General features: G+C 34.6%; 56 protein-coding genes, 5 pseudogenes, 1 riboswitch and 1 other annotated feature (1 of these 63 running past the window's edge). Of the genes and pseudogenes, 19 read left to right on the top strand and 42 right to left on the bottom strand.

All coding sequences use genetic code 11. The features are described 5' to 3' along the window. Nucleotides 1–100: 100 nt before the first annotated feature. From G9F74_RS22080 to G9F74_RS22100, 5 genes are all read right to left on the bottom strand, one after another. A complete protein-coding gene (locus G9F74_RS22080; RefSeq protein ID WP_000782530.1) occupies nt 101–802 on the bottom strand; it encodes a hypothetical protein in 702 nt (233 codons plus the stop codon). A 337-nt stretch (nt 803–1139) separates the two neighbouring features. After that, nucleotides 1140–1898, bottom strand: coding sequence for an SDR family oxidoreductase (locus G9F74_RS22085; protein ID WP_000716978.1), 759 nt, complete (start codon nt 1896–1898; stop codon nt 1140–1142). Nucleotides 1899–1954: 56 nt separating this feature from the next. Continuing rightward, on the bottom strand, nt 1955–3613 hold the full coding sequence (locus G9F74_RS22090; protein WP_000036866.1) for a putative ABC transporter permease subunit: 1659 nt from the start codon (nt 3611–3613) through the stop codon (nt 1955–1957). Next, complete coding sequence (locus tag G9F74_RS22095) at nt 3606–4331, bottom strand: ABC transporter ATP-binding protein (RefSeq protein WP_000570205.1); 726 nt, start codon at nt 4329–4331, stop codon at nt 3606–3608. The genes G9F74_RS22090 and G9F74_RS22095 overlap by 8 nt, the downstream gene beginning before the upstream one ends. A gap of 88 nt (nt 4332–4419) precedes the next feature. Then, nucleotides 4420–4614 carry a hypothetical protein gene (locus G9F74_RS22100; protein WP_000958861.1) on the bottom strand — a complete coding sequence of 65 codons (195 nt, stop codon included), beginning with the start codon at nt 4612–4614 and terminating at the stop codon, nt 4420–4422. Nucleotides 4615–4794: 180 nt separating this feature from the next. Here G9F74_RS22100 and G9F74_RS22105 point away from each other — a divergent pair, with 180 nt between their 5' ends. Both G9F74_RS22105 and G9F74_RS22110 read left to right on the top strand, forming a co-directional pair. Next, entirely contained in the window at nt 4795–5154 is a 360-nt protein-coding gene (locus G9F74_RS22105; protein ID WP_000859203.1) for a DUF3796 domain-containing protein, read from the top strand. Beyond that, on the top strand, nt 5142–5342 hold the full coding sequence (locus G9F74_RS22110; protein WP_000896289.1) for a helix-turn-helix transcriptional regulator: 201 nt from the start codon (nt 5142–5144) through the stop codon (nt 5340–5342). Before G9F74_RS22105 ends, G9F74_RS22110 begins: the two co-directional genes overlap by 13 nt. A 79-nt stretch (nt 5343–5421) precedes the next feature. Here the strand turns inward: G9F74_RS22110 and G9F74_RS22115 are convergent, their stop codons facing one another. From G9F74_RS22115 to G9F74_RS22135, 5 genes are all read right to left on the bottom strand, one after another. Further along, nucleotides 5422–6384 carry a tubby C-terminal domain-like protein gene (locus G9F74_RS22115; protein WP_000955128.1) on the bottom strand — a complete coding sequence of 321 codons (963 nt, stop codon included), beginning with the start codon at nt 6382–6384 and terminating at the stop codon, nt 5422–5424. 328 nt (nt 6385–6712) lie between these two features. Continuing rightward, nucleotides 6713–7423 (bottom strand): YjjG family noncanonical pyrimidine nucleotidase, encoded by a 711-nt coding sequence (locus G9F74_RS22120; protein WP_000876835.1) that lies wholly within the window; start codon nt 7421–7423, stop codon nt 6713–6715. Between the two features lie 48 nt (nt 7424–7471). Further along, entirely contained in the window at nt 7472–8416 is a 945-nt protein-coding gene (locus tag G9F74_RS22125) for a phosphotransferase family protein (RefSeq protein WP_000831898.1), read from the bottom strand. Nucleotides 8417–8506: 90 nt separating this feature from the next. Beyond that, nucleotides 8507–9529, bottom strand: coding sequence for a tyrosine-protein phosphatase (locus G9F74_RS22130; RefSeq protein WP_016108815.1), 1023 nt, complete (start codon nt 9527–9529; stop codon nt 8507–8509). Between the two features lie 179 nt (nt 9530–9708). Next, entirely contained in the window at nt 9709–10431 is a 723-nt protein-coding gene (locus G9F74_RS22135; protein WP_000207397.1) for a hypothetical protein, read from the bottom strand. A gap of 123 nt (nt 10432–10554) precedes the next feature. Between G9F74_RS22135 and G9F74_RS22140 the strand changes: the two genes are divergently transcribed. Next, nucleotides 10555–11394 (top strand): DUF2785 domain-containing protein, encoded by an 840-nt coding sequence (locus G9F74_RS22140; RefSeq protein ID WP_000355436.1) that lies wholly within the window; start codon nt 10555–10557, stop codon nt 11392–11394. 17 nt (nt 11395–11411) lie between these two features. Next, nucleotides 11412–11861 carry an NUDIX hydrolase gene (locus G9F74_RS22145; RefSeq protein ID WP_000540494.1) on the top strand — a complete coding sequence of 150 codons (450 nt, stop codon included), beginning with the start codon at nt 11412–11414 and terminating at the stop codon, nt 11859–11861. Between the two features lie 132 nt (nt 11862–11993). Here G9F74_RS22145 and G9F74_RS22150 read toward each other — a convergent pair whose 3' ends face one another. The 6 genes and pseudogenes from G9F74_RS22150 to G9F74_RS22175 all read right to left on the bottom strand — a co-directional run bounded on the left by G9F74_RS22150 (nt 11994) and on the right by G9F74_RS22175 (nt 16983). Continuing rightward, complete coding sequence (locus G9F74_RS22150; protein WP_000004285.1) at nt 11994–12248, bottom strand: YbeF family protein; 255 nt, start codon at nt 12246–12248, stop codon at nt 11994–11996. Between the two features lie 99 nt (nt 12249–12347). Further along, nucleotides 12348–12728, bottom strand: a complete 381-nt coding sequence (locus tag G9F74_RS22155) for a VOC family protein (protein ID WP_001217527.1) — start codon at nt 12726–12728, stop codon at nt 12348–12350. 46 nt (nt 12729–12774) lie between these two features. Beyond that, nucleotides 12775–13815, bottom strand: coding sequence for an ROK family transcriptional regulator (locus G9F74_RS22160; protein ID WP_016108816.1), 1041 nt, complete (start codon nt 13813–13815; stop codon nt 12775–12777). Between the two features lie 122 nt (nt 13816–13937). Then, nucleotides 13938–15130: pseudogene (locus G9F74_RS22165) on the bottom strand (MFS transporter). Between the two features lie 69 nt (nt 15131–15199). Beyond that, nucleotides 15200–15763 (bottom strand): maltose O-acetyltransferase, encoded by a 564-nt coding sequence (locus G9F74_RS22170; RefSeq protein ID WP_016108818.1) that lies wholly within the window; start codon nt 15761–15763, stop codon nt 15200–15202. 221 nt (nt 15764–15984) lie between these two features. Then, complete coding sequence (locus tag G9F74_RS22175; protein ID WP_016108819.1) at nt 15985–16983, bottom strand: tryptophan--tRNA ligase; 999 nt, start codon at nt 16981–16983, stop codon at nt 15985–15987. 50 nt (nt 16984–17033) lie between these two features. Then, nucleotides 17034–17241 (bottom strand) — a binding site (T-box leader). Between the two features lie 135 nt (nt 17242–17376). Between G9F74_RS22175 and G9F74_RS22180 the strand changes: the two genes are divergently transcribed. Next, a complete protein-coding gene (locus tag G9F74_RS22180; RefSeq protein ID WP_016108820.1) occupies nt 17377–18534 on the top strand; it encodes a 1-deoxy-D-xylulose-5-phosphate reductoisomerase in 1158 nt (385 codons plus the stop codon). Nucleotides 18535–18562: 28 nt separating this feature from the next. Here the strand turns inward: G9F74_RS22180 and G9F74_RS22185 are convergent, their stop codons facing one another. Continuing rightward, nucleotides 18563–19684, bottom strand: coding sequence for an AI-2E family transporter (locus G9F74_RS22185; protein ID WP_016108821.1), 1122 nt, complete (start codon nt 19682–19684; stop codon nt 18563–18565). A 63-nt stretch (nt 19685–19747) separates the two neighbouring features. Next, complete coding sequence (locus G9F74_RS22190; protein WP_000539733.1) at nt 19748–19996, bottom strand: GlsB/YeaQ/YmgE family stress response membrane protein; 249 nt, start codon at nt 19994–19996, stop codon at nt 19748–19750. 231 nt (nt 19997–20227) lie between these two features. Here G9F74_RS22190 and G9F74_RS22195 point away from each other — a divergent pair, with 231 nt between their 5' ends. Together G9F74_RS22195 and G9F74_RS22200 are read left to right on the top strand one after the other, a co-directional pair. Beyond that, nucleotides 20228–20683, top strand: coding sequence for a GNAT family N-acetyltransferase (locus G9F74_RS22195; protein WP_000602699.1), 456 nt, complete (start codon nt 20228–20230; stop codon nt 20681–20683). Between the two features lie 43 nt (nt 20684–20726). Beyond that, nucleotides 20727–20869, top strand: a riboswitch (cyclic di-AMP (ydaO/yuaA leader). Between the two features lie 99 nt (nt 20870–20968). Next, on the top strand, nt 20969–21112 hold the full coding sequence (locus G9F74_RS22200) for a hypothetical protein (RefSeq protein WP_000945246.1): 144 nt from the start codon (nt 20969–20971) through the stop codon (nt 21110–21112). A gap of 54 nt (nt 21113–21166) precedes the next feature. Here G9F74_RS22200 and G9F74_RS22205 read toward each other — a convergent pair. Together G9F74_RS22205 and G9F74_RS22210 are read right to left on the bottom strand one after the other, a co-directional pair. After that, nucleotides 21167–21918 (bottom strand): annotated as a pseudogene (locus G9F74_RS22205) (class I SAM-dependent methyltransferase). Between the two features lie 41 nt (nt 21919–21959). After that, on the bottom strand, nt 21960–22502 hold the full coding sequence (locus G9F74_RS22210; protein ID WP_002093554.1) for a CGNR zinc finger domain-containing protein: 543 nt from the start codon (nt 22500–22502) through the stop codon (nt 21960–21962). A 112-nt stretch (nt 22503–22614) separates the two neighbouring features. On the opposite strand from G9F74_RS22210, the gene G9F74_RS22215 reads away from it, so the two are divergent. Further along, nucleotides 22615–23811 carry an MDR family MFS transporter gene (locus G9F74_RS22215; RefSeq protein WP_000834837.1) on the top strand — a complete coding sequence of 399 codons (1197 nt, stop codon included), beginning with the start codon at nt 22615–22617 and terminating at the stop codon, nt 23809–23811. Nucleotides 23812–23893: 82 nt separating this feature from the next. Here G9F74_RS22215 and G9F74_RS30185 read toward each other — a convergent pair. Beyond that, nucleotides 23894–24807 (bottom strand): annotated as a pseudogene (locus G9F74_RS30185) (tetratricopeptide repeat protein). 372 nt (nt 24808–25179) lie between these two features. On the opposite strand from G9F74_RS30185, the gene G9F74_RS22230 reads away from it, so the two are divergent. Then, nucleotides 25180–25560, top strand: a complete 381-nt coding sequence (locus tag G9F74_RS22230) for a hypothetical protein (protein WP_000727885.1) — start codon at nt 25180–25182, stop codon at nt 25558–25560. A gap of 76 nt (nt 25561–25636) precedes the next feature. Next, nucleotides 25637–25876 carry a DUF3923 family protein gene (locus G9F74_RS22235; RefSeq protein ID WP_000747675.1) on the top strand — a complete coding sequence of 80 codons (240 nt, stop codon included), beginning with the start codon at nt 25637–25639 and terminating at the stop codon, nt 25874–25876. A gap of 112 nt (nt 25877–25988) precedes the next feature. On the opposite strand, the gene G9F74_RS22240 is transcribed toward G9F74_RS22235, so the two are convergent. The 4 genes from G9F74_RS22240 to G9F74_RS22255 all read right to left on the bottom strand — a co-directional run bounded on the left by G9F74_RS22240 (nt 25989) and on the right by G9F74_RS22255 (nt 29040). Then, nucleotides 25989–26540 carry a DUF2179 domain-containing protein gene (locus G9F74_RS22240; RefSeq protein ID WP_000938448.1) on the bottom strand — a complete coding sequence of 184 codons (552 nt, stop codon included), beginning with the start codon at nt 26538–26540 and terminating at the stop codon, nt 25989–25991. 208 nt (nt 26541–26748) lie between these two features. Then, nucleotides 26749–27159, bottom strand: coding sequence for an ATP synthase subunit I (locus tag G9F74_RS22245; RefSeq protein WP_016108822.1), 411 nt, complete (start codon nt 27157–27159; stop codon nt 26749–26751). A gap of 52 nt (nt 27160–27211) precedes the next feature. Then, nucleotides 27212–28540: a hemolysin family protein gene (locus G9F74_RS22250; protein WP_000402262.1), complete on the bottom strand. Its 1329-nt coding sequence runs from the start codon at nt 28538–28540 to the stop codon at nt 27212–27214. A 119-nt stretch (nt 28541–28659) separates the two neighbouring features. After that, a complete protein-coding gene (locus G9F74_RS22255) occupies nt 28660–29040 on the bottom strand; it encodes a MerR family transcriptional regulator (RefSeq protein ID WP_002039109.1) in 381 nt (126 codons plus the stop codon). Nucleotides 29041–29383: 343 nt separating this feature from the next. Here G9F74_RS22255 and G9F74_RS22260 point away from each other — a divergent pair, with 343 nt between their 5' ends. From G9F74_RS22260 to G9F74_RS22280, 5 genes are all read left to right on the top strand, one after another. Continuing rightward, on the top strand, nt 29384–30097 hold the full coding sequence (locus tag G9F74_RS22260) for a hypothetical protein (protein ID WP_016108823.1): 714 nt from the start codon (nt 29384–29386) through the stop codon (nt 30095–30097). A gap of 115 nt (nt 30098–30212) precedes the next feature. Further along, nucleotides 30213–30980: a glucose-1-phosphate cytidylyltransferase gene (rfbF, locus tag G9F74_RS22265; RefSeq protein ID WP_000648794.1), complete on the top strand. Its 768-nt coding sequence runs from the start codon at nt 30213–30215 to the stop codon at nt 30978–30980. Between the two features lies 1 nt (nt 30981). Further along, nucleotides 30982–32037: a CDP-glucose 4,6-dehydratase gene (rfbG, locus tag G9F74_RS22270; RefSeq protein ID WP_016108824.1), complete on the top strand. Its 1056-nt coding sequence runs from the start codon at nt 30982–30984 to the stop codon at nt 32035–32037. 12 nt (nt 32038–32049) lie between these two features. Further along, nucleotides 32050–33273 carry a class I SAM-dependent methyltransferase gene (locus G9F74_RS22275; RefSeq protein ID WP_016108825.1) on the top strand — a complete coding sequence of 408 codons (1224 nt, stop codon included), beginning with the start codon at nt 32050–32052 and terminating at the stop codon, nt 33271–33273. Then, on the top strand, nt 33270–34193 hold the full coding sequence (locus tag G9F74_RS22280; RefSeq protein WP_000723096.1) for an NAD-dependent epimerase/dehydratase family protein: 924 nt from the start codon (nt 33270–33272) through the stop codon (nt 34191–34193). The genes G9F74_RS22275 and G9F74_RS22280 overlap by 4 nt, the downstream gene beginning before the upstream one ends. Here G9F74_RS22280 and G9F74_RS22285 read toward each other — a convergent pair. Beyond that, nucleotides 34162–34950 carry a glycosyltransferase family 2 protein gene (locus G9F74_RS22285; RefSeq protein ID WP_000570311.1) on the bottom strand — a complete coding sequence of 263 codons (789 nt, stop codon included), beginning with the start codon at nt 34948–34950 and terminating at the stop codon, nt 34162–34164. The two genes, G9F74_RS22280 and G9F74_RS22285, sit on opposite strands and share 32 nt — an antisense overlap. 348 nt (nt 34951–35298) lie before the next feature. Between G9F74_RS22285 and G9F74_RS22290 the strand changes: the two genes are divergently transcribed. Further along, nucleotides 35299–36183 (top strand): DMT family transporter, encoded by an 885-nt coding sequence (locus G9F74_RS22290; RefSeq protein WP_000814754.1) that lies wholly within the window; start codon nt 35299–35301, stop codon nt 36181–36183. A 50-nt stretch (nt 36184–36233) separates the two neighbouring features. On the opposite strand, the gene G9F74_RS22295 is transcribed toward G9F74_RS22290, so the two are convergent. Beyond that, nucleotides 36234–37055 carry a pentapeptide repeat-containing protein gene (locus G9F74_RS22295; protein WP_016108826.1) on the bottom strand — a complete coding sequence of 274 codons (822 nt, stop codon included), beginning with the start codon at nt 37053–37055 and terminating at the stop codon, nt 36234–36236. A gap of 194 nt (nt 37056–37249) precedes the next feature. Here G9F74_RS22295 and G9F74_RS22300 point away from each other — a divergent pair, with 194 nt between their 5' ends. Next, nucleotides 37250–37426 carry a DUF1272 domain-containing protein gene (locus G9F74_RS22300; RefSeq protein ID WP_001162784.1) on the top strand — a complete coding sequence of 59 codons (177 nt, stop codon included), beginning with the start codon at nt 37250–37252 and terminating at the stop codon, nt 37424–37426. 85 nt (nt 37427–37511) lie between these two features. On the opposite strand, the gene G9F74_RS22305 is transcribed toward G9F74_RS22300, so the two are convergent. The 9 genes and pseudogenes from G9F74_RS22305 to G9F74_RS22345 all read right to left on the bottom strand — a co-directional run bounded on the left by G9F74_RS22305 (nt 37512) and on the right by G9F74_RS22345 (nt 48460). Further along, nucleotides 37512–38579, bottom strand: coding sequence for a lactonase family protein (locus G9F74_RS22305; protein WP_000782233.1), 1068 nt, complete (start codon nt 38577–38579; stop codon nt 37512–37514). 120 nt (nt 38580–38699) lie between these two features. Next, entirely contained in the window at nt 38700–40241 is a 1542-nt protein-coding gene (gene gntK, locus G9F74_RS22310; RefSeq protein ID WP_016108827.1) for a gluconokinase, read from the bottom strand. Between the two features lie 109 nt (nt 40242–40350). Continuing rightward, nucleotides 40351–41676, bottom strand: a complete 1326-nt coding sequence (gene gntP / locus G9F74_RS22315; protein WP_001057626.1) for a gluconate permease GntP — start codon at nt 41674–41676, stop codon at nt 40351–40353. A 361-nt stretch (nt 41677–42037) separates the two neighbouring features. Next, complete coding sequence (gene fsa, locus G9F74_RS22320) at nt 42038–42706, bottom strand: fructose-6-phosphate aldolase (protein WP_000667693.1); 669 nt, start codon at nt 42704–42706, stop codon at nt 42038–42040. A 198-nt stretch (nt 42707–42904) separates the two neighbouring features. Further along, nucleotides 42905–43798: a phosphogluconate dehydrogenase (NAD(+)-dependent, decarboxylating) gene (gnd, locus tag G9F74_RS22325; protein ID WP_001263676.1), complete on the bottom strand. Its 894-nt coding sequence runs from the start codon at nt 43796–43798 to the stop codon at nt 42905–42907. Nucleotides 43799–43910: 112 nt separating this feature from the next. Further along, on the bottom strand, nt 43911–45905 hold the full coding sequence (gene tkt, locus G9F74_RS22330; RefSeq protein WP_016108828.1) for a transketolase: 1995 nt from the start codon (nt 45903–45905) through the stop codon (nt 43911–43913). 39 nt (nt 45906–45944) lie between these two features. Further along, on the bottom strand, nt 45945–47429 hold the full coding sequence (gene zwf, locus G9F74_RS22335) for a glucose-6-phosphate dehydrogenase (protein WP_000445326.1): 1485 nt from the start codon (nt 47427–47429) through the stop codon (nt 45945–45947). Nucleotides 47430–47778: 349 nt separating this feature from the next. Then, a pseudogene (locus tag G9F74_RS22340) lies at nt 47779–48315 on the bottom strand (glucose-6-phosphate dehydrogenase); the annotation flags it as partial. A gap of 4 nt (nt 48316–48319) precedes the next feature. Continuing rightward, nucleotides 48320–48460, bottom strand: a complete 141-nt coding sequence (locus G9F74_RS22345; RefSeq protein WP_000898186.1) for a hypothetical protein — start codon at nt 48458–48460, stop codon at nt 48320–48322. Nucleotides 48461–48628: 168 nt separating this feature from the next. On the opposite strand from G9F74_RS22345, the gene G9F74_RS22350 reads away from it, so the two are divergent. Next, nucleotides 48629–49624, top strand: coding sequence for a zinc-dependent alcohol dehydrogenase family protein (locus G9F74_RS22350; RefSeq protein ID WP_016108830.1), 996 nt, complete (start codon nt 48629–48631; stop codon nt 49622–49624). Nucleotides 49625–49807: 183 nt separating this feature from the next. Here the strand turns inward: G9F74_RS22350 and G9F74_RS22355 are convergent, their stop codons facing one another. The 5 genes from G9F74_RS22355 to G9F74_RS22375 all read right to left on the bottom strand — a co-directional run bounded on the left by G9F74_RS22355 (nt 49808) and on the right by G9F74_RS22375 (nt 56759). After that, nucleotides 49808–51505: a M4 family metallopeptidase gene (locus G9F74_RS22355; RefSeq protein ID WP_016108831.1), complete on the bottom strand. Its 1698-nt coding sequence runs from the start codon at nt 51503–51505 to the stop codon at nt 49808–49810. A 149-nt stretch (nt 51506–51654) separates the two neighbouring features. Next, nucleotides 51655–53883, bottom strand: coding sequence for a putative mucin/carbohydrate-binding domain-containing protein (locus G9F74_RS22360; RefSeq protein WP_016108832.1), 2229 nt, complete (start codon nt 53881–53883; stop codon nt 51655–51657). A 340-nt stretch (nt 53884–54223) separates the two neighbouring features. Beyond that, the gene (locus tag G9F74_RS22365; protein WP_000158953.1) at nt 54224–54823 is read right to left on the bottom strand and encodes a nitroreductase family protein; all 600 of its coding nucleotides are present in this window, start codon (nt 54821–54823) and stop codon (nt 54224–54226) included. A gap of 549 nt (nt 54824–55372) precedes the next feature. Further along, nucleotides 55373–55888 (bottom strand): heme-degrading domain-containing protein, encoded by a 516-nt coding sequence (locus G9F74_RS22370; protein WP_002039094.1) that lies wholly within the window; start codon nt 55886–55888, stop codon nt 55373–55375. A gap of 499 nt (nt 55889–56387) precedes the next feature. After that, nucleotides 56388–56759, bottom strand: coding sequence for a DUF1304 domain-containing protein (locus G9F74_RS22375; protein ID WP_000402901.1), 372 nt, complete (start codon nt 56757–56759; stop codon nt 56388–56390). Between the two features lie 487 nt (nt 56760–57246). Between G9F74_RS22375 and G9F74_RS22380 the strand changes: the two are divergent. After that, nucleotides 57247–57375, top strand: a pseudogene (locus tag G9F74_RS22380) (VOC family protein); the annotation flags it as partial. 164 nt (nt 57376–57539) lie between these two features. On the opposite strand, the gene G9F74_RS22385 reads toward G9F74_RS22380, so the two are convergent. Then, nucleotides 57540–57671: the end of an aromatic amino acid transport family protein gene (locus G9F74_RS22385; RefSeq protein ID WP_001014167.1), read on the bottom strand. It continues 1188 nt past the right edge of the window; only the last 132 of its 1320 coding nucleotides appear in the window; the start codon falls outside the window, past its right edge; its stop codon occupies nt 57540–57542.

Below are 57671 nucleotides of genomic sequence, written 5' to 3' on the forward strand. Positions count from 1 at the left end.
TCGAGCTCCGATAGAATATCGAATCTCGATGGCTGCTTAGTCTTTTTAATACTGTCTACTTGACAGGGATAAGACCATCACACAAGTAGGCTTTTTCATACTACGATAACTTCGTCAATAACTGATTTAAATCTTTTTTCGTTTTCGACGTTAACGACTTCATTTTCGTAATATCGATCTTTTCTTTTTCCGCGCCTACAATTAACGGATACATACTTTGACCGATTGTTTTAGAATCCGTCGGATGTGATGCTTCTAACTCTTTTTCAATGACATCCCACTTCTCATTAATTTGTTTTCCAAGTTTATTCACTGTTTCTAATTTAGGGTTAGCAGCTAATTGCTTGTCTAAGCTTTCAATTAATGTAACGACTTCTTTTACGTTCGTTTTCACAGCAACACTTTTCTTCGGATCTTTAGTAGTCTTTCCACTTGTCGTTTGGTCTGTCGTTTTCCCGCTAGTAGTTTGATCGGTTGCTTTGCCACTTGTAGTTTGCTCATTCGTTTTTCCTGTCGTTTCTTTTTCTTTTGTCGTTTTGCCGTTATTTTCTGTTCCAGATGATTCTTTTGTATTTTTTGCATCCTTATCTGTTTTTTCATTTGAAGAAGTATTTGTTTCTTTTTCAGTATCTTTCGTTGTTTTTGACGCTTCATCTGTACTTGTCGTTTTTGTTTCTCCTTCATTTTGTGCTGTTACTTGCTCTTTCTTTTCTGCCTCTTTATCTGCTGATGGACTACAAGCTGCCATAGTAAGCATTGTACCAATTGTTATCGATGCGATAGCGACCTTTTTCATTTTCATATAAATCCCCCTATGTTTACTTAATTTATCCTCCCCTTTACGATTCTATTTCCCCTTAAAAAATCCCTTTTCATACGAATCACCATCTTTCCGACAGTAATCTTCATAATAATACGTACAAAAACTGATAAACCGATTTGAATATTCGAGTTTCTTCTACTTCATTTTTCCTCTCTGCTGTAAAAGAAAAAGAGTATATTGTCACATCAAGAATTACTATCCTCATATGACAATATACTCTCCTATCAAATTTTTCTCTTTCTTGACATTTTATTTATACAAAAAAATATAAATATCTTAATTTTTTTGTTTCTCAACAATTGTTAACATAATGTTTTTATGAGAAACCACCATTCGAATGAATGACTTGCCCAGTAATCCACTTCGCTTCTTCACTTACTAAAAAAGATATTAGGCGCGCAGCATCCAATGATTCTCCAACTCTACCTTGCGGGAATTTCCATACTAAATAATGTTCTAATTCCTCTGTAATCCACCCCGTATTCGTCGGTCCTGGATCAACGGCATTAACGGTAATCCCCTTCTCCATCGCAACTGGTGCTACTGATTTTGTAAATGCTTCAATTGCTCCTTTCGTTGCCACATATGCTAGTTCATCTGGCATTGGATCTAATGACTGCCCTGAAGTAAGATTAATAATACTTCCACTCTTCTTGTATGCATAATGTTTTATAAATAATGAACTTAATAACATAGTTGCCCGAACATTCACTGTATAATGTTTATCTAACTGTTCTACATTTAATTCCTCAATTCTCGTATGAGTAGCATACGCTGCATTATTAATTAAAATAGATGGATCACCTAATCGTTCTGATACCATATAAAACAAACGATTTGGTGAATAAGACTGTGATAAATTGATTTCTGCCATTTCACATCGAACACCGTAACTTTCAATCTCCTTCTTCAACAAAAAGGGCTCTTGATCATTCATTCCCCATGGCATCGCTTTATCATACTGAGACCAGTATGTGAAAAAAATGTCTATCCCTTTTTGAGCAAGCACCTTGCATACAGCTGCACCAATTCCATTCAGACGAGTTGCCCCTGTTACAATTGCTATTTTCTTCACCTTTTCTCCTCCATCTATGGATAAATCCCCTGCACGAATACAGAGGATCTACCTTCTTAATTAATATTTGACAATATACGTTCTGCACCTAATTTTAAAATTTTAATAAAGATATAATTTACAATCGTAAACATTGCAAATAAAACGATAAACATAACCCAAAGTCCGACTTGAAGGAAGAAGTATAATACACTTACTCCGGCTACAATAATTAAAGCTATTAAAATATTAGCTAAAAAATTCCACAAAGTTGTATATCGACTTTTAAATAATTTCTGCTCTGTATCCCAATGAATATCTGCAGTTTGTGCGTCCCAGCGTGTTCCAATTAAATTAATTAATAACAACCCGTTCGCACTTAGTAAAAACCACAGTATCATGAAGACTGGAGAAATTCCAGCTACAACTGCCATCGTAATACCAAATACTGCTAAAATAATCACATTAATTAACCAAGCAGTGATCGCTTTCGCAAAAAAGATATCCGAAGCTTTTACTGGTAAATATCGATTCACAAACCATGAGCTTCCATCACGTGAAAATGACGTCGTTGCAATGACGTTACTACCCATCAAAAATAACGATGCACAAAGACCAACACCGATTGCAAACCCCGTTGTCTCTGGATTGTTAATATACTCTGTAATAAACTTTAAATTCCCATCTTGTACAAATAAAATAAAGAACAACATAATCGGCATAACGAAAGTTTGTACGATACAATTTAAGAAAAATTGTGGTGTACGGAATAACGTTTTAAATTCTTTTTTCACATACGCTTTCAAATGTGAACTTTGTACGGTTGATTTCTGTAAACCTTCTGCTGAAATGACCTCTTTTTTTGCTGTACTCGTTGAAAGTCCAATAACCCCTTTTAAATATGTACGCTCTGCAATGTAATAAAACAACACAAAGAAGACAAATGAAATAAGGGCAAAGATCATTACATATAAAGGTCCCTTCCAATTTGCACTTTCTACTAATGCCACTGCTCCAAAATATGTAGTTGGAAAATAATTTGTCATTTGTACTATAAGAGAAGATTGATTATTTACAAGATATTCCGCAGCCCCGTCTCCAGAAAACGCACTTTTATTTCTCCACTGCATAAATACGTTAATTCCTACAATAAATAGTATACTTACGATTCCAATAAATATATTTCCTCGATCTTTATTTTTTGCTATATTTGTATACCTCATGATTACTGTCATCAGTAACGAAGCTAATACTAACGGCACGATCGGGAAAAGTAAGTAAATAAAAATCATATATATGTAATATGTAATAAATGCGCCACTTTTTAAACCGTACGTAATGAAGATGGGTAATAAAATGAATGAACTCATTACGTATTGTGTAATTAATACCGTTAAAAATTTTGCCGAAATAATTTGCGCTGGTTTTAATGGTAACGGCAATAACATTTCAATATCATTGCTGTAGTAAAATACAGTTAAAATGTTCGTAATACTCATTAAAAATACCCATATACTCGCAATCGCAAGTCCCATTGCGATAATCATTCCTGGGTCTTGCCCTAATTGTTTCATACCTTCATACATTCCATGCGTCATCGAACCAAATATTAAAAAACCAACAAATAAAATAGCTGCAAATGAAAATACATATGCCCATCGCTTCTTCTTATCTGTTATGAAATCTGCATAATTTAATTTCAATAATACTTTCGTTAACGTCCAAATTTTACTCATTGCCCGTCATCTCCAAGAACATTTTTTCAAGTGATTCATTGGATTTAAAATGATCTCTCATTTCATTTAAATTTCCTTTAAACTGCAAATTCCCCTTATTAATAATAGCAACCCGGTCACATATTTTTTCCGCTACTTCTAATACGTGTGTAGAGAAAAATACAATCTTTCCTTTATCCGCATGCTCTCTCATCATTTCTTTTAAAATATAGGCAGATTTCGGATCAAGCCCTGTTAACGGTTCATCTAAAATCCATACATCTGGCTCATGCACGAGCACACCAATAATAACAATCTTTTGTCTCATACCGTGTGAATAACTTTGAATTTGATCAGATAAAGCATTATAAAGGTCAAATTTCTTCGCTAAAGACTCTATTCGTTCTTGCCGTACTTCTTTCGGCACTTCATACATATCTGCCATAAAGTTTAAATATTCAATTCCCTTTAATCGTAAAAACATATCTGGGCTATCAGGAACATAACCAAACGTCTTCTTCGCTTCCATCGGCTCTTCCATAATATTTTTGCCGTTAATCGTAATAGTCCCTTTGTCCACCCCATGAATACCAGTAATCATCTTAATTGTCGTTGATTTACCAGCACCATTCGGTCCTAAAAAACCAAAGATTTCTCCGCTAGGCACAGATAAACTTAAATCTTTTACTGCATAGGTAGACCCATTATAACTTTTTGACACATTCGTAATTTCAATCATTCCATCCAATCCTTTCCTTAATTACCAAATAACTATATTGATATTATAGCATACTTCTATTTTGAGATTTTTACATTTTTCAGTTTATTTAACCTTTAAAATAAATGTACACCCCTAATCCAACAATTAAAACGACGGCTAATATAATATAAATCATCGTAAGACGTTTAATATTTCCTTTTGTCGCTTTACTATAATTCGCATCACCATTTCTCCCAATTAACACCGTCGCAATTACAGTAATCACTACAAGTAATACAACAATCATGATCCAAGTTAGCATTCCTTCCTCCCCTTCCTTACAATCATTTTACAATATTATCCTCTTTATTTCGCAGTATATTTCCTCTTTTTACTATTATTATGAAAAGAATTGGAAAACTATTATTACCATACATTTCTATACGTGATATATTTATAACATAATGTGATTTATTTCTAACATGATAAGGAGGATATATTTATGAAAACAACTTGGATTAAATATTTAGGATTTCTCGGTTTCTTCGGTTTTCTCGGATTTTTTTATGAAAAAGGATTTTTTACTATGTTCTGTTTCTTCTCCTTCTTCACATCGTATAGAACGGTTCAACACGATGAACTGTTTGAACAAATTGTCAATAAATCGTGCCGCAATGCATTTATCGTTACATTACTAACTACCGCTATCATTCTGTTTATTGAAATGTTATTTCCAAACCCTACTTTACAAGAGATTGATATTGCTGTTATTTTCGCTACACTTATTCTTACGTTCGGTTTCTCTATGTTCTTTTACGATAAACCAGTTGATGAAATGGAAGATGTACCATGGCGTTCGTAACGAAAATAAAAGAATACCGCGCCAAGCTACATATGACACAAGAAGATTTAGCAAAGAGCGTTGGTGTACGCCGTGAAACAATTAGCCATCTTGAAAAAGGAAAGTACAATCCTTCCTTACAACTTGCTCACGATATAGCGAGAGCACTTCATAGTAAGATTGATGAGATTTTTATTTTTGAGGATTGATTAAAGGCATCCTGTCACCATAATCACATAAAAAAATACCATCATTCTTTCCAAAAAGAATGACGGTATTTCTCATTGATTATCCATATAAAACTGCATGAAATACGCCTAACAGTAAGTATTGATCCTCTATATAATCATCATCATACACATTCATCTCGATGTAATACATATCTTCCTCAAGACGAATATTCCAATCTGCGATTACATAGCCCTTTCGTAATAACTTTCCAAGCCCAATTGAAGTTTTGTGAACAACATATTCTTCTCTCTTATATGTAAAGGTAAATAAGAAATTTGCGTCTAATAACTTTCCGTCACATACAAGTATTTCATGCTCTGCATCATTATTATCTTTGTACGTTACTAAAATCTTTCTTTGGCGCTGCCTACTTACATCCTTTGCAATGACGCGAATATTATCCTTACTATCCTTTATTTCATAAATGATATTACTACCGATTTTTGGAATGAAGTCTAGTACTCTCATCAACGTATTTTTATAGTAGCCCCGTACTACGCCTACTTGTTTGCTTTCATTATAAACTTCTATTGATATTGTATCCGCTTTACTATCACACGGTCGTTTGTAAGAAAGCTGCATCATTCGCTCTCCTCTTAAGTACTGATCAAACGTCACAGGATATTCTATCGCACGCAGTTCCTTATTTAGCTCATATAAACAACGCCCAACGCTCTCTATTAATGCTGTAGTAGATATACGTTCCTGAAGTTCAAATTGTTGCCAACTGGAATAAATTCTCCACTGATTTTCCTCTTCATAGGAAAAACCAAGAATTATCTCATCACGGTCAGCCGTTTCATAATTCATATGTACGTTCTGCCCGTATTGAACTTGTTCCATCCACTGTCCTAAATAAATGCCGAGCTCTGCAACCTTCATGCATGACTTTTGAAAAAGTACTCTTTCACTCGCGCAAATCGTTACATCTCCTTCGATAAAGCCCTTTGAATAAGCATCATACCGTGACTCATCCTTCTGCGGGAGACTTTTGTCTAACTCAAATAAAAACGTTAACATCCTTTATTCACCTCTAGTTGTTACACTAATCATACATGACATCGCATTACTCTGAGAAACTATTTATATACGTATATTTAATTCACGCATTATAACACGTGAATGACCTTGTATAGTAGCGCTATTTTTTATTCTATATCTTAGTATATGAACTTATATGAGCGATTTTTCTAATATATCTATCGTAACTTACAATATATCAACGATTTTTTCAATATATCTATCGCAACTTACAATATATCAACGATTTTTCTAATATATCTATCACAACTTACAATATATCAACGATTTTTTCAATATATCGATTTTTCGACAAATATCAGCACAATTAAAATGAAGCTACCTTTTCTTCCGCCACTTCCCCAATTTCTAAAATTTGTAGCAGACTCTCCACTTCATAAGTCGGCTTAACACCCGTCATATTTTCTTTCAAACTCGGATTATACCAACACGTATCAATGCCGTAATCTTCTCCGCCTTTCATATCAGAAGTTAGCGAATCTCCAACCATTAGTACACTTGATTTATCCGTAATCCCAAACTTTTCAAACGCATAATCAAAAATCTCACGTGCTGGTTTTTGATGCCCCACTTCTTCAGAAATAATAATATGTTCAAAGAAGTTACGTAAAGGCGAATTTCCAATTCTCGATTGTTGCACCTTCGTATATCCATTCGTAATAATACCTAGCTTGCAATCTTGTAGATTTTCACATAATTGCACTGCACCTTCAATAAGATGTATTTCTTTCCCTAAGTTTTCAAGGTATACATCACTAAATTGCTGCGCATCTACTTCTATATGATGAAGTGCAAATAATTGTCTAAATCGATCTACCGCTAATTCACTTAGCGTAATCATTTTATTCTCTAAATCTCTCCATAACCCATTACTAATCTCTTTATAACTTGCAAGATAATCATTATACCCTGTAGGCATGCCGAACTGTACAAACGCGTTATGTAATGCGTTTCTTTCCGTTTCAGGGAAATCTAATAATGTATCGTCTACGTCGAATAATATAACGTTGTATTTCATGATGTTCTCCTCAATTCCTATTTTCAAAACTTCATTTTCATAGCTTCATTATAAACTTTTATATATTTCATTATAAAGTGCTTTGACTCGCTCTTTATAGAATACACCTTTATCCTTTATTTTCAAATGTGCTATAAATAAGTTTGCTAGCATGACCGCTGTATCTAGTCTATAAAATAAATTAACAATATGAGGGGTAGCATTAAAGATACTATCATTCTTATATCCATCTTTAAATTCATCCCAACTAACCTCATTTGTTTCAGCTATTCTCATAAGCTCCAATAACGGATGACCAATTAAAGCGTTATCCCAATCAACTATTGCTTTAACTTCTCCATTATACCCAATTAAATTGGCTGGTCGAATGTCCATATGTAATAAACACTTTACATGATTAGCTGTACTAAGAATATGTTCAATTGTTTGTGCATCTGGAAGTTTAATACCACAATTCGTAATTGTATTAAAACCTTCTACTCGTTTCACAATGCGTTCCGCTATATACTTACTAATTGGCTCTTTAATATTCTGCTCGTAATGTAAACCTTCAATTGGCATACTATGAAGCTTGCTGACTAACTTCCCTATTTCGTATGCCGAAATTGGCATATGATCCGTAGCCACATAATCCGATATTAAAAAATCAAGTTCGGTAGAAAGATGCAATCTGTGTATACTTGGTACTGGAATACTTTTTGAATGACAATACTTAGAAAGCTCTGCTTCCTTTTGCAACGAAATCCGACTATTAAATAAATCTTCATTTATATTTTCTACTTCTCTTTCCCACGGCACTCGAAATGCTAAAGGTCCCTTTCCTGAATCTCCGCGAAAAACAATATTTTGCACTCCCGTTCCAATCACCTTTAAATCCTGCACAGCTAATTCCTTATATTCTTGACTTAATATTGTTGTTAAACTTTCCCTTAACTCCTCTGCTTTTAAACGTGTATGGATCATTTTATCCCCCGATTCGTAAGTTCTTTTCATCCATTTTCTCCTCGGTGCACAACATCCTCATAAACAAAATTATAGCAATAATAATAAAAGGAGGCTAATCCAAATCAGCCTCCCTTCTTCTTATTTTTCTTCTAACAATAACATTTTCATTTCCTCTAACGACTCTTTCGTAAAGCCAAGAGCTTTTTCAGCGTATGCTTCAACTGATCCGTATTGCTTATGGATTCCATCAATCGCAGCTTGTAAATATTCGGCGCGTGCTTCAAACATTGCACCTAATATCGCTCTACTCTCATCGTTTTGTAGTTTTGCACCTAAAAAGGCCATCATTTTTTCATTTAATTTTTCACGGAAACCGTTACTTAGTAAATAATCTTCCATTACTGTTTTTTCTGGCACACCTAATAGAAGTAGTAATAATGCTGATCCAAATCCAGTACGGTCTTTTCCAGCTGTACAGTGGTTTACTAATGGTAAGTTTTCCGAATTTTGTGCAAGTTGTAAGAAGCTCACGAACGCCTCGTTACCACTTACGAAATCTTGGTTCATTTTCACAAGATATTCACCTGGTTTCCCCAACAGAGAAAGGTCACCAACTTGGAAAAACTCATTTATATTTAAGTCTTTCGCCAAGTCTTGCATAACTGGTAAGCATACTTGACGAGCACCTGTAATCTCTGGATTTGGCTTATGCTTCACTTCAAAGTCTGTACGATAATCACAGATTAACTTTAATCCAGACTTCTGTAAATACGCAATATCCCACTCTGTTAGTCCCGCTAATTCTTCAGAACGGTACAATTTGCCCCATTTTACTTTACGGCCTTCTGTCGTTTCATATCCTCCCATATCACGGAAGTTAAACGCTCCTTGTAGTGGCAATCTACGCTCAGCTACTGTCACTGCTTGTCCATTATTTCCTACTAGTCTAAAATATGGGCGTTCATTTTCACTCGGGTTTTCAATAGTGCATGATGATTCCCCGTTTACAGTTACAAGTAATTCTCCATTTTCTTCAATATAATCTGGTGAAGTACTCCAATAAATGCGTACTTCTTCTATATTATTTTCCCACTTTATATGTAACATATTATCTTCATTTCGTTCTACAGTTGCTTGTAGCCAATTTTCTTGCTGCTCCATTCTTTCACCAACGCTTTCTCTTATAATCGAATCTTTCTCTATTGTATTATAGGAATATCTACTTTGTCGTTCTCATTTTTCTTTTTATCTTACAAACAGGCAAAAAGTTCTTTTACTTGTTCATAATTTGTACACGGATTGCCTCGAAATGAGTTCGAGAGAGTACATCATTCATCCTCCTAAAACTTCCTCACATATCGCTCAGTAGAACTAAGCAGCTGACATCCATTCTTCCCAAAAACATCCTTCATCCACTCATTTTGTACATTTGTCTCGCCAATATAATAAGATGCACCTATTTCCTTTAAGACAAACATTGCACCTGTAAAGAATGCTGCTTCGTACCCTTTATTTCGCATATTTGGAGCCATTACGAAATACATAAGTTTCCCTTCTTCTAACGTACCTTTCTCAATATGCGGGATTACAATTCCTATTGGCTCTTCGCTTGCAACTGCTGTTAAACAATGTTCTTTCCATTGCTCACCAATTTCTTGTTTCATCATATGTACAAATTGATTATAGTCGACTTGTTCTTTCGTCATTTCGTTCCAAAAAGAATAAAAAGTATCCTCTCCTACTTCTTCAATCAGCTTAAAATCAATTTCACTTTCTACATCTTCTACTTCATATATATCCTTAAATACAATCATGTTTTCAGTAACATATTCAAATGAATACGTTTCAAAACATTTCTTATACACATCATAATTTGGACTTTTTGAAGAGATCTCAAAATGTAATTTTTCTACCCCCTCTTTTTCAGCCTCAGCAACGCAATATTGCATGATCTCTTTTAATTGCTCTTCTGTAAAAGCCTCTGCATTATTTTCTTTTATCATGATAGAAGAAGCACTTCTTCTTATTTTAAAATGTTTTTCTAACTGTTCTATTGTCGTCATATTCTTCCCTCATCTATGTCATACTCGAATTTCTAATGGTTCTCCTTGCATGAGCAGGATTGTCCTTGAATATATAGAATACTAGAAAAGATCGCATCTTTAAAGTGCGGAGGAGGTTCTCCATTGGATATTACAGCATTGCAACAACAGTTAGAGCTTATACAACAAAATGACTATACGCAACTGCATCATATAAATGTAAATGAGTTAACTTTGAACATGCTTCAGTACATCGGAACGACTGATAGTTACGTTCGTTACCAACTTATATATAAATGTTTTGCGCATTTCATTCATCATGAATTCCTTATGGACGATCAGCTGAAATTACTGTTGCAAACATGTTTAAGTGATGAGTATTTATATTGTGACATTTACTCCCCACATACAGATGGGGTTTTCACACGTTCTTACACTGTTTCTTTAATTGCGTTAATACTTCAATTCGCTAACTCTCACTACTTTTTTACAGAAGAGGATATTGAAGAGATAAAAAATAAACTTATTACATATACAAACTTAGAAATGGACTTTCGAGGATATATCGAAAATAAAGGATGGGCTCATTGTATCGCCCACGTATCTGATGCTTTCACTGAAATTGTTCATAATTCACATACGACTTTTGAGTGGTATGAAGAGCTCATTCATTGTTTATTAAATAAAATCTTCATTCCATCTGATATTTTTCATAATAACGAAGATGAGCGTATTGTTACGCCATTAATATCCATGCTGTATCATGACTTCCAGCAAGATGAGTTAATTTCAATTATTTATAAAAAAATAAAAAGGCTTCCTCAAATTAGAAAACGCCTTTCGCTTAATGAGTATTGTATTTTATGTGCCAACATTAAAACCTTTTTACGTACATTATTTTTTAGAACAAAAGATGATCATAACTTAGCCTATACAGCACGTAAAACAGAAAAAATGTTAAAAGAACTTCCAAACTATTATTAAATACAAGGAGAAAAATTATGGGTTATATTGAAGACGTAAGAAATCTAGTAGGAAATCATCCACTTATATTAATAGGCTCACACGCCATTATATTAAATGAGAAAAATGAAGTATTACTACAGCTCCGAACAGACTTTAACCGTTGGGGTATTATTGGTGGTGCCTTAGAATATAACGAGACGTTAGAAGATGCTTTAAAACGAGAAGTATTTGAAGAAACTGGGCTTATCATTAAAAATCCAGAACTGTTCCGTACATACTCAGGACCAGATTTTTTTCAAATCTATCCAAACGGCGATCAAGTACACGGTGTACTCGTTATTTATATTTGCCGAGAATTCCACGGTGAACTTATATGTGATCAAGCTGAGTCAAAAGAATTACGCTTTTTTCCGCTTGATAGGTTGCCTATTACTCTTCATCCAGTCATTGAGCGGATTATTAAAGAGTTTCAGCACTCTAATTAAAAAACATTACAAAATAAGTACCTTATATTTTATATAAAAATATAACAACCTCATTTCTCGTCATTACAACGTGAAATGAGGTTGTTATCGTTCACCGTAAATCCCTATTTCCCCAAAAAATAATTAGATGATTTAACGTTCTTTTTCTACAGCTTTATATCCCTTTACAAATAAAATAGTTATATAAGAAATAATGAATGAAAAAACAGTATACATGCCCACCCAAAAGAAAAATGATGGATCGTACAATGTAACATTGAACATAAGAAAAATAAGAAATGTTACCATTGGCATCGCGTAAAATGTACCTATTTTATATGTCACAGCTATTGAAAACATACAAATAAGCAATGGATATATACAGAAAATAAAAATTGACTCACTCAATGTTATGTCCCCCTTTCTGAAGAAATAATAGCTTTCTCTTAAACATTTTGGGGAACAACAAAGTTTTATATTTTTTATTCGTTATTAGTAAATAAAATGTTAGATTGTTATCTCGATCTGATTTCCTTCAGGATCACTTACTACACTTTCATAATAACCATCTCCTGTAGTGCGTGGGCCATTTAACAGAGGATATCCTGCTTCTCTTAACCTATCCGTTAATTGGTCTACTTTTTCTTTGCTACCTACAGAAAATGCCATATGCGCATATCCTACTGTTTGTTTTTTTATTACATCGTCTATCCCTACCTGTCTCATAAGTTCTAGACGCGCACCACCTTCAAAAGTTATAAAGTAAGATTCAAACTTTTTTTTCGGATTGTGATACAATACATTCGCTTCACCATTGAAGTACTGTTTATAGAAATCACGCATGCCTTCTAAATCATTCACCCAAATTGCTACATGTTCAATTCTCATAATCGACACCTTTTCTTTTTATGGTATTCAACCAACAATTTGATATTTAATTTTCTTTGCTTGTTCTTGTAATCATAAGATCAAGTCCAAGGCTTTTTAATCCATATAAATAATCTTCTTTCCAATCGCTTACTGTTATTTTCGGAATATGTTCCGCCGGAATGTACTGTGGACAACTTTTTACAATTTGATCTATTACAAATTGATTCACTTCATCATCACAGAAAATAAACGCATGTGGATTAATAATAGCTATACATGTAGAAATTAATCGAGTAATAGCATCTATATTATATTCCTCTGGATTATTCGAATCTCTCACTTCATCTCCACTTCTCAAAGCTTGTAAGAAATTTTTATTATCATACTGCGGAACGAAAGATATCTCTCCCGAGAAAAATGTACTTCCTCGGACTACATCCCCATTTATCATAATACCCGCACCTGGACCATTTTGACCTGAATACAAATATACAAGAGAGGAATTGTCATGGTTTCCAGTGTTTTTATAATAACCAAGCACTGCGGCATTCATATCGTTCTCTATTACTACAGGTATAGAGAACAGATTCTCCAAATGACTTTTTAAATTAAAATTTTGGAACTTTTCATAACCAGGTATATAAAAAATACGACCATTATCTACCGAACCGGGCACACCAATTGATATAGAGCTTATTTTCGGGAATGTAGCGATAAGACTTTCAATATGTTTAGATAATAGGTTTACGCCAGTATCAATTAATACACTTGAAGTACTTCCTTTTTCTTTTACTTCCCCTAAACAGTTAAAAATCGTATAGTTTGTCTCATTTTTTTCTAAAAATATCGCTAAACCTAACATATATTCCGGATTATAAGCATATCGTTTCGCTCTTCTTCCACCACTTGAATCATCTAAACCGACTAAAGTGACTTCACCGTCTTGTTTCATATTTTCTATAAATTTACTTATCGTTGGAAAACTGATTTCTAATGTATTACTAAGTTCAACTTTCGTTGCACTACCTCGCTCTAAAAGAGCTGTACGAATGCCGCGAAGGATCGTCTCTTTAATCGATTTTTGAGTAACAAATTGTTCACTCAAATCGCTCACCACCTTAATCAACATACTTATTAAACACTTTTAATAAGTTGCGTTGACAATATATCACACATCATTTTCTAAAGCAATAGAGATGATATATTTCCACTGCATGCACTCCTTGTTTAGCTCGATTTATTCTCTCTCGTAACAGACGATACAATTCCAGATAAGAGAACAAATAATAAAACAGCTAGCAAGGCATTACGTATTCCGAACGATTCCCCTAGTATACCTAAAAATGGTGGTCCGACTAAAAAAGCTGTATAACCGATGATAGAAACTGCAGTAACATTAGAAGTCGCATTTTCACGATCATCTCCAGCAGCAGAAAGACCAATTGGGAAACCTAGCGCCGCACCAATCCCCCACAGCACTACACCAACTGCTAGAAAATATGAGTTACTCCCAAATATTACGATTAAAATTCCTATAATCGCCACCATAATAGTAGCACGTACGACAGCGACACGACCGAATCGATCAAGGAAATAACTACTACACATACGAGCTAACGTCATTGCCAATACAAAAATTGTGTACATAATAGAACCTGTCACTACACTTTGCTGATGTCCATCTACCATCACGATAGGCAGCCAATCATTTGCACTTCCTTCTGCAAATGCCATTCCAAGCACAAAAAGACCAATTAAAAGCACCTTTTTTTCCATACGTAAGGAAGTACGCTTCGCTCGCTTTTTGTTCTGCGATTTCTCTTTCTTTCCTGTTCCGTGCGGAAGAAAACGATACACCATACATACAAGTAATAAAAACACGGCCGAAATCGCAAGAAACTGATACAGGATTGGGATGTGAAGCGAGGCGGCGACAGTGCCACTGAGCGCGCCTACTAAAGTTCCTACGCTAAAAAACCGTGGAATTTCGGTAGAAGTGCCATTCCTAATTTCTGCTCTATTGAAGAGCCTTCTACATTCAATGAGACTTCTGCCAACCCATATCCTACTCCAAATACTAGCAAGCTACCAAAAGCCCCTATGCTAGAAACAAAATAAATATTAATACTTAAACAAAGTAATCCAACAATTATTAAAAACATACTGCCTATAATAACGTCTCTAGCTCCCTTACAGTCAATAAAATGACTTGCACTCAGTAAACCAATTATTGAACCGACAGATAAACCGAACAAAATCCAGCCCATTTCTGCATTTGAAACTGCTAAAATATCTCGCGCCGCTGCTGTTCTAGAAATCCATGTAGCAAACGCGACACCTGGCAAAGCAAATAAGAGAAAAAGAGCGTTTCGAGAGGCAAGTAATGTCTTTGTATGATTGTCCGCACTATTTTTCTTCATATGAAACACCTTTAACATTGTCTATACAATACGACACCAGTTTATTCAATCATCCGTGAAAAACGATTTCTATAAGTCTATCATTTTCATAACTTTGGCTGGGTTACCACCAACAACTACATTACTAGGTACATCTTTTGTCACAACTGCTCCTGAAGCAATTACAGCATTGTCTCCAATTGAAATACCAGGGTTAATTATAGCTCCCCCGCCAACCCAAACATTGTTACCAATCTTTACAGGTTTCCCATATTCTTTGCCAGAATTCCGTTCTACTGGATGCAACGGATGCGTAGCAGTGTAAATGTGAACACCAGGTGCAAACATACAATTATCACCGATTCGAACTTCACAAACATCTAAAATCACACAATTAAAATTTGCGAAAAAGCTCTTTCCAACATGGATATTGTAACCATAATCACAACGAAAATCAGGATTAATGTAGGTTTTCCCATCAGCTGAAGAACCTAAAAGCTGATTTAATAACGTAAAACGTTGTTCATCTCCTGTCTCCATTGCCTCGTTATAAAGGCGTGTTAAACGTTTTGCCTCCACCCTATCAGCCACTAATTCTTCGTCATCTGCAATATACATTTCTCCCGCCAACATCTTTTCTTTTTCCGTTTTCATAGAATCATCTCCTTTGTAATCAAATGAGTCCTACTTATTAAACCTCTTTAATAAGCGACTTTAATTACACTTATTAAACACTTTTAATAAGCATCCCTATATTAACATACTTTTTAAAATGTGCAATTAATAAATTTAGAAAGAAGATGCGAATTCCTCATTTTGCATGTAGATATAACGAATAAATAATTAAAATTCATATAGAAAAAACAAGGGAACGCTCAGCGTTCCCTCTCAAATCCAATCCGTTTTTTAATTTCCACCAAATTCACCTTCGCAATAGTCCCTGCCCTCTCAGCACCTTTTTCTAACGCTTCATATAGTAAATGCGGTTCATTCATATACGTTGCGTATTTTTCCCGAGGTCCTGCTAACTCACGATCTACAACGCGAAATAACTCTTTTTTTACATCGCCCCATCCGATTCCAGTTTCATATTTTTCACGCATTGACTGAATTTCATCTTTTGTCGCAAATTCTTTATAGATTGTAAATAACGTTTCTAGTTCTTTCGGTTCATTTGGAAGTGAAGAATCTGTTTTTATTTTTAAAATAAGCTTTCGTAGTTTTTCTCGCTCTGCAAATAACGGGATAACATTCCCATAACTTTTACTCATTTTTCTTCCATCAAGACCAGGTAAAATTACCCCTTCTTCTTGCACTACATACTCTGGAAGCGTAAATGTCATGCCAAATGTATGATTAAAATACGTCGCAATATCACGAGCAATTTCAATATGCTGAATTTGATCTTTTCCAACAGGTACATGAGTAGCTTGAAATAATAATATATCAGCCGCCATTAAAATCGGGTACGTATATAACCCCATATTCACACCTGCATCAATTTCTAATCCCGCTTCTTTATTTTGCTCTACCTTCGCTTTATATGCATGGGCACGATTCATAAGCCCTTTCGGAGTTAGACAAGCTAATATCCAAGCTAATTCCAAAATCTCTGGCACTTCTGTTTGTCGATAGAAAATAACATCTTCTCCAAGTCCGAGTGATAACCATGTAGCTGCTACCTCTTTTGTATAACTACTGAACTTCTCTGGATCATGCACTGCATTTAACGCATGATAATCAGCTATAAAGTACAATGCTTTTCCTTCATTATTTTTTGACATTTGCAATGCAGGTTTAATTGCACCAATATAATTTCCTAAATGCGGATAACCCGTTGGTTTAATTCCTGTTAACATTATTTTTTCGCTCATACTAACTCCTCCTTTCTCAAAATAAAAAACAAAAAGAGTCTCTCATCCTTAAAAAGGACGAGAGACTCCCGCGGTACCACCTTTATTAGCTATCATTAGCTCACTTCATACTTCGATAACGTGAAGTAACCGTCTTTACCTACTCATTTCAGTTAGAAGCTCCAGAGCCCATTCCATATTCATCCCTTACTGATTCCCACCACATATCAGCTCTCTGAAAAGTTTTGAACATGTACTCTTCTCTTTCATTGCTTTTTCGTTTTTTACAGTTTATCACATTCCCTTTCCAATTAAACCCTAATTTTCTGTTTTATATAGCAGGAATTTCCACCTTAATTGTCTAATAATATATAGGTTTGCAGAAGTAATCGAAACAACTTTGGAGGTTTTTTCATGGTAAAATATATATCCATTTTAGGTTCAACAGGATCCATTGGCACATCTGCATTAGATGTCGTTTCCGCTCATCCTGAACATTTTAAAATCGTCGGTTTAACCGCAAATTATAATATCGATCTTCTCGAAAAACAAATTGAATCGTTTCAGCCTCGTATTGTAAGCGTAGCGACAAAAGAATTAGCGGACACATTACGTTCTCGTATTTCAACAAATACAAAAATTACATATGGAACTGATGGTTTAAATGAAGTATCTACCCATCCTGATACAAATCTTGTATTAAGTTCAGTTGTCGGTGTTTCAGGTTTACTCCCAACAATTGAAGCATTAAAGGTGAAGAAAGATATCGCCATCGCTAACAAAGAAACTTTAGTTGCCGCTGGTCATATCGTAACTGAACTAGCGAAACAAAACGGATGCCGCCTAATTCCAGTCGATAGTGAGCATTCAGCTATTTTCCAATGTTTAAACGGAGAAAATAATAAAGAGATTGAGAAGTTAATTGTCACAGCTTCTGGCGGCGCTTTTCGTGATAAAACACGTGAAGAAATGAAAACATTACAAGCGAAAGATGCTTTAAAACACCCAAACTGGTTAATGGGAGCAAAACTAACGATAGATTCTGCCACGTTAATGAATAAAGGGTTTGAAGTGATGGAAGCTAAATGGCTGTTCAATATTCCTTATGAAAAAATTGATGTTATGATTCATAAAGAAAGTATCATTCACTCCTTAGTGGAATTTATTGATGGATCAGTCATGGCACAGCTCGGTGCTCCTGATATGAGAATGCCGATTCAATATGCGTTTCACTACCCTACTCGACTACCTTCATCCTATGAAAAATTAAATTTATTAGAAATTGGTAGTTTGCATTTTGAAAAACCAAATTTAGAGAAGTTCCCCTGTCTACAATACGCATTTGAATGTGGCAAAATTGGCGGTACAACTCCAGCCGTATTAAATGCAGCGAACGAAATTGCAAATGCACTATTTCTTAAAAATGAAATTGCATTTTTTGATATCGAAAAAACAATTTACAATACAGTTGAAGCTCATCATAACGTAAAAGATCCTTCACTCGATGCTATATTAGAAGCTGATCAATGGGCACGCCAATACGCAAATCAATTATTAATAAAAAAGAGCTAAAACAGTTTTCTCTGTTTTAGCTCTTTTTTTACGTATTCAATTTTACAAATCTATAACCATGTGTAACTAACACTTTTAATATCGCATATCCTGGAATTGCTAAAACTATCCCCATAATACCGAATAAATTACCAGCAGTTAAAATGATAAAGATTATTGTAATCGGATGGATATCTAGCTTTTTCCCCATTACTTGCGGGGAGATAAACTTACCTTCTGCTAATTGCACAACCATCATAACGATAATTACCTTTAAAACCATTCCTGGCGAGTCAATAAATGCGATAATTAACGCTGGAGTTATTGCAATAACTGGACCTACGTACGGAACGATATTTACAATCATCGCTAAAATAGCAAGTAATACCGCATATTTAATACCAATAATAAGATAGCCAATTAATAGCATGATACCGATAAACAAGCTAACGATAATTTGCCCTCTTATATACGAACTAATCGCATAATGCATATCATCTAGTATTCTCATTGCTGCCGGTTGTCTTTGCACTGAAATAAACTTCAAAAAGTGATTCGGTAATTGTTCACCATCTTTTAATAGATAGAACAATATAAACGGAACCATGACAAATGTTAAAACAACTTCTGTAAGTGTACTTAAAAATCCAGTTACATTTCCAGTTACTGATGATAATGACTTTGTAAAATCAACTGTATAGTCTTTTACTATATTCGCTACATCAATATTTAAATTCTCCTGAATTTTACCAAGTAAATTACTTTCCCCAAATCTACGTGCTGCTCGTTCGATTTCATGACCGAAATACGGTAAGTTATCTATTAATGCATCAATTTGATCTTTAATAATAGGGATAACCGTTACAACTAAAAACACAAATAATCCTAGTACTATTAAATATATCGAGGCTATCGATACGATTCTTGAAACACCTTTCTTTTCTAAAAGTGAAACGAATGGGTGCAAGATATAAAATAGCACTCCGGCTAATAATACCGGGAAGAATATTGTTTTTAAAAAGACGATAAACGGAGTAAAAACGAAAGAAATTTTTGTTAGCAATAATATGTTAATGAACAATAATGCAAATCCAAGTAACACTGCTAAATAATTTTGTTCCCTAAAAAACTTTTTTAACTTGTCTCTTTTTCTTATATTTACTTTTTCCAATGAAACCACCTCTTTGAATGATGAAAAGCCCTTACTCAGGGCTTTTCATCATTATCTATATCTTTATTTCCTTGCAGCTTTCACTACAAATGATACAATAAGAATTAATACGATTGCTCCTAATAATGCTGGCACGACATGAATTCCACCAAATGATGGCCCAAAAGATCCAAATAATCTACCACCTAACGAAGCACCTAATAAACCTGCGATAATATTTCCGAACATACCACCTGGGAAATTTTTACCTGTTATAGAACTAGCAATTGCACCTATAATAGCACCAACTATTAATGTGATAATCCATCCCATTTTTAGTCCTCCATTTCTATTATAGTTTGTATGATCAAATACAAGAGTAACAAAACTCTCATATAAGATTACTAATTCATTTACACTAACCATATTCTGCTATAAAAATAAACGCAAGGACATTATATGTATGGAGATACATATATTATATGCAAAAAAGAAAATCATTGTCAAACTTACCCAAAAATCAATTATATTAATATACCATATTCAAAGGAGGCTTCATTATCTATGATTCTTAATTTAAATGCCACTTCTTTTGAAGTTGCATCATCCATTTTACAAGTTCAAATTCCATCTTATAAAGTTGAAGCAGATTATTTAAACAGTACTGCAATCCCCCGTTTATATGATACTGTAAACGATATTCAAAATTGCGGTGAAACATTCTATGGATATTTTTCTGAAAATAAACTTGTCGGCTTTATTTCTTTTATGCAAGAAGAACAGCTAATTGATATTCACCGACTAGTTGTATCGCCTGATTTTTTTCAAAAAGGAATTGCAACGAAACTCTTAAGTTATATATTTAACATGTTCCCTTCTTCCATGGCATATATTGTACAAACAGGTAAAGCGAATACCCCTGCTATTGCATTATATAAAAAACACGGCTTCATTGAAGTAACCGATATAACAATTACCGATCGTATGATTCTTACACAACTGAAGAGACGGAAAACATAAAATAGTTTGACTTATTAGTTTATTTATGTTATCTTTTACTTTATAATACCTTTTGCTGAGTCCAAATTTTGGAGCGGGGGAACCATTTTTGTAGCAATGCTACTTGGGGCGAATCTTTTTTAAGTAGGGATACTCTCACTTCCCGAGTCCGACAGCTAACCTCGTAAGCGTAATGGGAGAGGAAGGTGCTTTTTGCCTATGTTACACAGTATACCTCCTTAACTATAAAATCTGGAATCGATATCATTTTAGAGACCTATATTTATAGAAAAGGAGAGATGTATTATGTTACGTTTATCTGATCACGCAATAAAAATGATGGAGCAAAGACTTCGACTCGAACAACACCGCACATATCAAGCAAATAAAGTTGTAGATAACTTACATCACAAATACTTTTTCCAACATATTTTTCAACCAAAAAGATAAGTACTGACCTTTAACAAAATACAGCGCACACTAAAAAAGCGTGCGCTGTATTTTTCATTTTCTTGCCTTCACAATAAAAGTAGTCGGCACCATTCTAGCTTTATATAAAGAATAATATTTCGTAGACGGCTCAGCTAGTTCTTCATCAAACGAGCTCGATGGTTCAGGCTCTTCTATTCTCTCAATTTTAAATCCCACTCTATTTAACTCATTTATGTATGTACTTATTTTTCTCTTATATAATGTCGCTTGTACATTTTCTCCTTTAAATGTTTCAAACGTAATAGGCGCTCATGATAAGAAGACTTTATAGCAACTTCTTCTGTACCATACTGTAAGTTTGAATATACTGGGTGCTCCCAACTAAAAATAAAACTTCCTCTTGGCTTTACATATGAATAAATCAGTTCCAACGTTTTTCTTAAATCCGAAGTCCAACCTAATGCATAAATGGAATATACAATATCAAAATACCCTTTCGGAATATCTCCTTCCTCTTCCATTGCTCCGCATATTAACTTTGGATTCCAATCCTTTAACGTCTTATTCGCTATTTCAATTTGTGCACTCGAAAGATCAAGCCCCCATAATTCCTCTGCCCCTTGTTCCGCCATATATTACAACGAATGCCCACTTCCACATCCAATATTAAGTACCTTTTTATCTTTAATTGAATCGAACAAATGAATCTCATCTTCAGACGCCGTATACGGTCCATATTTCGGTAAACAATCCACTTGAAAGAAATAAGGTGCAACTGTATCCCAACACTTTTTATTTAAAGCTAACATTTGCGTACCTTTCATATTCTACATTCCCCCATCCATTTTGCTTTCTCTAATATTAATTACATATCATAACCAGATCGCCCTTTTCTCTTCGCCCGGTAGTTTTTCACTTTCGCAATCGTACCGCATGCTCTTCCTCCTTCTTCTCCAGCATACATACCGCACCATCTTTTACTTCCATTTCGCGAATGATCATAAAATACCCAGCGACAATCCGGACATGCTTTTAACCTTCCCCACACATTTTCTTGAATTGACATTAACACAATGTTTAATACTTTTGTATACACATTCTCTTCATATACTGGTTCATATGTAATACCTTTCATATCTTCCTTTATATGTACATGAAATGGGTATTTTTCTAACCATTTTTGCAATGATCCTTCGCCTTCAATTGTCATCCGAATATCTTCTCGAAAACCTCTTAATTCCTCTATCGTATGAAACGGAAACTCTTCATGAAAATATTTATTCATAAATTGCTTTATATTATCTTCTGTTTGCAGCAAATCAATTGCTTCTCTCGTATCATTTGGTATTCTCCATGTATTTAAAAATTCTCGAATATATTCTAATTCATGTGGTGCGTTCTGATTCAATTCCATTCACCTTCTTCTTAAAATTTACTTTTTTCTGACTTTATGTATAATTATAATATAAAATAGTTAACCATTAAATGATTTTACCGGTTACAATATTAGGAGGAGTTTTATGAAAAGTTTCTCAATACCGATACGTTTCATGCTTATTTCTTCATTCTTTATGTCTTTTGGGTATTTTGCAGTATACGCATTTTTAGCTATTTATCTATTAACCTTTCTTCATTTTTCTGCTGTCCAAGTAGGAACAGTATTGACGGTTATGACCATCACATCACGAGTTATCCCATTATTCTCAGGGTTAATTGCTGACAAAATAGGCTATATCATCATGATGATAGCCGGATTATTTTTAAGAGGAATCGGATTTATCGCTTTAGGAATATGCTCTGATTTCTATACAATTTCTATTTCTTCTGCACTTATTGGCTTCGGAACCGCATTTTACGAACCTGCTGCTCGCGCCATATTCGGCTCACAACCAGCTCATATGAGAAAAAATTTATTTACATATTTAAACCTGAGTTTTAATTGCGGTGCAATAATTGGACCAATTGCAGGAGGATTCTTACTCTTACTCGATTCCATCTATGCTTTCTTTCTAACAGGATCACTTATGCTGTTATTCGCTTTTATCTTTTACTTACTTAAAAATCACTTCCAAGTCACTACTGAAAACACATCTATTACATTAGGAATACAGGCTATCTTACAAAACAAGCCTTTTCTTCTGTTTTCATTTATCATGATTTTCTTCTATATTATGTTTACTCAGCTTACTGTCGCACTTCCACTTCATATGAAAAACATTAGTAATAGCAACCAGCTTGCTACACTCGTTATTACGATAAATGCAATAACAGGCGTTATATTTATGGTGTTATTTCGAAAACTATTTCACAAATACAACACGCTGTCGATTATTAAATACGGTATTTTATTAATGGGCATTTCCTTTTTACTCATCCCTTTATTCCAGCACCCCTATTGGTTATTTATTTGTGTAATTTTATTTACAATTGGTGAAACACTCGTATTACCTAACGCTGATATCGCTATTGCAAATTACAGTAACGAATCATATACAGCTACTTACTTCGGATTCTATCAACTATCACTCGCATTTGGTTTTATCATCGGTAATTATACCGGTACATCTTTTACATCCAACTTAAACGGAATGTATACACCATGGCTTATTTTCAGCGGAATAGGACTTATTGGTTTTATTTCACTACATATTTTAAATATAAAAAAAGGATTACCTAAGGAGGATATATACCTATGTAATGATACGAAACATCTTTAACAAATTTCAGTCGAGATGGTACCTTTAGACAAGCAACCTATAATAAAAAAATTCGACCGTCATGTTTGACAGTCGAATCTCTTTATTCTTCATATTCAAGATGATTATGTCTTTTACAACCAAATAAATAGCCCCCCCTATATGACAAGTTTCAAATTCTAACCCTGGAACATATCCAGATTTGATACGTTCTATCATTGTTTTATAACAATTATTCTCTTCTGTATATTCCTCAATTAACTCTTTCTTATCTTTTTCTGTCCAGTTTTCTTCTACTTCTTCAGTCTGAACATCTTCTATTTCTGCTGTTTTCGCTTCGATAGATTCCCGTATCACTTCATTTATACGCGTGAAATTATTAGCTTTATATAGAGCATAAACAAATCTACCAATCCAATTGGGGCTTTTCCAAACTTCTTTGTATCCCCTTTCGAACCATTCAATTGCTTCTTTATAGCAATTCAACTCAACATATAAATCTGCTACATGAATTTCTCCTATAAGATCATCAGATTCCCTGTTAAAAGTATCTAACTTCTCTTTCGCTTCTGTCGTTCTCCCTAAATCAATTAAACATTTTACATAGCTATACATGATATAGTCCGAATCCCCTGCAACTCGCAAGAAAAATTCCGAAGCTTTTTCCAGCTCTCCAAGGTTATAATGAGCTACAGCTACATTGTGATATGCTTCATTGGATGGTTGAATGGAAATAGACTTTTGTAATACTTCTTTCGCTTCTTCCCACTTTTTTTATTTTATGTAAATTTCCCCTAAGATGTTATAAGGAAAGTATGAGGAAGGATTCAACTTAACAACTTCTTTTATTAATTCAAGAGCTCTAGCATCATCCTCTTCCTCATAAAAGTACATCCAAGCAAGATTATTGAGAGATTGCACACCTCTAGATTCATGTACCGCTCGTTGAAATAGTTCCATTGCTTTCTCATATTCATTTTGTTCAAACATTTCAATTGCCTTCTCGTTAATGTTCAAGTAACTACCTCCGAAGTGAATGAATTCATCTATTCCATATTATTATTTTAAAATGTAACAATTTTAATTTCCATAAACAATAAGTTCACTTCGTATTAAGTTCTTTCTCCTATCTACATTTCATCATATATTTGGATATCCAATTCGTAATGATTTTAACAACACCGCTTTCGAAAGAAAATATATATCTACTGTAAAAATACTGATTTACAACAATAAGTAAACTTTTCAATCTCTCTTAAACTGGATATACACCCTGTTACATTTTACATATTATGGTGCAATTGAAATGAGTACTAGCTAAACATTTACGCTCCACACTAGCAGTTTAGCAATGCCAAAATCAAAAATCACTTGAAATTGGGGGATGTTATGAAAAAGAAATTAATTGTTCTTCTATTCATCGGAATCATATTATCAGGATGTTCAACTATAGCAGAAAATTCTTTAGAAACCGGAAACGGAAGTATGGAATTATTAACACCAACGATTACAACAAAAGATAATGAATTAGAAATTAAGACGGAAGGTATTGATGAAAATAAAGTAACTTTTATTTATGTCGCTAATAAAAAAGTATTGGAACAAAAAATAAAGAATAGTGAATCCTACAAACTTGATATTACAGGTATCAATGATGCTCATAGGACAGACTATAAGCCAAAAGTTCAACTTTTGCAGACTAAGGATGATAATAAAGATGGAGAGATGATAACTTTTAAGCAAGTTAGATATACAGTTAAAAAAAATTAATTTTAGAGTTATTTCATTATAAATGTAACGTATGAAAATATACTTTTAACAGAGGGTAAATGTAAGGGGTGCTAACATGAAAAAACGATGGATTTCTTGGTGGATTGGTAACATATTTTGGATTATCCTTTTTGGAGTGTGGGCAGCTATTATTTGGCTACGAGATGTCGATGGTGCTGGTGTTACTCAAACATCCGAAATTAAATCAATATCACTTATTGTTTTATTAATCGCGTTTATCATACCGATATTTATTCAAGTTATATGGCTAATCATTAATTTGAGGGTTAGTAGAAAAAACAATTATACGATTTAGTTTTTTAAATTAACAGATACATACTTTTTATAAAAAAGAGAGGAATCTAATTCGATTCCTCTCTTTTACATATGTGATTATGCCGTGCTTTTAAAGCGGCACTATTCCCTTTTTACGATGCATGATCGTCTTTCTTCTTCTTCAACAACGCTCTCTTCTTCATCGCCTTCGTTAAATATCCGCCTTTAAACGAACGGATTTCATAAGAAGACATAAACGCTTTCGGTGCAATTTCATTAATAATTTCTAAAAGTTCTTTCTCTCTAGAGCGCTTTGCAACGATATCTAAGCGATAACGTATAGAATTAATTCCTTCACCTTCAAATACTGTAACGCCAAATCCACAGTGACGTAATTCATCTACTAATTCATTACAACGGTCTAGTAAACTAACTTGATACGTAATATATCCAATTGCTAATTTATTCTCTATATAACCGCCTAATAATAGTCCCGCACTAAAGCCGATGACATAGGCAACGATGTTCATCCAATTTGATAAATCTTGAAACACAATCCCTAAACTGACAATGTAAATAGCTCCTTCTAACAATCCTACACCAGCAGCGGATCTTGTTTGATTCTTTACAAGCAAAATCGTTCGGATTGTTAATACTGGAACATATATAATTTGAAGCACAAAAATAAGTAACGCTTGTAACATTGGTATCCACCTCTTTCAAAAAGTCTTTTGTCATGATAACATACATAAGCTTTAGAAATCGATGGGTTTTTAAATTTTTTAAAATTATTTTTCGTACTATTGAAAAACCGAAAAAAGAAGCGTATTATATTTGTCGTGAATTTGATTCCTGTCATTCACTCGCTTAAATAAAAAAAGGAACCCCCATTAGGCCCCTTTTATTATAGCTCTATGTTATTAGAAGCCTTTTCTTTTCTCTTCGCTTCTCTTCTTCTTTTACTAACTGTATATTTGCATAAGCTAAATTCGCAATCATTAAAAAGTGGCCACCTAAAATACCTGTACCAAATGCCCACATTTCCATTTCATGCTCAATTTCATACATAATGATAGCTCCTAAAATTGCAGCTGCAAATCGGTTTAAAACCCCTAATCCAGGAGCCTTTTCTTTCATTACAATACTTCTTCCTAGTTTCTCCACCCTGCGAGCTAATAACCAAAGACAGTATGCACTTACAGCTAATCCAATACCGAATCCTGTCACTTGTTTTCCAAACGGAGTAATCGTCCACATAAGTAGTAAACCACTAAAGATCGCATACAATTGTAATCGATATACACGTAAGGCTTCTTGAATCAAAATATCCGCTCCTAATTCCTCATTTTTTATGCTTTAGAAGAAAAGCAGCAACTTACACAGTTGCTGCTTTCTCTTCTTCTTGTTCTTGTTCCATTTTACGAATTTCAACACGTTTAATTTGGTAAGCGTCTTTTTCTAACACTTTAAATTCATAACCTTCTGCTTCAACATGTTGTCCTTCTTCAATTTCATGATTTTGCATCATAATCCATCCACCGATTGTATCCACATCTTCTTCTTCAATGTGTAATCCAAACAGATCTTTTACTTCTGAAATAAGCACTTTTCCATCAACAATTTTATGGTACTCGTTCACATGTTGAATTGGTGGTGCTTCATCTTCATCATATTCGTCACGAATTTCGCCGACGATTTCCTCCAAAATGTCTTCAAGCGTTACAATTCCAGCTGTTCCTCCGTACTCATCATATAAAACAGCCATCGGAATTCGCTTCTTCTGCATTTGCAGTAATAAATCGTGAATTGGAGTTGTTTCCATCACTTCAATAATCGGACGCATATACGAGCGAATTGACGATAAATCTTTTTGATCCTCGGTCATATATCGAATAAAGAAATCTTTTACATTGACCATACCGATAATATCATCTTTATCTTCTCCAAAAATCGGATAACGTGTATATCGCTCATTTTGGATTACTTTCATGTGTTGTTCTACTGAATCTTCAAGGTAGAAACCAACGATTTCTGTTCGCGGTACCATAATCTCTTTTGCAATGCGATTATCAAATTCAAATATATTATTTACATACTTGTATTCAGCTTGATTAATTTCGCCACTTTCATAGCTATCTGAAAGAATAAGACGCAATTCTTCTTCTGTATGAGCTACTTCATGTTCAGAAGCTGGTTTCAAACCGAATAAACCAGTTATAATACGAGCTGAACCGTTCAATACCCAAATAAATGGATACATGATTTTATAGAACATCATTAACGGCGTTGCCAATAACAACGTTACTTTTTCAGCCTTTTGAATTGCCAACGTTTTCGGAGCTAACTCCCCAACTACAACGTGTAAATATGTCATTAGCATAAAAGCAAGACCAAAAGTTAATACTGATGAGATAGAAGGGTTTATGTTCCATTTCTCAAATAACGGGTGTAATAACTTTTCGATTGTCGGTTCACCTAACCAACCTAATCCCATAGCTGTAACTGTAATACCTAATTGACAAGCAGATAAATATTCATCTAAATTTGTTGTTACCTTTTTCGCTGCTAAAGCACCGCGTTTCCCTTCCGCAACAAGCTGATCAATACGACTTGAACGTACTTTTACAATCGCAAACTCTGCTGCTACGAAAAATCCAGTAAATGCGATTAAAATCGCAACCATGACTAAATTAAATATTTCCAATGAATCCCCTTAGTTAAAAAACTAAGGTGTCCACCTCCTGTATACTATAATGTTTTCTTATTTGTTCGTTAGAAAACATAGCCCGATACAAAAATTAAAGAGGTCGGATTTCACTTATTCTATAATAATAGAGCAAGTGTCTGTATTAAAGCTGTCGTTTGACATGATAAAGATTTCGATATTTTTTCACGTTGTGAATCAGTCAATCCATCTAAAAGCGGCTTTAACTCTGTTAACTCTGCTTCTAATCGATGAATATGGTCTGTCACTTCATTCACTTGTTTCGAAACGTGTTCATTGATACCGAGCAGCTTCTTGTTCTCCTCGATTTTCTCTTTAATCTCACAAAGCGGCATATGCATTTCTTTGCACTTCTCAATAAATTGTAATGTCTCAAATGCTGTTTCGTCGTAATAGCGATAATTAGATTGAGATCGCTCCGCTTTCAAGATACCTAGATTCGTATAATAATCAATCGTTCGTTTCGACACGTGAGCCATGAGAGCCAACTGTCCGATTCGATACACCTTCCCAACGATCTTCCCCCCTTGTTTATATTACTACCATCATACAACACATAAACTGTACAGTCAAACGTGACGGTTTGTTGTTCACAATTTATACAAACTTACAAGATCAACCTACTATTACACCCGTAATTTACGGCTATACAATAAAATTACTAAACTATTACCTAATCAATATATAGCCCACACCTTTTAACCTTTCTTATTTAAAAGCATATCCTACTAATAACGATTGCCTGTATAGGAGGAGATTGACATAAAAAGGACTATCATTTCTCATTTTTATAACGAAGAGTATTTACTCCCATGGTGGCTTATGCATCACACAAAAATATTCGATCACGGTATTTTAATTAATAGAGGTTCTACTGATCGTTCCGTAGAGATTTGTAAACTACTCGCACCCCACTGGGAAGTGCGAGACTCCAGATTTCTTGAGTTTGATCCAACTAATACTGATATTGAAGTGATGGAAATTGAAAGAGATGTTTCAGGTTGGAAAATCGTTTTAAATACTACAGAGTTCTTTTGTTGTAATAATAAAGAAGAGTTTTTCTCATCTCTTCATACACTAGGACAAAACATGTATGCGATTAGAATGATTTTAATGATAGATAGTCATATTTACAATTATTCAAAGCCAAGATATTCTATCCCATTAGTAGAACAACGATACCACGGTGTCTTCCCTTATAACCCAAAACTCGGGTGTGCTTGGAGATTTATTCATAATCATCTAGATGGTGCATATTTACCTGGTAGACATTATTCACGGCACGGGAATATAGTTTATGACTACCCTTCATTTATTTTAAAATTTTATTTTAGCCCTTGGAATGAACAGTCCAAGGCAAGAAAATTACAAATTACACCTACCCTTTCAAAAATGGGTATTCAAATGGGACTTCAAACACATTACGGTCAATCTCCTGAAGAATTGGAAACCCGTTTTTTAGAACTTAGTAACGTAACACAAGACCTCCGTAATAATCCTGAATATCAAGAATTATTTCCAAAGTTCAAACCTTAATGTTTTCTGCCTTGCCATCACCTCACACAATTTCATCCGTTTAATCAAAAACAATCTCATTTGCATAAAATATGAATACTGTATATATAATAAATTTTTATTTTAGGAGGAAAAAATGAAAGCTGTTATTCTTGCTGGTGGGTACGGTACAAGAATTGGGGAAGAAACACATTTAAAACCAAAACCTATGATTGAAATTGGAACGAAACCTATTCTATGGCACATTATGAGTTTGTATAGTCATTACGGGATTACTGAGTTTATTATTTGCTTAGGCTATAAAGGATATGCAATTAAAGAGTTCTTTCTAAATTACAACTTACACATGTCCGATTTCACAATACATTTAAGCGATAACACAATTACTAGCCACTCTCATCGTGTAGAACCATGGAAAGTTACATTAATCGATACTGGTCTTAATACCGAAACGGGTGGACGAGTGAAAAAGATTCAAAACTATGTCGGAGATGAACCTTTCTGCCTCACTTATGGCGATGGATTAAGTAATGTAAATATAAAAGAACTGATTGCATTTCATAAAAAACATGGAAAAATGGCTACTGTTACTGCCGTACAACCTCCTGGTAGATTTGGTTCTCTCATATTAGATAAACAGTCTGTAACATCTTTTCAAGAGAAACCACTAGGTGATGGTGGATGGGTTAACGGTGGGTTTTTTGTTTTAAATCATGATATTTTCAATTACATTAGTGGAGATAAGTCTGTTTTTGAAACCGAAACTTTAGTTCAGTTAGTCAACAAAAATGAACTGGCAGCATTTCAACATACTGGTTTTTGGCATCCAATGGATACATTACGTGATAAGAATAAATTAGTCGAGCTATGGGAAAATAATAACGCTCCATGGAAGGTCTGGTAATATGACTTCATCATCTTTTTGGAATAAGAAAAAAGCATTTATTACAGGACATACTGGCTTTAAAGGCTCATGGCTCACCCTTTTTTTAACTTCTTTAGGCGCAGAAGTAATCGGCTATTCTTCTCATCCTCCATCCATCCCTAACCTTTTTGAACAATGTAACGTAGCGAAAGAGTGCACAACAATGAAAGGAGATATTACAGATTACAATTCTTTATTACATGCCATTGGGCAACATAAACCCGACATTATATTTCATTTAGCAGCTCAACCAATCGTCACCACTTCATACAAAGATCCTATTGAAACATTTAAAACGAATGTTTTAGGTACTGTTCACGTACTAGAAGTAGCAAAGTACGTCGAAAGCGTACGTCTCATTATTAATGTGACAAGCGATAAATGTTATGAGAATGATGGGAGCGGTAATCAAGCATTTGTAGAATCCGACCGTTTAGGGGGCTATGATCCATACAGTGCTAGTAAAGCTTGTGCTGAATTAGTTGCAACATCGTATCAAAAATCTTTTTTTCACACGAACACCCTTTCACTCGCCTCAGTAAGGGCAGGCAATGTCATCGGTGGTGGTGATTGGGCAGAAAATCGCTTATTCCCAGATATCATTCGTGCATATTTACAAGACCATCCTTTAAGTATTCGAAACAAAAATGCTATCCGACCGTGGCAACATGTTTTGGATCCTTTACATGGATATATCCTTTTAGCTGAGAAACTTTGGAAGCATAAAGAGTATGCAGAAGCATGGAATTTCGGACCAATTAACGAGGCTAACAGAACCGTCCATGATGTCATTCAATCTGTAATAAAATTATGGAATAAACCATTAACAATACTTTCTCCCACTATAAATACTCCTTATGAATCACCTATTTTAACACTCGATAGTACAAAAGCAGTAAATAAACTAGGCTGGACTCCTAAGCTATCAACAGAAACTGCTATCGCTTGGACCGTTGAATGGTACGAAAAACATGCATCCGGTGAAAATATAGAATCGTTCACACGACAACAAATCGAAGCATTCAAAAATTTATAAGGGGGCTATAAAATGGAACAGAAAAAATGCCGTTTTTGCCACTCATTACTAACAAATTCGTTTTTAGATTTAGGCGTCTCCCCTCTCGCCAACTCATTTATAGCTCCAAAAAACTCATATAAAATGGAACCTTTTTATCCGCTGCACACATTTGTTTGTAATTCTTGTTTACTTGTGCAATTAGATGAATTTGAATCACCTAATAATATTTTCCATGATTATTTATACTTCAGTTCTTATTCCTCAAGTTGGCTACAGCATGCCAAACAATACGTAGAAATGGCAATTGAGCGATTCCATTTAACGAAAAATTCGCAGGTAATTGAAATCGCAAGTAACGATGGGTATTTATTGCAATACTTTCTTAAAGAAAACATCAATACGTTAGGAATTGAGCCAGCAAAAAATGTAGCAGAAATCGCAATTCAAAAAGGAATTCCTACAAATGTGAACTTTTTCAGTAACGACTTAGCAAAAAAATTACCACAAGCTGATTTAATCGTCGCAAATAACGTACTAGCACACGTTCCGAACTTGCATGATTTTGTCGCTGGCCTAAAAACATTATTAAAACGAGATGGAACGATAACAATTGAATTCCCCCACCTATTAAACCTTATATCTTTTAAGCAGTTCGATACTATCTATCATGAGCACTTTTCCTACTTCTCACTTATAAGCCTTCAAAAAATTTTAGCTCATCATCATTTACAAATTGTTGATGTAGAAGAACTTTCAACTCACGGTGGTTCATTGCGTATTTTCATAAAACATCTAAGCGCCCAATCAACTATCCATTCCAATGTTACAAATTTAATCCAAAAAGAAATAGATCACGGGCTAGATACATTAGATTGCTATCTCCTTTTTTCTAAACGAGTGGAACAATTGAAAATAAATATTTTAAAGTTTTTTATTGAAGCGAAAGCTTTAAACAAACAAATTATCGGCTACGGCGCTCCAGCTAAAGGAAACACCCTTTTGAATTATTGCGGGATAGGTAAAGAATTTCTAGCATATACAGTAGATAAAAATCCTCACAAACAAAATCTCCTTTTACCAGGAACTCGTATTCCAATAAAGTCTCCAGAAGAAATTAGACGTACAAAACCAGATTACATTCTCATACTTCCTTGGAATTTGAAAGACGAAATTATGAAGGAATGCTCTTTCATTCGTGAATGGGGTGGCAAATTTTTAGTAACTGTTCCAGAAGTTGAGGTGATTGAACTATGAAGAAGATCCTTGTAACAGGTGGTAGTGGATGGATAGGTAAATATGTTGTACATTCCCTTATACAAAAAGGGTATGAAGTTCACGCCACATACAATAGAAATAAACCGTCTCACCTTTCCTGCCATTGGCATAAAGTAAACTTGCTTTGTGATGACGAAGTAAAACAATTTATTTCAGACATTAAGCCTAGCGACCTCATTCATTTAGCTTGGGAAGCGGTTCCTCCTGCATGCTACGTATCCATTAATAATTTCTATTGGCTAAAGTCCAGTATCTCATTGATTCAACACTTTACAGCATGCGGTGGAAAACGTATCGTTGTAGCAGGTACTGGCGCAGAGTACGAGTGGTTTAACGGTATTCTATTTGAAGATTCTCCGCTCCTTTCCTATAAAACCCCGTATTCATTATGTAAAAATGCACTACACTCCTGGTTACAGTCGTATGCACAACAAACCAGCCTCAGCGTATGTTGGGGACGAATTTTTCATATGTATGGCCCTCATGAGCACGGCAATCGACTCATTTCTAACATTATCACTTCTTTATTAAAAAACGAGGAAGCTCTATGTACACATGGAAAACAATCAAGAGATTTCCTCCATGTGGGTGACGTCGCTAATGCTCTTGTCACATTATTAAACTGCAACGTTACAGGCACAATCAATATCGCTTCTGGTCACTCTGTACAAATTAAAGAATTAGCTTCTATCATTGCTAAAAAAATAGGAAAAGAAAATTTAATTAAACTAGGCGCTATCCCTTTTCCTAAAGATGAACCTTTATTCGTCGGCGTGAATGTGGAACGTTTAACAACTGAAGTAAACTGGAAACCAACATACGATTTAAATACAGGAATTGAAGAAACAATTTTATGGTGGGAATCATCTATACAAAAACATACCGATATGCAGCACTAAAACGTAAATCTTGCGCTCCTCTCGCTAAATCCTTATACCATTCTTCTAATTTTTCCGGCGTAATAATATGGTGCGTACCCATTCCTCCATGCTTACTAGCTTCAGAAAGCGTCGGACCAATTTGTAACTTTCTCTTTCTCATCGCATCGTTCCACGGACTAAACCCAAACCATAATATACAAGCAAGAGGCGGATAGATCATAGATTCATGCGCTGATAAATGTCTTCCAACCGTATAACTTCCGTGTTCATGATTATGAATAAATCTACCTCTTCTCCATAACGGCCAATCTTCTGGTAAATAACCGTGAAATCGCTGTTTCATTAAAGGGATTCCAAAGTTAAGGTCCGGATAATTATAGTTAGGATCATCAACCATAATAAGCCCTTCCAGCCAATACATCCTCCCTCCCAATTCATTTAGCGATTTCCAAAACTGATTTTTATCTTGCACACAAAGAAACTCAGTCGTATTTAAAATCATTTTCCATCCTTTTACTTCTTGTTCTACCCTCATCACTTCATGATCTGTCGCAAATGCATCAAACTCTGGATTTACAGAATCTCGTACTTCCCAATGCGGTGCGAACTTCTTACAAATTTCGACTGAACGATCTGTAGAACCTTTATTAATTAAAATGCCATGATCAAACAGTTTCGTATGATGAATAAGCCACCATGGTAATAAATACTCTTCATTATAAAAATGAGAGATAACGGTTGTAGTAATGTAAATCTCCTCCTCTTTCTCTATCAATCTATTTTTTCATACTACTCTTAATATACTTACCAGTTATGTAATTGGTTTCTTTTATTTTAAAAATATGTTTTTCTACCATATACTATGCTTTCTTAGACAACCACCGTTTCCATTCTCTAAAGATTCCACTCCGTACAACAATAAACATCCAAATAAACTGAAAATTAAGTTATAATATCATTATAAAATATGAAGGAGGAATGCACTCATGTACTACAACACTTCACTCGAAAACGATCAACCTGTAGGCCGTCTATAAACTAAGACGGGCATTCATTTAACACATACACTTTGCCTCGTCTTAGGGAACTCATAATACCCTAAAAATAGACGGAGGTACTTCAAATGAAACAAACAATTTTAGGAGCTATATGCTTATCACTAGCAGCAAGTATATGGGGCGGTATGTATGTTGTTAGCAAATACGTACTCGATTATATCCCACCGCTTACACTCGTTTGGCTACGCTTTATTATCGCTTTTGTTGTTTTGTATGGCATTTTGAAAATAGCAGAGAAAAAACAAAAGAAAAAAGTAACCATTCGCAAAAAAGATTGGCTATTATTCGCTTGGATTGGATTTATCGGATATTTCATTTCAATCACATGTCAATTCATCGGAACAAAATTATCCGACGCCCATACAGGCTCTTTAGTAACATCCGCAACACCTGCATTTATGGTTATATTTGCAGCAATTATTTTAAAAGAAAAGCTAACCGCTCGTAGACTTTTATCTACTATAATAGCGACAATCGGTGTCATTATCGTAATCGGATGGGATATTGAAATTGGCTCCTATTTTATCGGTACCATCATATTAGTGGGAGCCGCTATTACGTGGGCTTTACTATCCATTTATGTAAAAATTGCTTCAGCTCGGTTTTCATCTTTAGTTATTACAACGTACGCCATATTCTTTTCACTCTTTTTTATTACACCTTTTATGATATGGGAACTACAAGTAGCCTCTATCGGAACCGTAAATACGTACGTAATACTAGGCGTATTATATTTAGGAGTCATATCAACGGCAGGTGCCTTTTTCCTTTGGAATAAAGGATTAGAACTAATGGATGCAAGCATCGGTTCCTTATTTTTCTTCTTCCAACCTATCGTCGGATCATTACTTGGCTGGCTCTTATTAAATGAGACATTAAATAGTAACTTTTTTATTGGTGGTATTCTTATTATATGTAGCGTTTTAATTACTACTTTTGAAAAGAAATAAAAAAACAGGCAGAGATTCTTAGTCTCTGCCTGTTCGTATAAACTCACTGTTTACGCACTCCAATGCGCGGGACGGGATAACAATTCCGGCAATTTCGTATGTTTATCCCCTTTCGCCGCATTAATTTGAACTTGCGTAAGAAAAATACTATTTGTAAAGTCTGCACCGCGAATATCTGCATCTCTTAAATCTGCTCCGATGAGATCTGCTCCTCTTAAGTCTGCACCATTTAAGTTCGCTGCAATTAAATAAGCACCCCTTAAATTCGCGCCTTGTAAATTTTTCTTTTTCAGGTTTGCTCCCATAAGATCTGCTCCGCGGTGAATGATTCGTTTCTTACGTGCAGCATTCATTTCCTTCCAAACTAGCTCACTCGTTTCTAAAAGTAAAACATTTACTTTTGCACGGTGTAATGGAATATTTACTTTCATTAACTCATCCGCATTTAAATTCGAAAGTCGCTCTGTCTCTTCAATCGCTTTACTTAGTTCTTTATGAATTGGCTGCGTCGCCTTTAATAGAATCGCCTCATTCAAATACCAAAGCATTTCATGGAGCTGATGCATAACCGGAAAAGCATCATACATTTTTCTTGCATGCTTAGCATCTTTCCGCCAATCAATCCCTTTAAACGTAACTTGAGAAATCTTCTGCCCAGCACCGAAACATTCAAATACTGTACAACCTTTATAACCTTTTCCTCTAAGATTTTTATGTATACTACATTTAAAATCTGATTGTAAATTGGAACATGGTTTACCACCATCTTTATTCACTGCAAAATCTACCGATGCTGCGAACGGTAACGCCACGCAACATAGACCGAAGCATTTTTCGCAGTTTGCTTTTAAATGATCGTTATGATTAGTCAAAATGTATACCCCCTGTTGTCTTTTGACTATTTCATAATATTCCAACTGCACAAAATAATCAATTTTAAAATAAATTGGCATCTTTCATTTCAAATCACAACTTTATCATTCGATTTCCTTTCAATTGAAAAAGACTAATTCTATCTAATGAATTATAATTAAATTATAAATTTTCAAACAAAAGGAGAATTACTATGGCACTAGAAATGAAAACAAACTGTCAAATTTGTGATCAATTGCTGGAGCAAGATTCTGAAGCTTACATTTGCGTGTATGAATGTACGTTTTGTGCACCATGTACAGAAGAAAGACATAACGTTTGTCCAAACTGCGGCGGCGAGTTAGTACGTAGACCGAAAAAGAAACAGTAAAAAGCAAAGCGATACCGCTTTGCTTTTTTTATTTTCTTGATATATAAAATTATATCAGCGATTTTTCAAATATATCGAACATAACTTAAACATTTAAAAATTTAACACAAACAGGCTCTGGCACAACAGCATCAGATTGTAAAAGAGTTAACTTTCCTGTAGATTCATTTCTTGAAAATAACACAAGATTATGCGACTTTTCATTTGTAGCAACAAGGAACTTTTCAGTAGGATCTAATACAAAGTCTCTTGGCCAATTTCCTTCTGTAGATGTATGTTCAACAAATGTAAGCTCACCTGAATTTTGATCCACACTGAAAACAGCAATACTATTATGACCACGATTACCTGCATATACAAAGCTGCCGTCAGAAGAAATATGAATCGCACTTCCTTGACTATTTTCATCAAACTCTGCTGGAATAGTAGAAATATACTGTAATTCTGTAAAGGTCCCTTCTTCCGCATTATATGTTAATACGATAACCTCTGAACTCAGCTCAGTCATCACATACGCATACTTTCCATTCGGATGAAAAGTAATATGTCTCGGCCCACTTCCTGGATTTACAGATAAGCTATTCACTTCTGTTAATGCACTACCTTTTATTTCATACGTAATTATTTTATCTATCCCTAAATCAACGCCCACTACATATTTTTCATCAGGAGTATATCCCGCGTAATGTGCATGTGGTTTTTCTTGTCTTTCTTTATTCGGGCCTGAACCTTCATGCGCCATAATAGATGAAGCAGGATTTACAGTTCCATTTTCTTCATTTATTTCAAAAGACTCAATCGTTCCTTTATGGTAATTTGCTGTAACTACCGTATGATTCCCACTATCAACGCTCACATGACAAGGAGAAGCCCCTTCTACTACTTGTCTGTTTTCTGCCTTTAACTCTCCAGTTTTACTATCAATTGAATAAGCAGCTACACCACCAGATTCTCCTTCCTTAACAACGGAATAGAGATATTCATTATTTCGGTTAATCGTTACATATGTAGGGTTATCCAGCTTAGCCGCAAGTGTTACATTACTAATTTTTTTTGCTTCTGTGTCTAAAGTAAACTTATATATTCCCTCACTATTTTCTTTCGTATAAGTTCCAACATATCCAATAAACTCTTTGTTATCCTTCATTTTCATAACCCTCTCTCCCTATATTTTTCGTTCATCATACTTCTTAAAATATTTTATGTTGAAAGAGTATCCTAAAAAATCGGAGTACCTCTTTATACGTTACCATATTTTCTTAGTAAATAGCTTTTAAACCCACTTTTTTTGATACGCTGCTATACTTTCATATTCTTCTTCCAAGTGACGGGACAGACGAATATAGATTGGTGTTAAATCTTTATATTTTTCCACACTTTCAATGTTTGGTTCATGGTGGAAATTCGCACCTACCATTTCAGAAACTACATGTAACGTATCTACTTCACCTAAACTATATAAACCGAGGATTGCAGCTCCTAAGCAAGAGCTTTCGAAACTTTCAGGAACATATACGTCTTGATGAAAAATATCCGCCATCATCTGTCTCCAAAGTTCTGACCTTGCAAAACCGCCTGTTGCTTGAATTTTTTTCGGTTCGCCAATTAGCTCTTTTAAAGCGAGAAGAACGGTATATAAGTTATAAATTACTCCTTCTAATACAGCACGAATAAGATGTTCTTTCTTATGATGTAATCCGAGTCCAAAAAAAGATCCTCGCGCATTCGCATTCCATAAAGGAGCTCTTTCCCCTGCTAAATACGGATGAAATAATAAACCGTCAGATCCAGGATTTACTTTTGCTGCTATTTCAGTAAGCACTTCATATGGATCTTTCCCTAAACGCTTCGCAAGTTCAATCTCTGAAGTGCCTAATTGGTCACGAGCCCACCTAAAAATCATACCACCGTTATTAACTGGTCCACCGATTACCCAATGGTCTTCAGTTAAGGCATAACAAAAAATTCTACCTTTTGGATCTGTCACAGGACAATTTGTTACAGCACGTATCGCACCGCTTGTACCAATTGTAACAGCCACAACCCCAGGATCTATTGCATTTACGCCTAAATTCGATAGCACTCCATCACTCGCTCCTACTACAAAGGGCGTAGAAACAAGTACATTCATCTCTTTTGCAAGTTCTTCATCTAATCCTATTAAGCTGTGCGTCGTTGGAACAAGTTTAGAAAGCTTTTCATCTGAAATCCCTGCAACACGAAGAGCTTCCTCATCCCATTTTAAAGATTTCAAATTGAACATTCCTGTTGCTGATGCTATAGAATAATCAATTACATATTCTTTATATAACTTATAAAACACATATTCTTTAATAGAAATGAATTTATAACTTTTTGCAAACAATTCTGCCTGCTCATTCTGTAACCAAACTAATTTCGAAAGTGGTGACATCGAATGAATTGGTGTTCCAGTACGCAAATAAATTTCATGACCATTCATATCACTCTTTATTTTCTCTGCCCAGCTTGCACTTCTATTATCTGCCCAAGTGATACATCTCGTTAACGGTTTTCCCTTCTCATCTACAGCAATGATACTATGCATTGCCGAACTAAAAGAGACACAAAGAATATCATTTGGCTGTACACTACTTGATCGTACAGTTTCTTTAATCGTATTTATTACTGCATGAAAAATTTCTTCTGGGTCTTGTTCTGCTATTTCAGGCGTAGGAGAATATAAAGGATATTCAATTCCATGACTTGCAATAACAGATCCATCAGTAGAAAATAGAACTGATTTTGTACTAGTTGTCCCAATGTCTACACCAATCATATATTTTGAGCTCACCATTTCTTCCTCCTAACAAAAAATTGCGACAGTATCCCACCATAAAAATACATTCCTTTTATCTACTGATAACGTTGTATGCCACAATTATCTAAATAGAAACATCTTTATTTTAAACAAACATATCGAGTAGTAAAACGCCTCCAAAAGCGATAAATGAAAGTAACGTTTCTAATACCGTCCATGTTTTAAATGTTTCTTTCACTGTTAAACCTAGGTATTCTTTTACCATCCAGAACCCAGCATCGTTTACGTGTGAAAACATGAGTGCTCCTGCACCTGTTGCAATGACGAGTAACTCTAAATTTACACCTGTCGTATTTTCAACGATTGGAGAGACTATGCCCGCTGCTGTTGTTAAGGCGACTGTCGCTGACCCTGTCGCAATTCGAATTAATCCAGCTACTATAAATGCTAATACAATTGGAGATAGAGCTAAATGTTCAGACATTTGAGCAATAGCATTCCCTACGCCACTATCGATAAGAATTTGCTTAAATCCGCCGCCAGCACCAATAATCGCAACAATAGAACCGATTGGTAATAAGCTATCTTCTGTTACCTTCTTAATAGCCTTTTTATCGATACCTTGACGAAATCCAAGAAAATAGAAAGCTGCAAAACATGCAATCAAAAGCGCAATGATAGGACTACCGATTAATGTGACAATCTTCATTAGAGTATTAGAAAGCGGAACATAAGGAGCTGCTGCTGCTAACACCATTAACATAACGGGTAACAATATAACTAAAAATGAAACTCCTATTCCTGGTAATTTCGTTGATTTTGTATTTACACGTATCAATTCTGGTTCATTTTCAGGAATTACACGTTTGTGAATCCATTTAGCGAATATAGGACCTGCAATAATCGCTGCAAAAAATGTAATAATGAGTGAATAAAGAAGTACCTTCCCAAGGTTCGCTTTATAAATACCAATTGCAACGATTGCCCCTGGATGCGGAGGAACAAGGCCGTGTACGACAGATAACCCAGCAATTGCTGGTAATGCTATCAATAAAATATTTTGTCTCGTTGTTTTATGAATAGAAATTACTAACGGCAATAATATTAAAATGCCTACTTCAAAAAACACCGGAATTCCAATAATAAAACCTGCAATTAACATCGCCCATGGTAAGTTTTTTATTCCAAAGGATTTAATAAAGAACTCTGCCACCTGCATTCCAGCACCTGACTCTGCCATCATTTTCCCTAGAATTGTACCTAATACTAAAATACCTACTAAATGCCCGAGAACACTTCCGACTCCCGTTTCATAAGCGCTCACTATTTTATCCATTGGCATTCCAGACATAATTGCTAAAAACAAACTTGCAATCGTTAAACTAATAAACGCATGCCATCTCCACCACGATACTCCTAAAATAACAATTACAATTGATAATAATGTAATCATTAAAAGGTACATATTCATACTCAGTTCCACCCCTTTATGTAAACCCTTTCAAAATTACTATACAATTAAGAGAACTTATATAGTTCTTTCTTGAGTAAGAGATATTTTCACATAATAATGATTTATATAAAAAGAATCTCCCTTATCAGAGATACACGTTAACTACTCTCTCTAATAAGGGGATTTCTCTTTAATAATTATAATGTTATTATGATAAACGCTTCGTGCGAGCAATTTGTCCTTTTTTTAAAGCGCATGACGCTTTCTTCTCTTGCTGTATTCACGTAGTAAGACTCCAAAAAGTTAAACGATGAAGTTACCTAGGAATCTGTCCTCTCATGAAAAGCAATTTTCGGAAAGTCTCCTCCACTTTCATATATTATAATTTAGGCGCTTTCGCCCAATCTGCAGCAAACTTTTCCATACCTTGATCTGTTAATGGATGCATAGCAAGTTGTTCAATTACTTTATAAGGGATTGTAGCAATGTGAGCACCTGCCATCGCTACACGAGTTACATGATCTGGGTGTCTGACAGAAGCCGCAATAATTTGTGTATCTAATTGATGAACATCGAATAATTCAGCAATTTTCGCAACTAATAGTACACCATCTTCAGAAATATCATCTAAACGTCCTAAAAATGGAGAAACGTACGTTGCACCTGCTCGAGCCGCTAAAAGAGCTTGGTTCACAGTGAAAATAAGTGTAACGTTCGTTTTCACACCTTTTTCAGTAAGATAACGACAAGCTTCTAATCCTGCTAGCGTCATCGGAAGTTTTATCGTGACGTTTTTATCGCCACCGTTAATTTTAATTAATTCTTCTGCTTGAGCAATCATTTCTTCAGCTGTAACAGCATCTGGCGTTACTTCTGCCGAAACAGACTCAACTTTAGGTACTGCCTGACAAATTTCTGCGATACGGTCTTCAAACTTAACACCCTCTTTTGCTACTAAAGAAGGATTCGTTGTAACACCAGCTAAAACTCCAAGTTTATATGCTTTTTTTATGTCCTCAAGGTTTGCAGTATCAATAAAAAACTTCATGATTAATTCCCTCCAGTTTTTAAACGTTGATGAGTTACATGTTTAGGATGTTTATCCCGCTATTTGCCGGGCAGTAAGACCCCACCTCAACATTCAGCGAAGCAAAGAAGTTAAGTTGGGGGGCGTGCTTCCCGTAAAAGCCCGATTGGTAAAGGCTAATGTGGAGGATGAAGAACCCCCACTAATTAAAGTTTCACTTTATTTCTTTTCTACTGCATGTCCGCCAAATTCATTACGCAGAGCTGCTACAACTTTTCCTGTAAATGTATCATTGTCTAATGAGCGGTAGCGCATTAATAGAGACATTGCGATAACAGGAGTTGCTGTTTGAAGGTCTAATGCTGTTTCTACTGTCCATTTTCCTTCACCAGAAGAATGCATTACTCCCTTAATTTCATCTAGTTTCGCATCTTTAGAAAATGCATTTTCAGTTAATTCCATTAACCAAGAGCGAATGACTGAACCGTTATTCCATACTCTTGATACTTTTTCATAATCGTAGTCAAATTCACTTTTCTCTAGAATCTCAAATCCTTCACCAATAGCAGCCATCATACCGTATTCAATTCCGTTGTGAACCATTTTTAAGAAGTGACCACTACCAGCTTTTCCGGCATATAAGAATCCATTTTCTACAGCTGTATCCCGGAAGATAGGTTCAACGATGTCCCAAGCTTCTTGATCTCCTCCGATCATGTAACAAGCACCATTACGAGCGCCTTCCATTCCGCCAGAAGTTCCTGCATCCATAAAGTGAATGCCATCTTTCTTTAGTTGCTCATATCGGCGAATAGACTCTTTATAATGTGAATTACCAGCTTCAATTAAAATATCTCCTTTTGAAAGCAATGGCGTAACCTCATCAATAACAGAATCAACAACAGCGTGTGGCACCATAACCCAAAGAATTCTTGGTGATTGTAATGACTGAACAAGATCACTTAAACTAGATACACCTGTAGCCCCGTACTCTTTCATTTCTTCCACTGCGCTCGTATTTAAATCAAATGCTACTACTTCATGTTTATGATCCATTAAATTTTTCCCTAAATTTAATCCCATTTTACCTAAACCAATTAATCCTACTCGCATAATATAATTCCTCCTCAAATCATCTTTTATTAAAAATCCATATCACTAGAATCTGGAATACCTTTCAGCACCGATAAATTAGTATGTACAGAAAGGTATTCACAGTCATAACTTAAGAATTCAACACATTTTTTGTAATTTGAACAACGTTTTCTGTCGTAAATCCAAATAGATTCATGACTTCAGCTCCAGTTCCTGAAGCTCCAAATGTTTCAATTGATAGTACTTTTCCTTCTTGTCCTACATAACGTTCCCAACCGAGAGATACACCCATCTCAAGCGATACTCGTTTCGTTACAGAAGACGGAAGAACCGATTCTTTATATTCTTTCGATTGGCGATCGAATAATTCCCAGCTCGGCATTGCAACGATGCGAACAGAAACATGATCCTCTTCTAATTTTGCTTTCGCACTAGCAGCTAAGGATACTTCAGAACCTGTCGCAATTAAAATCACATCCGGATTTTCATTTGTTTGCGTTAATACGTAAGCTCCTTTAGAAAGATTCTCTATGTTCGCTTTCGTTTCCTCAAATACCGGTAAATTTTGACGACTAAGTACTAAAACGACTGGACCATCCGCTTGCTGTAAAGCATAAGCCCATGCACTCGCTGTTTCATTCGCATCTGACGGGCGGATAACTGTTAAACCAGGAATTGCCCGAAGAGCTGCTAAATGTTCAACTGGTTCATGCGTTGGACCATCTTCTCCTACAGCGATCGAATCATGCGTAAATACGTAAGTAACTGGTAACTTTTGCAATGCAGCCAGTCGAATAGATGGACGAAGGTAATCATTAAATACAAAGAATGTACTAACGAAAGGTTTTACTCCTCCATGAAGTGCCAGTCCATTCGCTGCGGCGCCCATTGCATGTTCACGTACACCGAAGTATATATTTCGGCCAGCATACGATTCTACTGCATACACTGCTTCACCTTTTATATCTGTCATCGTAGAATGAGAAAGATCTGCACTTCCACCGAAAATAGAAGGAATCGATTTCACATAATGGTTAATAGCTTCCCCACTTGCAACACGAGTGGAAATCGTTTTTTCAGTATCAAAGGATAGAATGTCTTTCGCTTCGATTAAAACTTCACCTGTAATCGCTTTTTCTAATTCATCTGCTAGTGCAGGGTTTGACTCTCTGTATAAGTTGAACTGCTCATTCCAGCCATGTTCTTTTTCAATACCTTTTTGTTTCAGTTCATTAAAATGAGCTGTTACTTCTTCAGGTACAAAAAAGTCTTCTTCATAATGCCAACCATACACTTGTTTTGTCGCTGTCGCTTCTTCTAATCCAAGCGGGTTACCATGTGCTTTGTTCGTTCCAGCAACTTTTGGACTTCCGTAACCTATAATGGTTCTAATTTCTATAAGAGTAGGTTGGTCCGTATTGTCTTTCGCTAATTGAATCGCTTTTGTAATCGCATCAACATCGTTTCCATCTTCAACTCTTACATATTGCCAATGTGCAGATTCTACCCTTTTCTGCATATCTTCAGAGAAAGCAATGTTTAATTCACCATCAAGTGAAATTTCATTTGAATCATACAGCACAATTAACTTGCCAAGTTTCATGTGCCCTGCCATTGACATCGCTTCATAAGCGACACCCTCCATTAAATCACCGTCTCCAACTAAAGCATACGTATTGTGATCTATAATAGAGTGACCATCCTTATTAAACTTCGCTGCTAAATGCGCTTCTGCCATTGCCATTCCAACAGCATTGGCAATCCCTTGCCCTAACGGTCCTGTAGTTGCTTCAACTCCTGAAGTGTGACCAAACTCAGGATGTCCTGGCGTTTCACTATTTAATTTTCTGAAGTTTTTCAAGTCATCAATTGAAACGTCATATCCAGCTAAATGAAGTAGGCTATATAATAAGCTAGATCCATGTCCCGCCGATAAAACGAATCGATCACGGTTAAACCATTTTGGATGATTAGGATTATGATTTAAATGATTCGCCCATAATGCATAAGCCATTGGCGCTGCTCCCATCGGAAGACCTGGATGACCTGAATTTGCCGCATTAATAGCATCAATTGATAACGTACGAATTGTATTCACTGCTAATTGATTTATGTTTTGTGTCATAGTAATCGTCCCCCTAAATGCTTTCATGAAAGAAAGTACCTATTTTTTCGTTTCTTGATCTAACCACCATTTAAATTCACTTTCTTGCAATAGTTCATTAGACGCATCTGGACCATATGAACCCGACTCATATTCATGAAGTGGTAATAAGTTTTCTTCGAATGCTTCAAGAATTGGTTGTACCCATTCCCATGACAATTCAACTTCTCTCCAATGTGCAAAGAATGTAGCGTCTCCACTCACAGCATCATGAATGAGTCTTTCATACGCTTCAGGTACTCCCACATCCGCTTGCTCACAAGTAAAGTTAATACGCATCGGTTCAATTTCTCCATTTTTCAATGGATTTTTACTATTTAACTGTAATGAAACGTTCTCACCTGGGCTAATTTCAATTATTAACAAGTTAGGTGCTGCATTTGGATTACTATCTTGATATTGCTGTTTTAACGTATTTTTAAATTCGATTACAATACGAGTAGACTTTTCTTTCATTCGTTTGCCTGTTCGTATATAAAAGGGAACGCCAGTCCAAAATGGATTATCGATCCACAAGCGAGCAGCAACAAATGTGTCTATGTTAGAAGAAGGATTTACTCCTGGCTCCTCTTTATATGCTACAACTTGCCCGCCTTTTATCTCTCCTGCAGCGTATTGTCCGCGAATGATATGATTGTGAACGTCTTCTTTTTTCACTTTACGAAGCGTTTCCATTACCTTTCGCTTTTCCTCTCGAATTTCACATGCGTTAATTTTTTCCGGCAGATTCATAGCAGTCATCATTAATATTTGTAACATATGATTTTGAACCATATCACGAATGGCTCCTGCCTGATCATAATATCCTGCTCTTTCTTCAACCCCAACTGTTTCACTCGCTGTAATTTGCACATTCGCTATATGTTCTTTATTCCAAATCGATTGGAGAACAGGATTTGCAAATTCTAGTGCTTCAAGATTTTGAATCATCGGCTTACCTAAATAATGATCTATACGGTATATCTCGTCTTCTTCAAACGTTCGACTAAGCTTATCATTCAGCTCACGCGCAGATGTAAGATCGTGCCCGAACGGTTTCTCAATCATCAGACGTTTCCATCCATCCGTTTTATCAAGTCCGCTTTCCTTAATATTTAAAGCAATTGTCTCGAAAAATTCAGGAGCCACTGAAAGATAGAACATTCTATTTCCTTTTATATGTAGTTCTTCTTCCCTTTCACGAACGACTTGTAATAATCTCTCATAGTCTTCCGGCTTACTCACATCTAATGGACAATAACGAAAATTATCTAAAAAACCTTCGAGTTCTGGAGTACCTTCTTCTCTATGACGGGAAAACGTCTCTATTGATTCTTTTATTCTTTTTTGAAAATCTATATGAGATACTTCACGTCTTCCAAGCCCAATAACGGATATTTGCTTTGGAAGCTTTTGATCTCTATATAAGTTATATAGTGCGGGGTAAATTTTGCGTTTCGCTAAGTCCCCTGTCGCTCCAAATAAAACAAAGGTCATTGATTCCAATTTTAGTCCCCCTCTTGTTGTATAATCCTGGTCAATATATTCAAAATGAATTGTACAGAAGCTCATGTTTTATAAAAAACAAAGAGTTATCAAATTCCAATTCTTTTTATACCTTTCGCTTTCTAATTGTCCCCAATATTAATAGTGGCAATTCAAAGCATTTCTACCACAACTTACTTATTTATCGAATTTAACGAAATAATGTATATTTGATTACTTTTAGTAATTAAATAATCTTACGTTCAGTATATTAACCACATAAATTATTATCGTCAATAAAAATGTCTTGGATTAAATACTATTTATTTCGTAATACTTTTCTAAGTGTATTCCTAGTTACCATTCATTTTCAAAGATAATGATCAATATAATAAATATCAGTTTCATCAAAATCTTCAATTAATTTTCTATTAAACTTGCGAGCAGACGTTACACTATAATCAAAAGGCTTCTCTATAATAAGACGGTTTAACCCTTTTGTAACCCACAATCCACTCTCTTTAATATTCAAAGCAACGATATCAAACACTTCTGGTATAACAGATAGGTAAAACATACGGTTTTCAGAAATGTTTAATTCTGTTTCACGCCTCTTTACAAGACGCAACAAACCTTGATAGTCCTCTATATTCGCTGTATTTACTTGACAATAACGAAATGTGCTAATAAATTCTTCTACTCCTGATTTGTCATCAGTAGATCTTCTAGAAAATGTAGCAAGGGATTGTTCTACCTTTGTTTGAAATTCCACATCTGACATTACCCTTCTGCCAATACCGATAATCGAAATAGATTGCGGTATATGTTGATTACTAAATAGTTTGTATAAAGCAGGGTAAATTTTGCGTTTCGCTAAATCCCCTGTCGCTCCGAATAAAGTGAAACTTTAATCAGCCCTCACCAATCGGGCTTTTACGAGCAGCCCAACTCCCACCTAACTTCTTTGCTTTCGCTGAATTTTGAGGTGGGGGTCTTACTGCCTGTGAATGCGAGATAAACGTAATGAATAAATCATGCTGTAAAAATAACATCTACCCTTTCTTCAAAAAGCTTTACAGTAGTTTTTAGAAGTACGTTACATTATTTCATTTCATGCACTTTCCTCTTCTTTATATAAAATTCTCACTAACCAAATTCAAAATATTATACTTATTTTTCGTACTTTGCTATGCTATAACCACAAACAGGAGGTATAAACTATGAAAGCACAAATTATCCATTCTTTTGGGGATTCATCTGTATTTCAATTAGAAGAAGTTTCAAAACCAAAACTTTTACCAGGTCATGTTCTAATCGATGTAAAAGCAACAAGTGTAAATCCAATCGATACAAAAATGCGTAGTGGTGCCGTTTCAGCAGTCGCTCCTGAGTTTCCAGCTATATTACACGGCGATGTAGCTGGTATTGTTATTGAAGTAGGAGAAGGTGTTTCGAAATTCAAATCAGGGGATGAAGTATACGGATGTGCCGGAGGTTTTAAAGAAACTGGAGGTGCACTTGCAGAATTTATGCTTGCTGATGCACGATTAATTGCTCACAAACCTAACAATTTAACAATGGAAGAAGCTGCTGCTCTACCATTAGTTGCAATTACAGCTTGGGAATCTTTATTTGATCGTGCAAATATTAAACCTGGTCAAAATGTTCTCATTCATGGAGCTACTGGTGGCGTAGGACACGTAGCCATTCAACTAGCTAAATGGGCAGGCGTTAAAATTTTCACAACCGCTTCTCAGCAGAGCAAAATGGAAATAGCCCATCGTCTAGGAGCCGATATAGCTATTAATTATAAAGAAGTATCTGTTCAAGAATATGTGCAAAAACATACGAATGGAAACGGATTTGAAGTTATATTTGATACAGTAGGTGGCAAGAATCTTGATCATTCTTTTGAAGCTGCTGCGGTCAATGGCACTGTCGTAACAATTGCAGCTCGTTCAACCCATGACCTCTCTCCTTTACACGCAAAAGGACTCTCTCTGCACGTTACTTTTATGGCATTAAAAATATTACATACTGATAAGCGTAATGATTGCGGAGAAATCTTAACGAAAATAACGCAAATTGTAGAAGAAGGAAAACTTCGCCCATTGCTAGATTCGAAAACTTTCACGTTTGATGATGTTGCCCAAGCACATGAATATTTGGAATCGAATAAAGCAATAGGAAAAATAGTGTTAAAAAACGTTTGGTAATTTTGACTCGATAAAAACAACTTATTAGTTATCCTAATTACCAATTAACATGAGATAATGATACATAAAATAAAATGCCATGCGTAACAAAAACCTTGCAGAGAAATTCTACAAGGTTTTTGTCTATATATTTAAATAAAGAATCATATTAAAATAAAAGGTTTACAATTCATCATAGTAGTCTTAAATATAAGCTGCTTTAAAGGCTTGTTGGACAGCTTGTACTTCTAATGAGTCTTTACCATATAAGTTCGTTGCTACACGAATACAAGCTTCTTTTAATTCTTTAAAGTCAGAAGTCATATTTAATTCATCCGTATTTGCATAATAGAAAATATCAAACATTTTATCTTCTCCAATGCCATGTACGTTTACTCCATTATGGTTTCCACCACTAGCAATCAAGTAAGCTACTTTATTAATAATGCTAGAGTTCGTGTGTACACCACCATGATCGTGGTCAGCATCAATAGGTAAGTTATTATAATGTCTATAGTCCTCCGGATATCTAGAAGAGATAGATGATGGGTTTTTCATATCTCTAAAAATACGACCTGATTGTTCTCCCATTGTCCAATTGAACTTTCCGTTATTGGCATACTTTTCAACTGCTACTCCTAAAATATCAGATAGAGCCTCATTAATTGCACCAGCTTCTCCTGCATACTCAAGTCCAGACTCATTTCTTGTAACCGCGTGTGTAAATTCATGTCCTGCCACATCAAATGCTCTAACAATTGGATCTCCGTATACTAGCATAGCTCCATTACTAAATGCATTAAACCACTGCTCAGGATTTCCTTTATTCGTACCATTTGTGTTCCAACCATGAACGACAGAAATTACTTTTTGTCCGTTATTATCAAAGCTGTTACGGCCATATTTTTCTTGATAAAAATCATATACTTTCGTTGCTAAATAATGGGCACTAACTGCTTTAGGATCAGTAAAATTTGTAGAATTACTTGTTACTAAATCATCGAGATAACCCCATACATTTCTTCTATAATTATTATAATCTTTATAATTAGCAGTATATGTTTCAATTCCCTTACCACGAGAATAATCTGCAAGCATGTACGTTCCATCACTTCGCTGCGTAATTCCAAACGTACGATTAATACCTAAGTCATCTTTTCCTGTACCTGTTAATTTCGAAGGATCTTGTGATTTATTTGCTGTCGCAGATTGGACAATACTACTATCTACTTGTATACCCAATTTTTGAACGAGTTCTTTTAATAGATTACCCCCAAAAGCATCAATTAATACCGTACCAGATACATATTCAGGTGTAGATGCACTAAAAGTAATTTGATATGCGTTTGTAGCTTTATTTGTATTTTCATCTACATATACCACTTGTTTAATTTCTGGTTCTTCAATAAATATAAGATCATTTCCATAGATGTTGAAAAGCTGTTTCTTTGCATCCTCTTCTGATAAAGTAATAGGTTGTTTCAAATCTTCCTGTTGTTGTAGATCTTGGGCACTATCCCCCGAAACGCTCGTAAGTACACCATCATCATTTATATGTGCTGTTAGTTGATATCCGTATACATCACGTCCTTCATACGTTTGTTGAAGACGTACCAATGTAGTACCATCATAAGATTTACGACTTTGCGTAACATTATAATTAACTTTGGATTCCGTATTAACTTGCTTTGATGATAATGCTTGTTCTGTTTTTCCTTTTAGTGCATCCTTTGCTACATTTTCTGCCGAATTTTGAGAAGGTGCTGTTAAATTACCTGTTCGGAACGTATCTTCCTTTGTTTCCACTTTTAAATCTTCTGTTTCCGCATGCACTCCTCCATAGGGCATAATCGCCGATAACACCACTCCTGTAGTTAAACCTACCTTTACGAAATTATTCATATTCTTACTCCTTTATAATCTTATTATTAAGTTAAATAAATGTTTTTTCAGAATTGGAAACATAGATATTTCAAACTATCTATGTTTATCTACTGTTTATAAATTGTGCTTCCTCATAATATGGATAGATTCCATTCATTTCTCAAAAATTACTCATTATATAAACTATCTTTATATTTATTCATATACAGTATTTTTTGTGGTTCTGATAACATATTTATTGCCATCCACACATTCTTTTTCATTTCTAATTTTTGCATTGGTATCTCTTTTAAAACAGGATTACTTATAATTGCTTCCATTTCTTCATCAATTCTTTGCATAAGATTTTCTTCCGGATTATTTTGCAAATAAGTATTTTTCAATCCCCATTTTGTCATTATAAATTCATTTGTTTTATTCATAGGATTCATAATAGTAGCTTTACTAGTTAATCGTTTTTTAATTTCATCATGATAGATTTTAATTCTATATCCTTCTTTTAGTGGAACTGTATCTTTTACAATCGTTACATTTGTTCCTTCCATTTCCTTCGTATAAATTTTTTCCCCCTTATTATTAAACACCTCTATTGATGCGTATTTTTCACCTGCATAATAGCTATGAGGCGTTTTAGTAGTAACCGTAAAAACAGCTTGATCTTGCTCTAAGTCTGTATTTAATTCGGCAAACTGGTCATCTCCTAATCCTAGGAATTGAATCGTTTCATTTACCAACTTACTCACTTTCATTTCGTTAATATCAATGGTTAGACTATTATCTTTTTCCTTTATATAGGCATAATACGAACTGAAATGGTACATACTATCCGTTTTTCCACCTGAAATCTCAACTGTATAAACTCCATTTGGTACGTCTTGTAAATTGATATCTGTTGTTTCAATTGTTTTCTCTTGAATAACTTTATTCCCTTCTTTTAATTTAATTTTTCCTCCTTTCAATGTATCTATTTCATTTGTATTTAAATGGATATGCAAATTCCCTTTTAGCCCAAGTGAAGCAATTTGCTGATTTGTAACTATTTCAAAGTTGGAGTTTATCGGAATCTCAGGATCAACTAGTGCTCTTGCTTTAACTAATTGTGATTCAGGCACTATATAAGCTAAAGAAGTAACAGCCGGATAACCTTTCGCCCTATTAATCTCTATTTGTTTATTATTAAGTTTAAAGCCCCATCTTTCAAAGACAGGTGTAAAATCAACTTGTCCATTCTCACTATAATACTGATTCATTAAATCTGGTAAAGAATGGTCACCTTTTTTGAAAGCTGTATTGCTAGCTAGTTTTCGATAATCTTGATACATTTTCGCAAAAGCTTCATCGCCAGCTTTTTGTTTCGCCATCGTTAAAAGAATAAGTTTTTGTCGTAAATCTAAGTCATCATAATTTTTATTTTCTTTCATTAAAGAATTGTATAAATTCCGTTCTACTTGTTCCTTCTTCCCAAAATTAAACAACCAACCAACTTGATCTGCTTTTTTGCCGTATTTACTATATTGATATTGAACACCAAATAGATTATTAGAAACTTCTCCTGTAAATATTCCTTGATTATCAAAACCAGCTTGGTATCCATGAGCGATTTCATGTAAAGTTCCCCAACTTAGTTTATCTAACCACATCTTTGTACTATCTGTACTATTGGCTGTCCAATTTGCGCCATAATAGGCACCGCCAGCACCGGATATATCTGCTTTTAAGAAATAACGATTTTGACTTTTTTTATTTTCAACCGTTGAGCCATCTAAACCAATAATTGAATCATACATCACAAAAATATCCTCATAATATGCAATTAACTCATCCAACGATTGAAAATCTTTTAAAGATCTTACTAACTCTTTATCTTTTTTAGGTACAAATAATTGAAAACTCTCCCCTTGAATTAACGCATACTCCCCATCAAATTGATCCCATGTACTAAAAAATTGAGATACACTTCCTTGTTGTTTATAAATGGGAAGAGGCTTAGTAGCACTTTCATTTCCTATTTGGTACTCAAGTGTAGCGTGCTCTTCACCATACGGAGTATCTATGAAAGGAACTAAAGGCGTATCACCTTGAATCGTAATCCATTCATTTCCTACTTGTATGGATTTTTCATTTTTTGAGTCATTAGACAATAAACGTACTGTTAATTTGTCTTTAAAATTAGGATTCGTTTGTCTTACCTTTAATGGTGTATTTCTCTGCAAAATAAATCCTAAATTTTGTCGATCATGATATTTCCCCTTACTTATGCCCGCCTGAAATATCCAAGTAGGCTCTTCTAAACTAGTAATTTCTTTTACATTTGTTCGTTCATCAGCATGTAAGTGTATATTTCCTATGTGGAAAAACATTGTATACATTATGCCTATAACAAGTAATCTTTTCATTTGCATATCTCTTTTTCTATTTTTTATATACAAAATACAATAAAACAAATTCCTCCTTCGTTACTTAAAACTGTAGTCCATAAGTTATTTCCCAGTGTAATTATTATAGTTACATTAATTCATGATTATCAATCATTATATATATGTAATTTTACATATAAAAATATTTAACATTTAATAATAAAATATCTTTGCCTATACTCCTTTATCACTTTCAAAAATTAATCAAAAAAACACGAAGACTTAAATGTCTTCGTGTTTTTTTTTAATATATATCGTTACACTTGTGATTGAATTAATAACTAGAATCTTTTTACTCATTCCTTATGAATAATGTTTATTATTTATGAAATTTCACACGCTCTTCAAGCGGTTGGAATTCTTTTTCACCTGGTGCAGCTGTTGGATTACCAAATGGCATTTGTGCAATTAGTTTCCAATTAGCAGGAACATTCCATTCTTGTTTTACCTCATCATCAATTAATGGATTATAATGTTGCAAAGATGCCCCTAATCCCTCTGCTTCTAAACCTGTCCACACGACTAATTGGTGCATACCTGATGCTTGGTGTGACCAAATTGGGAAGTTTTCAGCATATGCAGCAAATTTTTCTTGAAGCGATTTAACGATAGCCTCATCTTCAAAGAATAATACTGTTCCATAACCAGCTTTAAAAGAATCCATTTTTTGTTGCGTTCCTGAAAAATCTCCATCTCCAACTACTTTTCTTAATGTTTCAGTTGTAATATCCCATAATTTATCATGAGCTTCACCAAATAATACAACTAATCGCGCAGTTTGAGAATTGAAAGCTGATGGAGTATGTTTCACAGTAAACTCCACGATTTCTTTAATTTTTTCATCTGATACTTGTACCTCTTTATTAATTCCATAGTAAGTACGTCTTTCTTTCAGTGCGGTATAGAAATCTTTTGTCATAATTCATTTCCTCCTAATTTTTAATATTCTTCAAAATGATATATTGCGAAGATAATATGGGTTAAAATGAGTTCTTTTTTGAATCATTGAACTCCATAACACCAATTGCTAGTCATTCTGAATCTAACTAAACTGCTTCATTTAAACCACTTTAGTTTACTAAAAAAACATTTTATAACATCGTTGAGACAATCTAGTGATCATTCGGTACTATTTTACCCATTCTCTATTCATGTATCCTGCTTGTTTCATATTTACACAAATATGAAAATAACCTTAAATTGCTGGTCAAAAAAGCCAGGTAGCATGAATAACACATTACCTGGCTTTTTACAGTTTTAATTTAAATTCAGCTAAACATTACCAATGAATAGTATTAAAAACTATACCCGTCACTTATTTAATGATTAACATCTTATAAATTACATGTCAAACTTTAATACTGTTTTAACATCCATACTCTTACAGCAAACAAACAATAAAAAACACAAAAACGAACAGGAATGTGTTCGTTTTTGTCTCTATATTTAACAATTGAATTTACTTTTATTATTGATTCAAATGATGTTTAACTGCTCTTATTACCAATTCGTGATCTTCTTCTGGCGGCAATCCTGAAACTGTTATCATTCCAATAACTCCTACGTTTTTTACTCTGATAGGAAAGCACCCACCAAACGCAGCATACTCCGAAGTATCTAAAAGATATTTTTCATTATATGAGATTCCAGTTATTTCACTTTGTATCTGCATATAATAAGAGCTATGATCATGCAGGGAAACAACTCGTTTTTTACGCTCAATCCATTTCGTATTTTCCGCATTTGTCCCTGTCATCTTAAAATGAAATAATTGCACACCGTTTTTTGTTATATCAACAGCAATCAATTTCCCCTCTCGCTTTGCTGTTTCAACGATAAATAAACCTAGTTGCAAGGCATCTTCATTTGTAAAAGAGGAAAATTGAAGTGTTTCCTCCTCTTTTAAAATTTGTTTACTAATTTCATTCAAATTTGAAGTACTCATATCTTTAACCTCCATAATCGTTTTATGCCACTCTGGCATTTTTTCGAAATTATTAGGCCATATAGTACAACCTTTTAATCAATCTGATTCTAAATAAACTGCTGTAACATCGTTGGTAAATAGTAGTACCGTAAAGCTTGTTTTCTTCTTACTGGTGCTATTATGAATGATATTCAAAGTTATAAAAAGTACTATTCTACTTATCCCTATCTTACAGAGACTATTATGAAATATATTTAACATCTTAAAAATGTATGTACTAAAGAATAATATTTTTAATCACTAACTTTTTTGATCAATCGTTATAATCCAATGTCATCAAAATTTTTATCAATTATTACACTATCCAACAATAGGAGGAAACAAAGATGGATGAAAATGTATCCAAAAGTTGAAAAGCAGTTGAGTCCCTTGAGGGAATAGTTATAATTCACTACATATAGAAATAGACATACAAAAACGCCATCCTTTCCTATGATTCTACAGAAAGAATAGCGTATTTTTCAAAAATGAGTTCTTTTATTGAGAAACTTTGATTCTATATTATAGATAAAAGAGCAACTAGTGCTAAAACAGCTGGAAGTCCTTGTTTCACAATAATTGATTTATTAGATGTGAAACCTCCGAAAATAGCTGCTATCACCACACAAATCACGAAAAATAATTGGACCATATAACCAATTGGATTGAGCCCAAGTACAAGTCCCCAAATGAGACCAGCCGCTAAAAATCCATTATATAAGCCTTGGTTTGCAAACATAATGGCTACGTTTCGATCTCCTTCTAAATGCTTCCGTAATTTGAAAGCACGTTTCGCTACTTTTGAATCAATAAAAAACATTTCAAGGATCATGATAAACAAATGTTCTAATGCTACGATCCCGACTAAAATAGCTACGATTATTTCCACACTATTCTGCCCCCTACACTCTCTATTCTTTAATATTCTCTACATTTTTTTGCATCTGTAATAGAACATGAATAAGTATTTTGCGTTCTTCTCCACTGATATTTACGAACATTTCCTTCATAAAATGTTCCTTTTCTTTCTTGTCAAAATATTAATTGATATATCAATTATTGATACATCAATTAATATACATCTCTCTTTTTATTTTTGCAAGTTCTTTTGTTCAATTGGTTTTATTTTGTTCCAGCAACTTTAAACCAATTCAAAACATCAGTTCGCATTTCTAGAAATCATAATTACTTTAAGTTCATTCTGACAATCATATTTAACTAAATATATAAAAGAATTGAGTTATATCTCCATCAATTTATAAAAATTAATTTTTTCTAAAAACAGATACTTTACGTTTTTTATAGTAATAAAAATCATTTTTTGTTTCAGAGGCAATCCATTTTGTTAGCTTGATGGGCATAGGATAGCACCATATGACGAACCAATTATCTTTCAAGAAGACGGCTAGAAATCTGGATTTGGTACAGGAGTTGCCTACTTCCCCGATCCAGATGGTACTAATTTAGAGCTAATTGCTCCAAAAGGGCCATTCAGACGTGAATAGTTAAAATAAATTAATACCGAAACAAGCCATCTTCTGCCTGGAAGATGGCTGTTTGTCGGCAAGTTGATGGAATGACTAAAAAAGGACAAACTCTCCAATGCGAGAAGTTTGTCCAAAAAGTTTTTCGTGTCCACTATTTTCACACTAAAATTAACAATCGTGAATTAGAATAATGACTTAATACTTGCTAAAACAGTAAGTACACCTACAATAATAACAAATACGTTACTCATTTTCCCTTTGTATTTAGCTAGTACTGGTACTTTATTGATTGCATACATCGGTAATAGACATAA

The organism is Bacillus sp. EKM202B, assembly GCF_011066025.1.
GTDB lineage: Bacteria > Bacillota > Bacilli > Bacillales > Bacillaceae_G > Bacillus_A > Bacillus_A toyonensis.

Coding starts and splice junctions, on each gene's coding strand:
- G9F74_RS22080 (WP_000782530.1), bottom strand. CDS start 802: ATGAAAATGAAAAAGGTCGCTATCGCATCGATAACAATTGGTACAATG.
- G9F74_RS22090 (WP_000036866.1), bottom strand. CDS start 3,613: ATGAGTAAAATTTGGACGTTAACGAAAGTATTATTGAAATTAAATTAT.
- G9F74_RS22095 (WP_000570205.1), bottom strand. CDS start 4,331: ATGATTGAAATTACGAATGTGTCAAAAAGTTATAATGGGTCTACCTAT.
- G9F74_RS22100 (WP_000958861.1), bottom strand. CDS start 4,614: ATGCTAACTTGGATCATGATTGTTGTATTACTTGTAGTGATTACTGTA.
- G9F74_RS22105 (WP_000859203.1), top strand. CDS start 4,795: ATGAAAACAACTTGGATTAAATATTTAGGATTTCTCGGTTTCTTCGGT.
- G9F74_RS22110 (WP_000896289.1), top strand. CDS start 5,142: ATGGCGTTCGTAACGAAAATAAAAGAATACCGCGCCAAGCTACATATG.
- G9F74_RS22115 (WP_000955128.1), bottom strand. CDS start 6,384: ATGTTAACGTTTTTATTTGAGTTAGACAAAAGTCTCCCGCAGAAGGAT.
- G9F74_RS22120 (WP_000876835.1), bottom strand. CDS start 7,423: ATGAAATACAACGTTATATTATTCGACGTAGACGATACATTATTAGAT.
- G9F74_RS22125 (WP_000831898.1), bottom strand. CDS start 8,416: ATGAAAAGAACTTACGAATCGGGGGATAAAATGATCCATACACGTTTA.
- G9F74_RS22130 (WP_016108815.1), bottom strand. CDS start 9,529: ATGGAGCAGCAAGAAAATTGGCTACAAGCAACTGTAGAACGAAATGAA.
- G9F74_RS22135 (WP_000207397.1), bottom strand. CDS start 10,431: ATGACGACAATAGAACAGTTAGAAAAACATTTTAAAATAAGAAGAAGT.
- G9F74_RS22145 (WP_000540494.1), top strand. CDS start 11,412: ATGGGTTATATTGAAGACGTAAGAAATCTAGTAGGAAATCATCCACTT.
- G9F74_RS22155 (WP_001217527.1), bottom strand. CDS start 12,728: ATGAGAATTGAACATGTAGCAATTTGGGTGAATGATTTAGAAGGCATG.
- G9F74_RS22170 (WP_016108818.1), bottom strand. CDS start 15,763: ATGAAAACGGAAAAAGAAAAGATGTTGGCGGGAGAAATGTATATTGCA.
- G9F74_RS22175 (WP_016108819.1), bottom strand. CDS start 16,983: ATGAGCGAAAAAATAATGTTAACAGGAATTAAACCAACGGGTTATCCG.
- G9F74_RS22180 (WP_016108820.1), top strand. CDS start 17,377: ATGGTAAAATATATATCCATTTTAGGTTCAACAGGATCCATTGGCACA.
- G9F74_RS22190 (WP_000539733.1), bottom strand. CDS start 19,996: ATGGGATGGATTATCACATTAATAGTTGGTGCTATTATAGGTGCAATT.
- G9F74_RS22195 (WP_000602699.1), top strand. CDS start 20,228: ATGATTCTTAATTTAAATGCCACTTCTTTTGAAGTTGCATCATCCATT.
- G9F74_RS22200 (WP_000945246.1), top strand. CDS start 20,969: ATGTTACGTTTATCTGATCACGCAATAAAAATGATGGAGCAAAGACTT.
- G9F74_RS22215 (WP_000834837.1), top strand. CDS start 22,615: ATGAAAAGTTTCTCAATACCGATACGTTTCATGCTTATTTCTTCATTC.
- G9F74_RS22230 (WP_000727885.1), top strand. CDS start 25,180: ATGAAAAAGAAATTAATTGTTCTTCTATTCATCGGAATCATATTATCA.
- G9F74_RS22235 (WP_000747675.1), top strand. CDS start 25,637: ATGAAAAAACGATGGATTTCTTGGTGGATTGGTAACATATTTTGGATT.
- G9F74_RS22240 (WP_000938448.1), bottom strand. CDS start 26,540: ATGTTACAAGCGTTACTTATTTTTGTGCTTCAAATTATATATGTTCCA.
- G9F74_RS22255 (WP_002039109.1), bottom strand. CDS start 29,040: ATGGCTCACGTGTCGAAACGAACGATTGATTATTATACGAATCTAGGT.
- G9F74_RS22260 (WP_016108823.1), top strand. CDS start 29,384: ATGCATCACACAAAAATATTCGATCACGGTATTTTAATTAATAGAGGT.
- rfbF (WP_000648794.1), top strand. CDS start 30,213: ATGAAAGCTGTTATTCTTGCTGGTGGGTACGGTACAAGAATTGGGGAA.
- rfbG (WP_016108824.1), top strand. CDS start 30,982: ATGACTTCATCATCTTTTTGGAATAAGAAAAAAGCATTTATTACAGGA.
- G9F74_RS22275 (WP_016108825.1), top strand. CDS start 32,050: ATGGAACAGAAAAAATGCCGTTTTTGCCACTCATTACTAACAAATTCG.
- G9F74_RS22280 (WP_000723096.1), top strand. CDS start 33,270: ATGAAGAAGATCCTTGTAACAGGTGGTAGTGGATGGATAGGTAAATAT.
- G9F74_RS22290 (WP_000814754.1), top strand. CDS start 35,299: ATGAAACAAACAATTTTAGGAGCTATATGCTTATCACTAGCAGCAAGT.
- G9F74_RS22300 (WP_001162784.1), top strand. CDS start 37,250: ATGGCACTAGAAATGAAAACAAACTGTCAAATTTGTGATCAATTGCTG.
- G9F74_RS22305 (WP_000782233.1), bottom strand. CDS start 38,579: ATGAAAATGAAGGATAACAAAGAGTTTATTGGATATGTTGGAACTTAT.
- gntK (WP_016108827.1), bottom strand. CDS start 40,241: ATGGTGAGCTCAAAATATATGATTGGTGTAGACATTGGGACAACTAGT.
- gntP (WP_001057626.1), bottom strand. CDS start 41,676: ATGAATATGTACCTTTTAATGATTACATTATTATCAATTGTAATTGTT.
- fsa (WP_000667693.1), bottom strand. CDS start 42,706: ATGAAGTTTTTTATTGATACTGCAAACCTTGAGGACATAAAAAAAGCA.
- gnd (WP_001263676.1), bottom strand. CDS start 43,798: ATGCGAGTAGGATTAATTGGTTTAGGTAAAATGGGATTAAATTTAGGG.
- tkt (WP_016108828.1), bottom strand. CDS start 45,905: ATGACACAAAACATAAATCAATTAGCAGTGAATACAATTCGTACGTTA.
- G9F74_RS22345 (WP_000898186.1), bottom strand. CDS start 48,460: ATGTTATTTTTACAGCATGATTTATTCATTACGTTTATCTCGCATTCA.
- G9F74_RS22350 (WP_016108830.1), top strand. CDS start 48,629: ATGAAAGCACAAATTATCCATTCTTTTGGGGATTCATCTGTATTTCAA.
- G9F74_RS22355 (WP_016108831.1), bottom strand. CDS start 51,505: ATGAATAATTTCGTAAAGGTAGGTTTAACTACAGGAGTGGTGTTATCG.
- G9F74_RS22360 (WP_016108832.1), bottom strand. CDS start 53,883: ATGAAAAGATTACTTGTTATAGGCATAATGTATACAATGTTTTTCCAC.
- G9F74_RS22365 (WP_000158953.1), bottom strand. CDS start 54,823: ATGACAAAAGATTTCTATACCGCACTGAAAGAAAGACGTACTTACTAT.
- G9F74_RS22370 (WP_002039094.1), bottom strand. CDS start 55,888: ATGCCAGAGTGGCATAAAACGATTATGGAGGTTAAAGATATGAGTACT.